This is a genomic window from Pseudomonas sp. 2024-210 (assembly GCF_045062345.1).
Taxonomy (GTDB): domain Bacteria; phylum Pseudomonadota; class Gammaproteobacteria; order Pseudomonadales; family Pseudomonadaceae; genus Aquipseudomonas.
Map to the genome: position 1 here is coordinate 173,014 of NZ_JBJGEJ010000007.1, position 56,864 is coordinate 229,877.

A 56,864-nucleotide genomic window follows, 5' to 3' on the forward strand; every position below is an offset into this window, starting at 1 on the left:
CCAGGTCTTCACGGGTTAGAACGGCTTTCACCCCACCGCTCACTTCTTCCGCCAGCAACTCACGAGAAGCAATAATATCCCTGTCTTCGATGTCACTGTTTGTTAACCAGAGTCGTACAATTTGGGGTGTCGAAATAAAAGGCCAAAGACCGATGCTCAGCTTCGATCCGCCCGACGGTATATCCGAAAGTTTAAGCGTTGCCGGCGCGCCTACTTGAAGGCCTTCACACGTGATCTGTGAGTAGAAATCCACCTCACGAATAAATAGATTCAACGAAGGCTTGGCCATTTCCCCAGCGACGCTGTACACCACTTCGACCGTTTTACCGAAGTTGTACGGTAATACCGTTGCGGGCACTTTGAACTTCATCGGGTTTAACTGACTGGGTTCAAACACTTCGTAAGAACCATGGGCACCGAAGCCTTTGAAATACGCTATTACTGAATCGCCATCTTCAATGGTAGCGGTGTCAGGAATTGAGATATAGGCACCACTGTATGCCCACATGGGGTCCAATTCATCCCGATTACCAATTTCAACGCTGTTATCAACCGTCGGGGTCGGCAAGATCAAAGGTTTACGCACCGTCAATTCCAGAGGGATGCCTGACCCGGCAGCATCGGCACGCGCATATTGATAACGCAAATTAACGCTTGCGCCGCGATTGGTTATCAGCCACTCCTTCTCGATGGGCACGACAATTTTTCCGCTTTCAATATTGGAACTGTCAATCTTCAACTGCTTGACGGTGTTTTTTGCAGCCCCACTACCCGAACCCGTGCGCGTGCCATAAACCAGCACATCATCACCGACACGAATACCTGGATAGAGCGGGATTGATACGCGAATCCCATCTGGAAACTGGCCGGGATTAATCTCTGTTCCCACCAGATCTATGACACTGGGTGCAGCCAACTCGGCCAACACGGGTGGTTTGAGCACTATGCTGCGCTCTGAGGAAACGGTTTGCGGTTCCTCGGCGCGAGTAGCATAAGTGATCTCGTAATGCAGCCTGAGTGAACCTTCCCTCAAGGCATTCAAGTTGGTTTTATTTAAATCCCACGTCAAAACCTGGCCAGGGTTATTGGACAAGTCGGAATCTGTACTGCTTAAAATTTTTTGGGGGATTGGTACTGCAGGCCCGGCTGTGCCATCTGGATTCACTCCTGTCCAGACCAGCTTGACAATGTCCCCGTTGGACATGGCCGTATAGGGCGGTACAGCAACTTTAAACGTGGGGCCTGTAATAGAATCGGGGTCCAGCTGGCTGTCATGGGACTCTTTTATCTGCGGCGCGGACAACCGGCCGGCTTTACCGATGCCGAAATGAATCCTTTTGGATTCCACTTTAGGTGCAAGGGGTGGATCGGTAATACGCTTAAGAAAATAGGAATAAAACACCTGCCCCTTATCCAGTTTTAATACAAAATCATTTGTGATCGTCATCAAGAAACCAAGGTCAAGTTCGTTGACCGGATCCACCTCAATCGGTATGCACGTGACATCAATGGGATCGTTGTTCTCAGAAAGACCCAACCAGCTCTGATAGAGTATATCCCCGAACACCGGGTTGTCGTATTTGGCATAGGTTGACAGCGAACCGCCATTCAAGGCTTGAGGATCAATAGTATTGTTGATTAACAAAGGAATGACGGGACCCGGCAGAGTGGGTGTTGATGCCATGATGTGTTCCTCAATGAGTGTAAAGGTATGCTGTCGCTCTACGACGAGCAGAGTAAGCAACTTTTTACGCGCTTTTAATAACGTCGTGTACTAATAGAAGAACTAGCTTGACCTGCTCAACCGTCCAGTGCGAGGACGAAATCAAGACCCAAACAATGCAAACCGGTAAGGGGCTACCACTCTCTACCGCCTCGAACAACCATTCATAAGTTTCTTTATATATCCCCACCCGACTGATTCAACGCCTTCAGCAGATTTAAACAATTCAGCCTCTGAGCTAAGCCTCAACCCCATCACTCACTAATAGAAGTATCAGGTGTGGGTAACTTTCGCGGGTGCTACAGTCGGCCTTACAACAACCTTCAGCCCTGGAACGGGCTAATTACGCAGAGACTTCAACATGCTGGCCTCCAAAAAAAACATTTACACCCTCAGCGCTTTACTCTTACTGAGCATGAGCAACCAGGGCAACGCTTCGCCAAAAGTGGCGGAACAAAACAACGGGACTATTCAGTTCTTTAATGATAATGGCGCAGAGAAATGTTCAATAATCATTCCAGAAACCAGCCAAATGTATAACTTCGGCGCAAACGATCAATATTGTGAGAACAATATGGTTTCTACATTCTTGCTGTCCAATGTCCCCTCGGCAACGTTGATCCAATTCTACGCTGACGAATCCTGTACGGAAGCAAAAGCCAAGGAAAATTTTTTCTTTAAACTTAAAACGGTCAAAGCTCCAACGACGTGGACACTGCCTCAATCCATTGATAGCCTTCGCATAATGAAGGCAGGCTTTTTGATTCCTAACAAAGACACCCGTATTGAGGAAGCTTTCGTGGGCTCGGACTTCGCCAACAAGAATTTGAACGAGCACCTTAGCTGCGTTTATATCGAGCGTTCTCAACCCGTAAATTGATGCCTGCTCCCCTCCCCATTCGATATTAAAAAACCCGCTAGCAACAAGGTTCACATCATGACCCTGTCAACGTCTGTGTCGTCCAACGCATTCAATTTTACAAATTTTATTAATAGCCAGGTTGATCCTCGTACAGGGCAATACACATGCGCCATTAATCTGCCTGAACTTAAAGCCAACAACTTATGTGGCCCGACCGTTCCCTTACAACTTAACTTCAATCCGCTAAATAATTCAGACAGCGGTTTTGGCAAAGGCTGGAATTTACAACTTTCTCAATTCAATCCGGCCAATGGCATACTGTCGCTGTACACTGGCGAAACGTTCAAAATCAATTTACAAGAAAGCGAAGTGCTTATTCCGGAAAAAAAACTCGATTCTTTTCATTTTCATGTATTAGGCAACAACCGTTATCGCATCGAACATAAATCCGGTTTAATTGAAATTCTTCAGGTGGGTCAAAGCCAATTGGCGATGCCCGTGCAGATACTTTCGCAACAGGGCCATAGCGTCACTCTTGGCTATGAACCTTATGGTGTTGAGCCTCTGCTCACCAGCATCAAGAATAGTGACGGTTCGCTGCTGCTCAGTTTGAAGCGCACCCATAATGAAATGAACATCGTTTTACATGCCGGGACTGCATCAGAATCGTTGTTCTTGCTCAATATCCAAAACGGTGAAACCCGAAGCATCGTCTTGCCGACTGACGACAACGCTTCCTGGCGATTCACCTATATTCTCTCGGAGGAGTTTACGTGTTTACAGCACATCTATACCCCGACCGGGGGCCATGAAAAAGTCATCTATGCAGCTCAGCCCCATAACTTTCCAGGCATTACCGATCGCAAGTTACCCAGGGTGTACTCGCATATTAGAGATCCTGGCTTTGCAACACCGGCTATCGAAACCCGCTTCACTTACGGTTCAAAAGCGCCTGATAACACTAACGACCATAACTTCCTGGGCTTCGGCAGCGGTATTGACTGGATCGACAACGGTCTGGACAACCTTTATAAGGTGAGGTCTGGCTACGAATACGAAACCCAAGAAGAACTCTGGGAGGGTAGTCGAGCTATACGCACCACCCGTCGGGTGTACAACCGCTTTCATTTGATGGAGCGCGAAGAGGTGATGCAAAAAGCTGCTTTGGCCAGCGATGACACCTTGCTAGTCACCGAGACCGAGTACTACATCAATCCTTTCGCAGCGTTTGAAGATCAGCCTGAATATTGCCAATTACCTAAATCCGTCACACGCACGTGGCGCAAAAACGGCTCCTCTAGCCCCCGCCACACTGAGGTGGTGAGCACCACCTATGACACGTTTGGCAACTTGCTGACCCAGATCAACGCAAATGGTGTTAAAGAAACCTGCACCTGGTATGGACTGGACGCAGAAGAAGGCTGCCCTGCTGACCCTCAAAAATTCGTACGCAACCTAAAAAGCAAAACGGTGACCCCGGCGCCCTCCAATTTCGGTGACGCTCCAACGCTCCAACACCGTTACACCTATACCGAACATAACGGCTTGGCCGACAACGCTCCTTGGCTGGCACTGAGTGAAGAGGCCCTTGTGCAGGTGGTCGAGGGCAAGGTTGAAAAGGTATTAAGGACTATTGCCCATGAATACCTTAATGAGCCTGACGCCCCTCAAAGACATGGACTCATCAGCAAAACGGTTCTTACTGTCAATGATCGGGCCGATACCCGAACCACCACCACGTTCGACTATAAAACCGCCTATAACGCTCGCGCCAATGTGGCGACTTTGAGTACCGTCAGTACGTTGATCGGCTTCGACGATGACCCTGAGGTTCCAGGCAAACAAGTACGCCAGGTGACCACCGAAGAGCACTCATTACTTACGGGGGCAAAGCTTTCGAGTAAGGATGGAAACGGTGCCGAAATCATTTACCTTTATGACCGCCTTGGCCGTACTACCCAAGAAATCGTCGCTCCGGGCACCCACTATGAAGCCTCTCGCGACTTTCGGTATTCCTTGACCAACGGCACTTCCGGCCAACAGGCCGTGCAGTACAGCAAAGATGTCAAAGGCGTCCAAACTCGCACCTGGTTTGATGGTTTGAATCGGGTATTGAAAGAAGACCGCCAGGACATTGATGCACTGGGAGGAGACGCGCAGCTGTTTCGCCCCACTTATAGCGCGACCTATAACCAGCTTGGTCAACTGACTCAAGAAACGGCTATCGACTGGGAGGACAGCAAAGACATTCATTTGACCACCACCTACCAATACGATGCCTGGGGCGAGCAGTGCAAAGTCACCGGCCCTGACGGTGTGGCGCAATTAACCGAAAACGATCCCGCTAATCAAACCTGGACCACCTGGACACAAGGTACGGGGGCAGCCGCAAAAGTCACTAATAAAAGTCGGAAAACACTCAACCTGTTTGGCAAAGAAGACAAAGTCGAAGCGTTGGATGCTAACGGCGAATGGGTTAGCGAACGTCAGTACTTTTATGACGGCTTGGGCAACTGCGCTGAGCAACTCAACGAAATGGGTGAAACTACACGCTTTATCTACGACAAGTTCTCGAGAATGCAGGTCACGATCATGCCTGACCAGACCGAGATCCACCGTGCTTATGCCCCCCATAGTATCGGTGAGCTACCTGTTAGCATTGATGTTGCCTACGGCTCGTTCACTACCAGCGTCGGCAGCCAGACCTATGATGGTCTTGATCGGCGTTCGACAGTAGAAGTGGGTAAGCGCCTTCAACAATTCCTCTATGAAGGCGGCCAGTCGCAAGTCAGCAAGTTGATCACTGCCGACCAAAAAACTATCAATTATGCTTATACACCGGGGCTTGTGGACACCCCAGTGAGCAGTACCGCTCCGGATGAAACGTCTACCTTTGGCTATGACCCTCAAAGTGCGCAATTGACGCTGTCGCAGAACCTGCAAAGTGAGCACACTTTTGAATACAACTTCTGTGGTCAGTTGCGCACTGAAACATGGAAAGACAAGGTCACGGGCAAGCAGTCCACGACAGTTCACACTCAAACCCTGAACGGCCGGCCATTAACCCGCGTCGACAACAACGGGATGACGTGCACGTACACTTATGACCACTTGGCCCGACTCAAGAGCGCTACTCAAGGCCAGATCTTTGCCACGTTCGACTACGACGATCTGGGGCAAGTGAGCCATATCACCACGAATGATGAAAGTACTGGGCAATCTCTTATTACCGCATTGACTTATGACGACCAAGGCCGTGAAACCAAGCGTCATATGACATTGAGTGGTGATTTCCCAACACAGACAATCACCCAGACTTACCGTGACGATAACCGCCTGGAAACCCGCCTCCTGCAACGGGGTGAACACACGGAATTGATGGAAACCTTCGTATACGACCAGCGCGGACGGATGGTGGAACAAATTTGTGAAGGTACAAATCTGCCTCAAGACCGCTTCGGCAATGCCATTTACAAACAAGCATTTACCTTCGACGCTCTGGACAATATCACCGCGGTCTACACCAGGTTCGCAGACGGCACTCAGGATGATGCCATAAGCGAATTCGCTTCCAACGATCCTTGCCAATTAGTCAAAGTCACTCACAGTCATCCACACTATCCGTCTGCTTGTGAGCTTGAATACGACAATGACGGCAACCTTGTGCGCGATGAAACCGGGCAGACCTTGCATTACGACAGCCAGAGCAGACTGGTGAAGGTCACCGATGCTGATGGCAATGACGTCACCCAGTACCGCTACGACGCTCATAATCATTTGCAGGGCGTCAAACGTGGTACTCAAGCCGAAACCTTGCGCTTTTATCAAGACGATCGCTTGTGCAGGACCGAGCACAACGGCATTGACGTTCACTACCTGTACCTCAACGACCAACCTTTGGCGCAACAACAAGACGACGCCGAGCACACATTGCTGTTGATGGTTGACGGCAAAAACAGTGTGCTCGGCGAAACCGGCCAGGGTGAACTGCGCAAAGCCACTTATGGTTCTTACGGCGAGCGCAACTCCAATGATGAGATGCAATGCTCGTTAGGCTATAACGGCGAGGTACGCGACGAGCAAAGTGGCTGGTACCTGCTGGGCCAGGGCTACAGGGCGTATAACCCGACGCTGATGCGCTTTCATAGCCCGGATTCACTCAGCCCGTTCGGCGCGGGCGGGATCAATCCTTATGTGTACTGTGCAGGCGACCCGATCAACTTTGTTGACCCTACAGGGCATGCAAATCGTGGGGTCAATTGGATGGGCGTATTGGGGGCGGCACTCTCGGCTGTCGGCATTGCGCTGACGATAGCGGCGGTTGTCATTGCTCCGCCAGTGGGCGCTGTAGCCATTGCATCGACTACAGCTTTCACGGGCATCGGCGTTGGTGGTGGCGCGTATGGGATCTATGAAGGCGTCATGGCTACCACTGCTACTCGGCTTAAAGACCGTGAAAAGCACGAGACCAGTTCGCTTATCTCTGGCGGACTGGATGTAGCGTTTGGTGCATATGGGCTTTATGCAGCGGTCCGTGTGGCCAAGAGTGCGGCAGCTGCACAGGTGAGCTGGCACAAACAGGTTCAGGAGAGTTTAGGCAAGGTCGAGAATGTTTATGCTGCTCGCAATGCTTCTCGTAATGCGGGTGGCGCTATACCAGATGTGCCCGCGTCAGGTTCCAGAGGAAGCAGCGCCAGCACCAGCGGTGGGGCCAATGGAGTCAGCGACATGCCGACCACATTGTCAAGATCTGTCGCGGGGCCTAGCGGTTTCAGTAATCAAGTGAGTACAACTTCTTCACCTGTTAGTGAGACCACCGCTTTAAGGGGGCCCCGCCCAGAGGTGCCACCGAAGCCCACCACAAAAATGCAAGGCAGTGTTGAGCCAGGGGGCAATTGGTTTCTATCAGAAGCTCCACGCAATCCTAAATTGAATGATATAGGCATTCCGGGCCAACCTGCCCTTGATGTTCCAAGGATTAGAGCGTTACTTAAGGGTAAACTCTCTTTTCATAGATAATTAGATAAACCCTTCAATGGCTCCAGCTGGTTAACAGCGGGAGCTTTTTTTTGCACCCGGGTTTTGGGGGGTTGAATGCCCTTTAATTTTCTCAAAATGAGAGTTTTCTCATATCTCACCCCCCGCACGCTCTCTAGACTTCTGCCGCTCTCATAACCTCATATGCCTCGGGCATTATCGGCACGATCTAGTTTGATCATTGCCGAATTAAATTCCATTAAGGGACTTATTACATGAAAAACACCTTATTCACTCTATCTTTCGGGCTGGCAATAAGTGTTGTCGCAACTTCAGCATCAGCGCTTGATGGCACCATCAACTTTGCCGGCAAAATTAACAGCGCCACTTGCCCGATTGAAATCATCGACCCTGTCAGTGGTCAGGAGGGTAATCTTGTTGAGCTGGGTGAAGTGGATGTCAGTGAATTCGCAGGGCTTGGCTCTGAAGCCGGTGGTCGTGGATTCCAGTTGCGCATCACTCCAAACGCTACGTGCACCATCACTGCGCCGGCTAATGCGAAAGTAACCTTTAACTCGGTTCAAGGGGGGGCGGGTGATTACTACGGCATCAAGCCTCTGCCTGGCGCAGCTCAAGGTGTTGCCATAGCGTTAAGGGACAACTCCGGCACCCTGCTGCCTGGTGGAACCGCATCGACGGTCTATCCGCTGAGCGATACCGACGCAACCTTAATGTACTTCACTGCTTCTTATGTAGCCATCGAAGCTACCGTTGACGCGGGCCCTGCTAATGCTGATGTCAACTTCCGCGTCGACATCAACTGATCCAACCTGTCCAGTTAAATCAACGGGCCTTGGTGCCCGTTGTTCAGGCTCACTCCAAAATTGCGGGATCCCCCATGTTCAGCTTTATTAAAAGCCCCGCCACTTTAAAGAGCGGCTCACTTGCCTATGCGTTACTGGGCAGCACGACCCTGTGGCTTTCCAACACTGAAGCTGCACTGACAATCAGCAGCACGCGCGTTATTTACGACAGCGAACAAAAAAATGTTTCATTAAGAGTGACTAATCCAAGCACCAAACCTTTTGCAGTTCAAACTTGGGTTAATACGCTAGCAGATGATCAAACGACGGCTGTGCCATTTATCGCTTCCCCTCCTCTGTTTCGCTTGAACGCCGGTAAAGAACAGCAAGTTCAAATCAATGGCTTGCCTCATTCGTTGCCACAAGATCGGGAGTCACTGTTTTTTTTTAATGTTCAAGAAATACCGCAACTTGAAAGCGGTGTCACTAACCAGTTGAATATTGCGTTACGCACACGAATCAAAGTCTTCTTCCGCCCCGCCGAACTTAAAAGCACCCTGCTTGAAAGCCTCAAAGATCTCAAATGGTCAATACGCAATATCGACGGTAAACCGCTTTTGATCGTGAACAACCCAAGCCCTTTTCATATGTCGTTCATTCGCATTGAACTGAACGCTAACGGGCAAACCGTCAAGCTCAAGGAGACCCCCATGGCGCTCCCCATGGCTTCGCAAACCTATGAACTCGACGGCTTCAAACCCACCCAAGGATTGCAAGTGATCTTTTCCGCAATTAATGACTTCGGCAGCTTTACGAACCCAATGACATTGCCCGTCGCCCTAGACCTTTAACAGCGCGCGGACTAACGTTATGCCTTTTTCCTCGCAACGGAGCTGCACGCCTGCGCAGCGCATTTTACAGTTCGCCGTAATGACAGGTGCCAGCTTTGCCGCACTAAAAACACACCTTGTTAACGCCTCCACGCCGGTCGAGTTTCAGTCAACCTTCATGCGCCAACTGGACAGCCATGCCAGTGACGCCGGGGCGCTGGCTCTTGAATCATTGTCCCGAAGCCAACATTTGATACCTGGACGTTACCGCGTCGACATCTATATCAACCTAAGCTATTTCGATAGCCGAGAAATAGAGTTTGCAACGGATGTTGAGGTGGATGAGCTTAAACCTTGTTTATCCCCCCAATTGCTTAAAGAGATGGGCGTGAAGCTGGATAGCGCCGCACCCGCCGATATCGAGCTGCAAGCGTGTGTCGATATACAACGGCTGATACCCGGTGCGACCGTGCAATTGGATAACAGCAAGTTAACGCTTTCTTTATCTGTCCCGCAGATTGCAATGCGTCGGGACATTGCCGGATATGTAGATCCACAACGCTGGGATTACGGCATAAATTCGGCATTCATGAACTATCAATTTTCAACTCAACAAGGCCGTCGTAATCAGGCAGGGGCTGTAAATAACCACGACGTGTATTTGAACAGCGGGTTGAATTTGGGCGCCTGGCGCTTGCGCAGCAACAACACGTTTCGCAGTGATGCCAAGGACGAGAGTAGATGGTCACGGGCTTACACCTATCTTCAACGCGACCTGCCGGGCACCCTTTCTCAGCTGACACTGGGCGAAACCTTTACACCGGGCGAGGTGTTTCGCAGCGTACCCATCAGAGGCATACAAATTGCGTCAGACATGAGTATGTTGCCCGACTCTCAACAAAACTATGCGCCCACCGTACGAGGCGTAGCGCAAACCAGAGCCAAACTCGAGATTCGCCAAAACGGCTTTCCCGTTTACTCAACCTATGTCAGTGCAGGCCCGTACGAGATCAATGACCTCACCTTGGCCAGTGGCAGCGGTGAGCTGGAAATCATTCTCACTGAGGCTGACGGCCAGGTACGACGCTTTACCCAAAATTATGCAACCCTCAGCAATTTGCTGCGTGAGGGTATATGGCGTTATAGCGCAAGCGTTGGGCGTTATAACGCACCGTTTGACGCTGTGGACGATTCGATGCTCTGGCAAGGCACCTTGGCCACCGGCACGCCTTGGGGTTCGACGCTTTACGGCGGCTTGATGGGCAATGAGTTTTATCAGGCCGGCACCTTGGGCATCAGTAAAAGCCTGGGCTCGTTCGGAGCTTTATCGTTTGACCTGACACGCTCATCGGCCCAAACCGACCCCAACGATAACGGTCATACCGCTCAAGGCATGAGTTATTCAGTGAAATATGGCAAATCGTTCAAGACCCGGACAAATTTGCGGTTTGCCGGGTATCGCTATTCCACCGAGGGATATCGCGATTTCAGTGAAGCCGTACGAGAGCGCAGTGCTGACCAGCACTTTCGAGGAAGTCGCCGTAGCCTTTTGGAAGCCTCGGTCTTTCAGGACATTGGCAGATACAGCTCGCTTAGCCTGACATTTTCCCAAGAGAATTATTGGCAGACAGCAGACTCTCAACGTCAATTCCAATTCAATGTCAGTTCACGTTTCAACACAGTGAGTTACTCACTCTATGCCTCGCAGTCGCTGAACGACGATGCGTTCAATGAACGTCAATTGGGCTTGAGTGTTTCGATGCCTCTGGAGTTCGGCCGATCAACAACAGCGACCTATGACGTGCGCCAGAACAGTGGCCTGCTCAATCATCGCGCTTCTCTTTCCGGCCAAGGCAAAAACAGCTTGATCAACTATCGGGCATCTGTGTCCAACAATGAACGTCATCAACAAAATGCTGAATTGTCGGTCGGTTATCTGGCTCCTTTTGCCAGCCTGGGCGCAGGCATTACACAAGGGAGTGACTACAACAACCTTTCACTCAATGCCAGCGGTGCGTTGCTGTTGCATGCTGACGGGCTCGAAGCAGGGCCTTATTTGGGGGAAACAAGTGGCCTGATACATGTACCGGACACTGCTGACGTCGGCTTGCTGAATTCTTCCAGCGCCAAAACCAATAGTCGGGGCTATGCCTTGATCCCGTATTTACAACCCTTCCGGGTTAACCGGGTAATTCTGGCTACAGACCAACTCGATCCGGGCGTGGAAATTGAAAACGGCGTCACTCAAGTCGTTCCAAGGTGTGGCGCGGTGGTCAAAGCCAGCTTTCCTGTTCGCAGGGTTCAGAAGGTGTTGTTGAATACCCGTGATAGCGGCGGCACCGCCCTCCCGTTCGGAGCTCAGGTGAGCAATGCAGAGGGCGAAATACTGGGCATTGTCGGGCAGGCGGGTCAACTTGTGCTGAGTACAGCCGAGGGTCAGCAAACCGTAATTGCTCGCTGGGGTAACACTTCCCCACAACAGTGCCAACTGCAATTCGACACTCGAAAATTGCCATTGGTGCAAGGCTATCGGGTCCAGGATTTGATGTGCCACTGAATAACAATCCATCTATCCAAACGCCAGGCAGCTTGAAGGCTGCCGGTGTTATTGCCGGGATTAAACACAGTATGTCGATCAGACTACCCACAAGACGTGTGCTCACACTCACAATGTTTGTGCTGTTGCCGTTCAGCACTTTCTGTGCAGCCAGAAGCGAATGTTACTGGGGCACCGGGACTGGGCCAATTCTGTACACAGTTAATGTGGGCGCACTGTATGTGCCCAGAGACGCTCAAATTGGCGATCCAATAGGGCCGACCGAACAACCTTTTGCTGTCAGTGGCGGAACTAGTTCGATCCACTGTATAAACGACAGTACCGGCAGGCTGAGCTTTACAGCAACGATTACTGCGCCGCGCGTTAGCGGGGCAATTGAGCGCAAAAGTTCAATGACAATCCCCGGTACGTTACTTCAGACAAATATCTCAGGTGTGGGTGCATTGCTCAGCTTTGGCAGTCCATACAATGGCCTCACTAATGGGTTTTGGAAACTTAACGGTCCGGACAGCTCAGTGCCATTCAGTGCTTACATCGATTTCGTAACCCCCTTTGCCATACAGCACGGGCCGTTAAGGGGCAAAATCACGCTGATCAAAACCGGCGATATCGACCCCGGCCAACATTCGCTGAACTCGGCACGGGAGTTGGTCAAAGGCTCCTTTAGCGGAGTTCCTGATGCCTTCGGCGTTGCCTTGAATGGCTCCGTTACGCGTGCTGAATGTACGCTGTCAGCCAACCCTGTAAGCGCTGACCCGGTTCAATTGGGTGAATGGCCAATGTCACACTTCACCGGCGAGGGGCAAACAACTGATTCAGTCCCTTTTAGCATCGCCCTGAACTCGTGTATTTCCGACCCTCTGCCTGGCGGCACTGTTACAAACGCCCATATACGCCTTGATCCCACCGCAGGCTCTACAACGCTGGACGCAAGCCAGGGCTTGTTAAGTCTGGGGACAAGTTCGACAGCACGTGGTATCGGTATTCAAATATTGGCACGCGATGGAACTACACCCATTGCCTTAGAGGCCGAAGTACCACAAGGCGCCATTCCCGTCACGGGCGGCATGATGCTTGAACTGAACGCCCGTTATTACCAAACCGGTCCCACTAGCGCTGTTGAAGCCGGCTCGGCAGATGGCGCGCTTGGGTTCACCATCACCTATAAATAAATAAGCGGCAGCACGCGAGCCATACATGCGTCACATCTAAAATCGAGTAAACGCGGGAGCCTGTACCCACTCATGAGACTGCTCCAAGGGGCTCGATGGTCGCCAATGATCAACGGCGCTTGTCGTACAGCTTGTGTTCACCAGGTGGGCGGGTCTTGAAACGACGATGAGCCCACAGGTATTGCTCAGGGCACTCACGAATGGCACGTTCAACCCATTGATTGATGCGCAAGCAATCCGCTTCATCGCTTTCTCCAGGGAAATCGCTCAAAGGGGCATGGATCACTAGCTTGTAACCACTGCCATCCGCCAGTCGCTGTTGAGTAAAGGGCACAACCAGCGCTTTACCCAGCTTGGCGAATTTACTGGTGGCCGTGACGGTTGCGGCTGGAATGCCGAACAGCGGCACAAAGATACTTTGCTTGGCACCGTAGTCCTGATCAGGGGCGTACCAAATAGCCCGCCCGGACCGCAGTAACTTAAGCATACCGCGTACATCATCGCGCTCTACGGCTAAGGAATCAGCGTTATGCCGTTCACGTCCGCGTCGCTGAATAAAATCGAACAGCGGATTGTTATGCTCGCGGTACATACCATCGATGGTGTGCATCTGGCCGAGCAAGGCGGCGCCAATTTCCAGGGTGGTGAAGTGAAAGGCCATCAGGATGACGCCCTTCCCTTCTTGTTGTGCCTGTTCAAGGTGTTCCAGCCCTTCCACATGGGCCAACTTGGCCAGCCGCGGTTTAGACCACCACCAGCTCATGGCCATTTCGAAGAAGGCAATACCGGTTGAAGCGAAGTTGTCTTTGAGCAACCGCTCACGCTCGGCTGCCGTTTTTTCAGGAAAACACAGCTCAAGGTTGCGCGCAGCGATGCGCCGTCGATCGCCAGCGACGCGATACATCAGGCCACCCAAAACGCGGCCGATGCACAGTTGAACTTTATAAGGGAGTTGTACCACTAACCACAGCACACCGAGTCCTAGCCATAGCAGCCAAAACCGGGGGTGAAAAAAAGCAGCACGAAAATGCGGGCGATCCATTAATGATTCCGGGCAGATACAAGGCCGGGCATTCTACATCGTTCGACCCCGCTTGCGGCTCGCGAGCGTTCTCGTTATAAGTCTCAACACTTTAAGTGACAAGCCGCGTTAACACACCATGAGCCAAACCGAATCGCTAGACCAAGCCCCTGTGTTCCAGTTAAAGGGCAGTATGCTCGCCATTACGGTGCTGGAACTGGCCAAAAACGACCTTGAAGCCCTTGACCGCCAACTGGCGGCGAAGGTGGCGCAAGCACCCAATTTTTTCAGCAACACCCCGTTGGTACTGGCACTCGACAAGCTACCCGCCGGAATGGGCGCAATCGATTTGCCGGGCCTGATGCGCATCTGCCGCCAACATGGCCTGCGTACCCTGGCGATTCGCGCCAGCCGTATTGAAGACATTGCTGCGGCCATCGCCATTGATCTTCCTGTATTGCCGCCCTCAGGCGCTCGCGAGCGGCTGATTGAACCTGTTGAAGCCCCGGCGCCACCGAAAAAACCTGAAAAACCGCCTGAGCCAACGATTAAACCGACCAAGATTATTACCACCCCAGTGCGCGGCGGTCAGACCGTTTATGCCGAAAACTGCGACCTGGTGGTTATTTCTTCAGTCAGCCCCGGCGCGGAACTTATGGCCGATGGCAACATCCATGTGTACGGGCCAATGCGTGGCCGTGCACTCGCCGGCCATAAAGGCAATATGAAAGCACGAATCTTTTGCCAGCAATTGAGCGCCGAACTGGTGTCCATTGCCGGCATGTACAAAGTTTCAGAAGACCTGCGTCGTGACCCTTTATGGGGAACAGCGGTGCAGATCAGTCTGTCAAGTGACATGTTGAACATCACCCGTCTTTAACGGATACTCTCGCCATTTCCAAGCATCTTGAAATCGTAAGGGCAACAGCAACCTTGTAGGAATAATCGGCAGTTTTTACCTTGTGTAAACCTGACCTATATAGAAAACCCCAAGGCTGTTCACCTGCTGTCGTTTATAAAGATGTTATTCAGGGACTAAAAAGTCCTTTTTCCTTAGGGGTGAAGCACCTTGGCCAAGATTCTAGTGGTTACATCCGGCAAGGGTGGTGTGGGTAAGACCACCACCAGCGCCGCTATCGGTACCGGTCTCGCACTGCGCGGCCACAAAACAGTCATCGTCGACTTCGACGTTGGTCTGCGTAACCTCGACCTGATCATGGGTTGTGAGCGCCGCGTGGTGTATGACTTCGTCAACGTGGTTAACGGCGAAGCCAACCTGCAACAAGCGCTGATCAAGGACAAACGCCTTGAAAACTTGTACGTGCTGGCCGCCAGTCAGACCCGTGACAAAGACGCACTGACTAAAGAAGGCGTCGAAAAAGTTCTGATGGAACTGAAGGAAACCTTCGAATACGTAGTGTGCGACTCTCCGGCAGGTATCGAAACCGGTGCCCACCTGGCGATGTACTTTGCTGACGAAGCCATTGTCGTGACCAACCCTGAAGTGTCTTCGGTACGTGACTCCGACCGCATGCTGGGCCTGCTGGCCAGCAAGTCGCGTCGCGCTGAGCTGGGTCAAGACCCGATCAAAGAACACTTGCTGCTGACTCGCTACAACCCGGACCGCGTCTCCAAAGGCGAAATGCTCGGTGTTGAAGACGTTAAAGAAATTTTGGCCGTAGCCTTGCTGGGCGTGATCCCTGAGTCTCAGGCTGTTCTTAAAGCCTCCAACCAGGGTGTGCCGGTGATCCTTGATGATCAGAGCGACGCGGGTCAGGCCTACAGCGACGCCGTTGATCGCTTGCTGGGCAAAACCGTGGAGCATCGGTTCCTTGATGTACAGAAGAAGGGATTCTTCGAGCGCCTGTTTGGAGGCAACTAAACAATGAACATTTTTGACTTCTTTCGTACCCGCAAAACGCCTACCACCGCGTCGGTCGCGAAAGAGCGTCTACAGATTATCGTGGCGCACGAACGCGGCCAACGCAGCACGCCGGATTACCTGCCAGCCCTGCAGAAAGAGCTGGTTGAGGTGATCCGCAAATACGTCAATATCGGCGACGATCAAGTTCAGATTGCCCTCGAGAACGAAGGTAGCTGCTCGATTCTGGAACTCAATATCACACTGCCAGATCGTTAATCGATCCGGCTGACACCGCGGCGACCTGGTCGTCTTCTCTACGGGGAAGGCTTCCTTGTCGCCGTTGGCGTTTGTTAAGAGGCTGCTTTAATGCCGTTGTCCAATATTCACATCCTTCATGAGGACGCTGGCGTTCTGGTGGTCAACAAACCGACCCTGTTACTGTCAGTGCCGGGGCGGGCCGATGACAACAAGGACTGCCTGATCACCCGACTGCAAGAAAACGGTTACCCGGAAGCGCGCATCGTCCATCGGCTGGACTGGGAAACCTCGGGGATCATCCTGCTGGCTCGTGACGCCGACACTCACCGCGAGTTGTCCCGTCAGTTTCATGATCGTGAAACCGAAAAAGCCTACACAGCACTGGCATGGGGCCAACCCGAACTGGACAGCGGCAGTATCGACCTGCCCCTGCGCTATGACCCGCCTACCAAGCCCCGCCATGTGGTGGATCATGAGTTTGGCAAAAACGCGCTAACGTTCTGGAAAGTGCTGGACCGTTGTGGCGATTACTGCCGGGTTGAACTGACCCCGATCACCGGGCGCTCGCATCAATTGCGCGTGCACATGCTGTCTATCGGCCATCCTCTATTGGGTGATGGACTTTATGCCCACCCTCAAGCGCTGGCCGCTTGGCCGCGCCTGTGTTTACACGCCAGCATGCTCAGCTTTACCCATCCGCAAACCGGCGAACGTCTGCGTTTCGAGTGCCCATCACCGTTCTGAAGCAACCTAATCTGTAGCCGCTGCCGCAGGCTGCGTTCGAGCGCGAAGCGCTCGCGCGCTCTAAGATCCTTCGGATCTTGTCGCAGCCTGCGGCAGCGGCTACAGGTGACATCGACTACGCCAGCCCCAGCAACAATTCTCTCGATCAATGCGCTAAACTCGCGGCCTTGCTGTCTGGAGTAACTTATGCGCGAAGAGCTGAACCAAGGCCTGATCGACTTCCTCAAGGCCTCCCCTACCCCGTTTCATGCCACTGCCAGCCTGGTGCAACGTCTGGAGGCTGCCGGTTATCAGCGCCTGGACGAACGCGAAACCTGGTTCACCGAAGCCAATGGCCGCTATTACGTCACGCGTAACGACTCATCCATCGTGGCCTTCAAGCTGGGTCGCCATTCGCCCCTGCACGGCGGTATCCGAATGGTGGGTGCACACACAGACAGCCCCTGCCTGCGCGTCAAGCCTCAACCCGAACTGCAACGCCAGGGTTTTTGGCAATTGGGTGTCGAAGTGTACGGTGGCGCTTTGCTGGCTCCGTGGTTTGACCGTGACCTTTCACTGGCCGGACGTGTCACCTTCCGTCGTGATGGCAAGGTCGAAAGCCAACTGATCGACTTCCGGGCTCCGATTGCGACAATTCCCAATCTGGCCATCCACCTCAATCGTGGAGCCAATGAAGGCTGGGCCATCAACCCGCAAACCGAATTGCCGCCGATTCTGGCTCAGGTCGCGGGTAACGAGCGCGCTGATTTTCGTGCCTTGCTCACCGACCAGTTAGCCCGTGAGCATGGTTTAAATGCCGACGTGGTGCTTGATTACGAGCTCAGTTTCTATGACACCCAAAGCGCCGCTGTGATTGGCCTGAACGGCGACTTTATCGCCGGCGCACGCCTCGACAATCTGTTGTCCTGTTACGCCGGTCTGCAAGCGCTGCTCAATGCTGAAACAGAAGAGACTTGCCTGTTTGTGGCCAACGACCATGAAGAAGTTGGCTCCTGTTCGGCTTGCGGCGCCGACGGCCCGATGCTGGAGCAAATTCTGCAACGGGTGCTGCCTGAAGGCGATGAGTTCGTGCGCACGATTCAAAAATCGCTGCTGGTCTCGGCCGACAATGCCCACGGTGTTCACCCCAACTACGCCGACAAGCACGACGCCAACCACGGCCCTAAACTCAATGCCGGGCCAGTGATCAAGGTCAACAGCAACCAGCGCTACGCCACCAACAGCGAAACCGCCGGATTCTTCCGCCACCTGTGCATGGCCGAAGAAGTGCCCGTGCAAAGCTTTGTGGTACGCAGCGACATGGGCTGCGGCTCGACCATTGGCCCTATCACGGCCAGCCATTTGGGTGTGCGCACTGTCGACATCGGCCTGCCAACCTTTGCCATGCACTCCATTCGCGAGCTTGCCGGCAGTCATGACCTCGCGCACTTGGTCAAAGTACTCAGCGCGTTTTACGCCAGCAACCAATTGCCATAAACAAACCCCTCTGCGTTCGCTGCCGCAGCCTCGGCAGCGACCACAGGGCTGCGTGCTGGCCTGATTCATTTTTGACGCACATCACCACACTTTTCAGAAAAGCATCCTAGACTCGAAGCATTATTTCCTTCAGGTCTATAACAATGATCCCGATGTCCGAATTTCACTCAATGTTCATTCCCATCGTCTGCGGCATGTTGTTATTGACCCTTGGCTTCACGTTTCGCGAGCGCCCGAGCGGTTTCGGGGTATTGATGATTTGGTGCGGCATGTTGCTGATCTTCGGCACCATTGTGTTCAAGATCCTCGCCAAGCTGAACGAATGATCACGCGGCGCTGAGCAGCCACATTTACCGTCACTTATCTAAATGTGACCCAGCGACGCGGTTTGCAATGAAACGGGAACTGCCCCTAGCGTACACTCGGTCAATCCGCTACCCACGAGGTTGATTGCCCAGTGTTTTTTCGTCTTTTTACCTTGCCCTCTTTCTTGCTTGCCTGCCTGCTGACCCTGATGCCACTGACCTCGGCTCAGGCCGTGGGTATTACCAGCATGCTGGGCGGGTCTGACAAGACCCAGTCGCAACCGACCGAACCCCTGGGCCAGTCCCTGGACGAGGTGATCAAAAACCTCGAAAACGATCAACAGCGCAGCAAGTTGCTGGTTGACCTGAAAAAGCTTCGCGACGCCACCAAACAAGCCCAACCGCAAGCTGAAATTGGCGTATTGGGACTGATCGGTAGCACCCTGTCAGACCTCGAACAACAGTTTTCAGGGACTGACAGCCCCACCTATCGCTGGGCCAAAGAAATCAGGCTGGCCAAAGAAGAACTCACGCAACTCATGTTGCCGGCCAATCAATGGCTGCCGATCATCTTCGCTTTTGCCCTGATCATTATGGTTTGGAGCCTGTTGGCTGCGCTGTTGATCTGGGTCAGTCACCGTGTGCGTTTGCGCTTTGGGCTGAGTGAGGAGCTGCCGCAGCACCCCAAGGCAGTCGACATGCTGCGCTTTGCCTTGCGCAAACTGGGGCCCTGGCTCGTGGCATTGATCATCACGGTTTACGGTAGCTACGCGCTGCCCTCATCCCTGGGTAAAGACCTCGCGATGGTGCTGGCCTATGCGCTGGTGATTGGCACCTGTTTCTCGGCCATCTGTGTCATCGCTTTTTCGCTGCTTGACGGCCCGCACCGCCATCGCGCCTTGCATATCCTGCGGCATCAGGCATTTCGCCCTTTGTGGTGGATCGGCAGCTTTGCTGCATTTGGTCAGGCACTGAGCGATCCACGGCTGGTCGCGTCTCTGGGTGTGCATCTGGCGCATACCGCAGCGACATTTGCCAACGTGATGGCAGCGCTGTCTGCCGGGTTGTTTATCATCCGGTTCCGCCGCCCCATCGCCCACCTGATCCGCAACCAGCCCTTATCGCGCCGCCTCACCCGTCGAGCGTTAAGCGAGAGCATCGAGATTCTGGGCACTTACTGGTACATAGCGGCCTTGATTCTGGTTGCTTTTTCTCTGGCCGCGACCTTTATCTCGGCGGGCGACAGCAGCACCGCTTTGCGTCAGTCACTGATCTGCACCGTATTGGTGGTGCTGTGCATGGTGATCAACGGACTGGTGCGGCGCCATGCGCAAAAACCCCAGCGCGGCCATAAACGTCACGCCCTGTATTCCGAACGCCTGAAAAGCTTTGTCTACACCCTGGCTCATATGGTGGTGTGGCTGGTGTTTATCGAGCTGGGGCTGCGCGTGTGGGGCATGTCACTGATCAGCTTTACCGAGGGCGACGGCCATGAGATCAGCGTCAAACTTTTTGGGCTCGCCGGCACCTTATTGTTTGCCTGGTTTGTCTGGATTATTTCCGATACGGCCATCCACCATGCATTGACCCGCTCGCGCAAAGGCCTGGCCAATGCTCGCGCGCAAACCATGATGCCGCTGATTCGCAATGTGCTGTTTGCGGCCATTTTCATCATTGCCCTGATCGTCGCCCTGGCCAATATGGGCATGAATGTCACGCCGCTGCTGGCAGGTGCTGGTGTGATCGGCCTGGCCATTGGTTTCGGTGCACAATCGCTGGTGGCGGACTTGATCACTGGCCTGTTCATCATCATTGAAGACTCGCTGGCGATCGACGATTACGTCGATGTCGGCGGCCATTTGGGGACAGTAGAAGGCTTGACCATTCGCACCGTGCGCCTGCGAGACATCGATGGCATTGTGCACACCATCCCGTTCAGCGAAATCAAAAGCATCAAGAACTACTCCCGCGAATTCGGTTACGCGATCTTTCGTGTGGCCATCCCTTACAACATGGAAATAGACGACGCGATCAAACTGATGCGCGACGTGGGGCAGAAGATGCGCAGCGATCCGCTGCAACGTCGCAATATCTGGTCACCGCTGGAGATTCAGGGTGTAGAGAGTTTCGAGTCCGGCAGCGCGATTTTGCGGGCCCGTTTCAAGACTGCCCCTATCAAGCAATGGGAAGTGTCGCGGGCGTTCAACCTGTCGCTCAAACGCCATCTGGACGAAGCCGGGCTGGATCTGGCAACGCCACGCTTGAGCGTGCAAGTCATCACGGCAGGAAGCGGGGTGTTGCAGAAGGATTGATGTTGCACCTTACGTTTTCGTAGCACCGGGCGCAGGTTGCTACGAATCAAGTGAGAACATCCACGGCGACATGAATCGCGTCATGTCGCCAGTACTCCAGGTCACAGTCGATCAGCCGATCATGCTGGTCGTAATTGACTCGGACAATCCTCAAGCCAGGGCTGCCGGTGGAGACTTTCAGCGTGGCGGCCGCTTCACTGGGCAGCGCCGTCGGCACAATCTCAAAACGCACTCGACCGTAGTGCAAATCGTAATGCCGGGCGTACAACTCGGTAATTGACTGCGTGAGATCAAACCCCAGTATCTGCGGAAAGTATTGAGGGTTCAGATAATGCTCGACGTAGAGCACCCATCTGCCGTCAATACGCCGCCCCCTGCAAATCTGGATCACGCTGGACAGTGCAGGCAGTTGCAATCGCTCACACACCGCCGCCGAGGCGGGTTGCAATCGCGCGGACAGCACTTCAGTGGTTGGCACTCGCCCTTGAGCGATGACCATGGCGTCAAAGTGACTGCGCTGCATCAAGTTGTAGGCCAGTCGTGGTGGTGAAACAAACCACCCACGGCGCTCTTCTCGATACACCAGCCCTTCAGACTCGAGTTGCACCAAGGCCTCTCGCAACGTCACTCGGGTCGTAGAAAATAACTCACTCAGCTTACGTTCCGCAGGCAATTGGCTACCGCACGGCAACAAACCCCGCTCAATTTGCTCTTGCAGCGTGCGACTGATTGCTGTCACCGCCTTGGGCGCACTTTCTTGCATCACTGTTACCTATCTGGACTAGTCCAGCACCAAATGTGAGCAGGCTCGGCCTGCGAAATCATCGTTTCATGAGTCCCTCAGCCTAGGCAGTGCACATGACTGTTGCATGACACTCATGCCCGTACAGTGCAGCAAAGCCTTGCCCGGTGGGCCTTTGAGCATGGTCTACGCTTACCCGAAGCAGCGCGACAAACAGATCAAAGGCCTTGCACAACGGATGCCGACATTAAAGTGTCATGAGCTGCGCTTAAATTGGCTCAGGTATTGCTGACCTAGACCAAACCCCCGCAAAAGATCAATAAAACCCAGCGTTGAAAACGCCCAAGGAGCTACGGATGAAACAGTTTTTCCTGGCATCACTGTTAGGCACCAGCATCGCCCTTTGCACGTCGGCAATGGCCGCCGACGTCGACTTGAAAGCGCTTGAAGCGGCGGCAAAAGCTGAAGGTGCAGTTAACAGTGTCGGCATGCCCGATGACTGGGCCAACTGGAAAGCCACTTGGGCTGACCTGGAAAAAAACTACGGCTTGAAGCATATGGACACCGACATGAGTTCAGCTCAGGAAGTGGCCAAGTTCGCGGCAGAAAAAGACAACGCGAGCGCTGATATCGGTGACGTCGGTGCCGCTTTCGGCCCGATTGCCGTCAATCAGGGCGTCGTGCAGCCTTACAAACCGAGCACATGGGAACAAATTCCTGACTGGGCCAAAGACAAGGATGGCAACTGGGCATTGGCTTATACCGGCACCATCGCGTTTATCGTCAATAAAAAACTGCTGCACGGCTCGGAAGTCCCGACCAAGTGGGCTGACTTGAAGACCGGCAAATACAAGGTTTCCATCGGCGATGTGAGCACCGCCGCACAAGCCGCCAATGGTGTTTTGGCAGCAGCGATTGCTAACGGTGGCGATGAAAAGAATATCCAGCCGGCCTTGTTGATGTTTGCCGACCTTGCCAAACAAGGTCGCCTGTCGCTCGCCAACCCGACCATCGCCACCATGGAAAAAGGTGAAGTCGAAGTCGGCGTTGTCTGGGACTTCAACGGCCTGAGCTACAAGGCCAAAATGGCTAACCCGGACGATTATGTGGTGCTGATCCCGTCCGACGGTTCTGTGATCTCGGGCTACACCACCATCATCAATAAATACGCCAAACACCCGAACGCCGCCAAACTCGCCCGTGAGTTTATCTTCAGCGATGCGGGGCAAATCAACCTTGCCAACGGTAATGCCCGCCCCATCCGCGCAGAGCACGTGAAGCTGCCGCCTGAAGTTCAGGCCAAGCTGCTGCCGAACGAACAATACAAAACCGTGACGCCAATCAAAGATGCTGAAGCCTGGGAGAAGACCTCCAAGGCGCTGCCGCAGAAATGGCAGGAAGAAGTCATCATCAATATGCAGTAAGTCTCCCGACCGGGAGTCGCTGCCGCGGGCTGCAATAGGCCTGAAGGATATTGCACAGCAGGGCCGCTACGCAGCCCTCGCAGCCTTCGGCAGCGACTACTCAGGCCGGATTACAGCTTCTGCTCGCGGAGTCGCACATGAAACACAACGTCATTCTGGTCGTCCTCGACGGGCTGAACTACACCGTCGCCAGCGATGCCATGGGGCACTTGCAGGCGTATGTCTGCGCAGGTCGAGCCGCCCTGTATAAGCTCAACTGCGAACTGCCCGCCCTCTCACGCCCGCTCTATGAGTGCATCCTCACCGGTGTGCCCCCCATCGAAAGCGGCATTGTGCATAACAATGTGTCGCGCCTTTCCCACCAGCGCAGCGTGTTCCACTACGCTCGCGAAGCGGGTTTAACCACGGCAGCGGCGGCCTATCATTGGATGAGCGAACTGTATAACCGCACGCCTTTTATGGCCGCCCGTGACCGTCACACGGAGGACACAGCGTTGGTGATCCAGTACGGGCATTTTTACTGGAACGATCACTACCCCGACTCCCACCTGCTGGCAGATGCCGAAAGTTTGCGAATCAAACACTCACCGAACTTTCTGCTGATTCACCCCATGAACATCGACGACGCCGGCCACAAGCACGGACTCGACTCCCCGCAATACCGTAACAGTGCGCGTTCGGCTGACATTATTCTGGCCGACTACCTGCAAGGCTGGCTGCAAGCGGGTTATCACGTATTGATTACCGCCGACCACGGTATGAACAACGACCGTTCACATAACGGCTTACTGCCCGAAGAGCGTGAGGTGCCGCTGTTTGTACTGGGGGATGCGTTCAGCTTGAACCCGGATGCAGAACCCAAGCAAACCGAACTGTGCGGCACCCTTTGCGAGTTGCTGGGGGTGGCTCACGACAAGCCGCTTTGCCGAGATTTGTTGAGGCCCGCGCCATGACCCGGGGTAAATGGCTAGCGCTGCTGTGCCTGGTGCCTTTCGCGGTCTTTTTCATTGTGTTCCAGATAGCCCCGCTGGTGTGGGTGCTGATTCACAGCGTGCAATCTGAAGAAAGCGGTTTCGGACTGGCTAATTTCACCAAGATCTTCAGTTCCAAGTTTTATCTGCAAGCCATTCAGCACAGCCTTGAGATCAGTTTTTGGTCCAGCGTATTCGGCATTGTGATTGCGGTTCTGGGCAGCTACTCGCTGCGTAAAGTCGATTCGCGCCTGCGTAACTTCGTCAACGCCTTCGCCAATATGACCAGCAACTTCTCGGGGGTGCCACTGGCCTTCGCCTTCATCATCCTGCTGGGCTTTAACGGCAGTATCACGATCATGCTCAAACAGGCCGGGATCATCGAGGATTTCAACCTTTACTCGAAAACCGGACTGATCATTTTGTACACCTACTTTCAGATTCCACTCGGCGTGTTGCTGCTCTACCCGGCGTTTGATGCTCTGCGTGAAGACTGGCGCGAGTCTGCCTCCTTGCTGGGGGCCAACAGTTGGCAATTCTGGCGCCATATCGGTCTGCCTGTGATCACGCCCGCGTTGCTCGGCACCTTCGTCATTCTGCTGGCCAACGCCCTGGGTGCCTACGCCACGGTGTATGCGCTGACCACGGGTAACTTCAACGTACTGCCGATCCGCATTGCGGCCATGGTATCGGGAGATATCAGCCTAGACCCTAATATGGCCAGCGCCCTGGCCGTTGTTCTGGTTGGGTTGATGACCCTCGTCACGCTGGTGCATCAATGGCTGTTAAAGAGGAGCTACCATGTCGCGCGCTGAAGCCTCATCTGCCAGCGTTTACCACCGCAGCGTGGTCTACCTGTTGTTTCTCATCTTGCTGTTGCCGCTGCTGGGCACCTTGATCTACTCGATTTCCAGCAGTTGGTCGGCGACCATCCTGCCCAGCGGCTTCAGCTTCAAGTGGTACGAGCAACTGTGGAGCGACCCCAGGTTTCTATCGGCATTTGGTCGGTCTCTGCTGGTATGCGTTGGCGCACTGGTTCTGTCGGTGGTGTTGATCTTGCCGCTGTTGTTTGTGGTCCATTACCACTTCCCAAAACTGGACGCGCTGATGAATATCCTCATCTTGCTGCCGTTCGCCGTACCGCCGGTCGTCTCTTCAGTCGGCCTTCTGCAACTGTATGGTTCGGGCCCAATGGCAATGGTTGGGACTCCCTGGATTCTGATTGGCTGCTATTTCACCATTGCCTTGCCCTTCATGTACCGCGCCATCACCAACAACCTTCAAGCCATCAACCTGCGTGATTTGATGGACGCCGCCCAATTACTCGGTGCTAGCACCTGGCAGGCCGCGTTTCTGGTGGTGCTGCCCAACTTGCGAAAAGGCCTGATGGTCGCCCTGTTGCTGTCGTTTTCGTTCCTGTTCGGTGAATTTGTGTTCGCCAATATTCTGGTAGGCACGCGCTATGAAACGTTGCAGGTGTTCCTCAACAACATGCGTAACAGCAGCGGGCATTTCACCAGCGCACTGGTGATCTCGTATTTCCTCTTTGTATTGGTGCTGACCTGGGTTGCCACTCTACTGAACAAGGACAAAAGCCAATGAGCTTTGTGAGCGTCGAACATCTGCAGAAAAGCTATTCCGCGACTCCGGTGTTCAGCGATATCAACTTCACCCTCACTCAAGGTGAGTTTGTCACCCTGCTCGGCCCGTCGGGCTGCGGAAAATCGACCTTGCTGCGCTGTATCGCCGGATTGACCCCGGTGGACGCCGGCAAGATTCTTCTGGAGGGCCAAGACATCGTTCCACTCAGCCCGCAGAAACGCGACATCGGCATGGTGTTTCAAAGCTACGCGCTGTTCCCCAATATGAGCGTCGAACAAAACGTGGCCTTCGGCCTGCGCATGCAAAAGGTCAGCGCGAACGACACTCAGAAACGCGTCGCCGAAGTCTTGCAGATGGTGGAACTCAACGACTTTGCCAAGCGCTATCCGCATCAACTGTCAGGCGGCCAATGTCAGCGTGTGGCACTGGCCCGTTCGCTGGTCACGCGACCGCGCCTGCTGTTGCTTGATGAGCCGCTCTCAGCGCTGGATGCACGGATTCGCAAACACCTGCGCGAACAAATTCGTGCCATTCAACGCGAATTAGGCCTGACCACGATTTTTGTCACTCATGATCAAGAGGAAGCGCTGGTCATGAGCGACCGTATTTTTCTGATGAATCAGGGCCGTATTGTGCAAAGCGGTAATGCTGAAAATCTCTACGCGGCTCCGGTCAATGCGTTTGCGGCGAGTTTTATCGGCAACTACAACGTGCTCGATGCGCAAGCAGCAAGTCGTCTGCTTCAGCGTCCTGTCACCGGCCGCATTGCCATCCGCCCTGAAACGCTGGGGCTAAGCGTGCAAGGTGAACCCGACGCGCTGATTCTCAGCCACAGCCTGCTGGGTAACGTGATTCGGTATCGCGTAGACGTACGCGGCGTAGAACTCCTGGTGGATGTGCTGAATCGCTCACCCGCGGATTTGTACCCGGATGGGCAACGTGTGTCGCTCTCGGTCGATAACAGCACCCTGTGTGAGGTAGCCTGATGCTGTTGAACTCATTGAAAAGGGAGTTGCACTGATGGCCCTGGCTATTTTTGATCTGGATGAAACGTTGATTCACGGTGATTGCGCGACCTTGTGGAGCGAGCAAATGGGCCGCCTGGGATGGGTCGATCCAGTCTCCTTCATGGAGCGTAACAACGAGTTGATGCACGCCTACAGCCAAGGCGAGCTGAAAATGGAAGACTATATGGCCTTCAGCCTTGACCCGTGGATTGGCCGCACGCCCGAGGAGGTGGAGCATCTGGTGGGCCCTTGGGTTGAGGATTACATAGAGCCGATTATCTTCAGCGATGCCTGCAAAACCGTCGCTGCACACCGCAAAGCGGGTGACCGGATTTTGGTGATCTCGGCTTCAGCGACTTATCTGGTCAAGCCGATTGCCGAACGCTTGGGCATTGATGAGGTGCTGGGGATTGAGCTGGAAGTCAAACACGGCGTATACACCGGCAACACCGTGGGCACCCTGACTTACCGCGAAGGCAAGATTACGCGTCTTCTGGAATGGCTGGACGCTGAGGAGGAGAACCTGGAAGGTGCCAGTTTTTACTCGGACTCGCGCAATGATTTGCCTTTGTTGCTGAAGGTCGATCATCCACATGTGGTCAATCCGGACCCGGTACTGCGCGAGCATGCTGAAAAAGCCGGGTGGCCGATTCATCACTGGAAGTAAGGGCAAGAATCGCCCTCACCCCAACCCTCTCCCCAGGGAGAGGGTGTTCGTCTGAAGCGAACGTCGTTACACGCCAGCAGACTGCGGCTTAAACCACAGCCGCATCGATCACCAGCACCAGCTTGCCCGATACCTGATTGCTCGACAGTTCGGCAAAGGCTTCCTGAGCCTGCTCAATCGGGAAAGACTTGGCCAATTGCGGGCTTAACCGCCCGTCGGTGAACAACGGCCACACTTGCTGCCCCAGATCACTCAACAAGTCAGCCTTGAACTGATCACTACGACTGCGCAGTGTCGACCCCAGTAACTGAATACGCTTGCCTAACACCTGCGCCAAATCCAGCTCGGCCTTGCGCCCACCCATCAAACCGATCAGCACCCAACGGCCGTCCAGCGCCAGCAATTTAAGGTTGTCTTGAGCATAGTTGGCACCCACTGGGTCCAGCACCACATCAAACGGCCCCAACGCCTTGAGACTGTCCAGACCTTCAGTGCGTAAGGCTCCACCTTGAGCGCCTAGCGCTTGGCAGTAAGCCAAACGCTCGGGCGAGCCAACACTTACCCAACACGGACTGCCAAACGCCTTGCACAGCTGAATGGCGGCTGAACCAACACCACTGGCCCCGGCGTGCAGTAAAACTTTTTCGCCGGGTTTAACGCCCGCCAATTGAAACAGATTCAACCACGCAGTGGCGTACACCTCGGGCAGCGCCGCCGCCTCCAGTAACGACAACCCCTCTGGCACAGGTAACGCGTGACGGCCATCGACCACCACTTCCTCGGCCATGCCTCCCCCTGCCAGCAGGGCGCAAACACGGTCGCCGACTTGCCATGACGACCCGGCCCCCACTTCGCTGACGATACCCGAGCACTCCAGCCCCAGCACTTGACTGGCCCCCGGCGGCGGCGGATACAAGCCCGCGCTCTGTAACAAATCGGCTCGATTAAGGCCCGCAGCTGCCACACGAATGCGAATTTGTCCTACATCACAGGTGGGGCTTGGTTCTTCAACCCACTTCACTAGACCTTCAACGCCTTGCAATGCTTTCACAGTGCCTCCATAGTGAGTCTGGACTGAGCCCGGCGCTGAAGCACCGGGCTTTTTGCATTATGCGACCGGTCCTTGATGGAACCGGCGACTTCAAAGACGGCCTAATATGCGTTATCAATTGCCCCCGCGTCGAATCAGCATGAAGCATTTATTCCCTAGCACCGCACTTGCCCTCTTCATTGGCCTAGGCGTTTTGCCGTTTTCGGCTAATTCGTTCGCCGCTAACAGTTGGGATAACCTTCAGCCCGATCGTGATGAGGTGATTGCCAGTCTTAACGTCGTTGAGCTGCTCAAGCGCCATCATTACAGCAAGCCCCCACTGGATGACGCGCGCTCCGCCATCATCTATGACAGCTACTTGAAACTGCTTGATCCTTCGCGCAGTTACTTCCTGGCCAGCGATATTGCCGAATTCGACAAATGGAAATTCCAGTTTGACGACTTCCTCAAAAGTGGCGACCTCAACCCCGGCTTCATCATCTACAAGCGCTATCTGGACCGGGTCAAATCGCGTCTGGACTTCACCCTTGCAGAGCTGAACAAAGGCATTGACTCGTTCGATTTTACGGCCAAGGAAACCCTGGAGATCGACCGCAAGGACGCTCCATGGCTCACCAGTGAAGCCCAACTCAACGACCTGTGGCGCAAGCGCATCAAAGATGAAGTGCTGCGCCTGAAAATCGCTGGCAAAGAGCCTGCGAACATTCAGGAGTTGCTGACTAAGCGCTACAAGAACCAACTCTCGCGTCTTGATCAAACCCGCAGCGAAGATATCTTCCAGGCCTATATCAACACCTTCGCCATGTCTTACGATCCGCACACCAACTATCTGTCGCCAGATAACGCGGAGAACTTCGACATCAACATGAGCCTGTCGCTGGAAGGCATTGGCGCTGTGTTGCAGAGCGATAATGACCAGGTCAAGGTGGTGCGACTGGTGCCCGCAGGGCCAGCCGACAAGACCAAGCAGGTGGCCCCGGCTGACAAGATCATCGGCGTTGCCCAAGGCGACAAAGAGATGGTCGACGTCATCGGCTGGCGTCTGGACGAAGTCGTCAAATTGATTCGTGGGCCTAAGGGCTCCGTGGTGCGCCTGGAAATCATCCCGGCGAGCAACGCGCCGAATGACCAGACCAGCAAGATCGTGTCCATCACCCGCGAAGCGGTGAAGCTTGAAGAGCAGGCGGCGAAAAAGTCGATCCTTAACCTCAAGCAGGATGGCAAGAACTACAAACTGGGCGTGATTGAAATTCCAGCGTTCTACCTGGACTTCAAAGCGTTCCGTGCTGGCGATCCCAACTACAAGAGCACCACTCGCGACGTTAAAAAACTGCTGACCGAATTGCAGAAAGAAAAAGTCGATGGCGTGATTATCGACCTGCGCAACAACGGTGGCGGTTCGCTGCAAGAAGCGACTGAGCTGACCAGTCTGTTTATCGACAAGGGCCCGACCGTGCTGGTGCGTAATGCAGACGGCAAAGTCGATGTGCTTGAAGATGAAAACCCGGGCGCGTTTTATAAAGGCCCGATGGCGTTGCTGGTCAATCGCTTGTCGGCCTCGGCTTCAGAGATTTTTGCCGGTGCAATGCAGGACTACCACCGCGCATTGATTATCGGTGGCCAGACGTTCGGCAAAGGGACGGTGCAAACCATCCAGCCCCTGAACCATGGCGAGCTGAAGCTGACACTGGCCAAGTTCTATCGGGTTTCTGGCCAGAGCACCCAACATCAGGGCGTTCTGCCTGACGTCGCCTTCCCGTCGATTATCGACACCAAGGAAATCGGCGAAAGTGCGCTGCCTGAGGCCATGCCGTGGGACACCATTCGCCCCGCGATCAGGCCTGCAGCTGATCCGTTCAAGCCCTTTATCGATCAACTCAAAGCTGAGCACGATGCACGAGTGGCTAAAGATGCCGAGTTCATCTTCATCCGCGACAAGCTGGCCCTGGCCGAAAAATTGATGGCCGAAAAAACGGTCAGCCTGAACGAAGCCGAACGTCGCGCCCAACATGCAGACATTGACGCCAAGCAGTTGGTGATGGAGAACGCCCGCCGTCAGGCCAAAGGCGAAGCACCGCTCAAGGAAATGAAAAAAGAAGACGAAGATGCATTGCCGGTCGAGCCTGAAAAGACCAAACCGGAAGATGACGCCTACCTGAGTGAGACCGGGCGCATTCTGCTGGACTACCTCAAGCTGACGTCACAAGTCGCCAAGAAGTAAAAAAGCCAACGTCACGTTGTAAAAAAGGCGGGCCGTGTCATGCGGCCCGCCTTTTTTATGGGTAAAACGTGGCTGACGCACGCATCAGGGGCTTTGAAACACGTTGCGTGCAACCCCAAAACTGAAGCGTGTCCTCAGCTGTCACAACCTTCAGGCTTCCTCGGTTTCATAGGCGAACTCGAATACCCGCACCACCTCTGAGGCATGCCATGAAGCTGCGGCGACACCGTCCGGAGGCCCACTAAAACGACCAAGTCGTTCTACACACTCAAAAAACCCGGTGCGCGGCAAACGGCTAGCCCCCTGACTGATGACCAGCGAACTGCGCAATGGCTGATCCGCTTTAACATCCATCGCAGCCAGATGCTCCAATGCAGCGGTCAGCGTGAGCATGGCCGGGCTAGGCAATTGCAACCGTTCCAGCAGTGCTCGATACGTCAACAGATGGCGCTGTCGACGCGCTTGATCCAGCTCAGCCAGTAACCCATCCCAGTGTTGGCGACTGATGCGTACGTTCATTTTCCTTCCCTCCAGCCTGGTAAACCCAGCTCCCAGGCCAAGCTACGACGAATGGCAAGGTCGGGCAGACGCTCACCGGCTTCGATCATTTCCAGATAAGAAGGGCTAATGCCTACAGTGCGTGCCAGCGCTTCAAGGGCCAGACCCTTGGTCTCACGCAAACCCCGCAACTGATCGAGCCCTGGTGGCATCTGAGCAGGCTCATCAGATGTTGATCGCTCGGCATCAGGGGCGTGCAACACTTCGCTGGCAGCTGGTAAATCCTGAACACCTGCAGCCTTGAGCAGCGCCTGATAGCTTTCCCATGACAAAACCGCGTATTCGGGTTCGCTATTACGTTTGATAACTTGCAGATCCATTACTAAACCCCGTCAGAATTTTAAGCAAATTGAGTCGGAACTTTCCCTAGAAGCTTAATCCTATCAGTCGCCAAGGTCTCTGGGGTTTTTGATGTGAAACGCAAGTTTCATACTGAAACGGTAAAAACAGGGTGATGACAGGTAAATGTTATCCACACAAATTGTGGATAACCTTGTGAACAGAGCAGATTTTTACGGCTGAAAGGCACGTTCTGTAAGGGCTGCGCTCAAATCGGGCATTTTTTACACACATAAAAAAACCCATAAATTCATTGACTTGCCAGTCAACAACCACTAAGTGCGGGACATTGCACCCCGCCTTCAGAGAAATGGGCCATAAAATCGGCACACATAAAAACGCCCCGTCGAGACGGGGCGTCAGGGGTACGTAAACGACTTACTGGGCAGCAGCTTCTGGAGCAGCAGCGTCTTGCTCAGCTTTTGCAGGGTCTTTGATACCCAGCAGCTCCAGATCGAATACCAGCACCGAGTTGGCCGGGATCGACGGGCTTGGGCTTTGGGCGCCATAAGCCAGCTCGCTAGGGATGTACAGCTTGTACTTTTCACCCACATGCATCAGTTGCAGACCTTCAACCCAACCCGGAATCACACCGCTAACTGGCAGGTCTATCGGGCTGCCGCGCTCAACCGAGCTGTCGAATACCTTGCCATCGATCAGCTTGCCTTCGTAGTGAACGGTCACCACGTCAGTGGCTTTTGGCTGAGGGCCATCGGCTTTTTTGATCACTTCGTATTGCAGGCCCGAAGCCGTGGTAACAACACCGGCTTTCTTGGCATTTTCTTCGAGGAATTTTTTGCCTGCAGTAGAGGCTTCTTCGCTCATTTTGGTCAAACGCTCTTCAGCACGCTTTTGCAGCGCTGCGAAAGCTTCGATCAGTTCGTCATCTTTCAGTTTTTGTTCTTTCTTGCCCACGGCATCTTCGATACCCAGAGCAACAGCTTTGGAGTCCAGATCGTCCATGCCTTCTTGAGCCAGGCTTTTACCCATGTTCAGGCCAATGCCGTAAGAGGCTTTTTGCGCCGGGGTTTTCAGCTCTACGCTGGTCTGCGAATCACAACCCGCCAGTACCAGACTTACCAGGGCAACAGCTGCCGCCAACCGATGCTGTTTCATGCTATTTCCTTGTTCATGCGCCAAATGGGCAATCGAGTAAAGCCGCGAGCTTATCAGGCGGCCGCGACCAATGGCTACCGGCATGAGAGCGACAAAGCACAGATAAGTTCATGCCTAAAAGACAATTCATAAATACAGCAACCTTTGCTTACACACCTGACAACCTGTCAAGCCTAGCACTCTTCATGCACAGGTGACTCATGGCTACTTGATGCCAGAAAGAACCTAAGGCATAAGACTGTAAAAATTCTTACATGGAGCGTTACTGTGCGTTTGTTTTACCGTGTTTTGCTATTGCTGTTGGTGGCTCTGAGTGCCCTCGTTGGCCTGATCCTCTATTTCACTGTTCATCCCAAACTGCCCGAATACACAGCGCCCCAGCAGTTGCATTATCTGGATCAATGGAGTGCGGCAGATCGCCAGATTTATTACTACACCCCTCAAGGGACTCAAGTTAAAGGTCTGCGCTACGACTGGTTCACTGCCCTGGAACTGCCGTTCTCTGAGCAACCCTTTGCAGCGCCTGAGTATCTGGCCAGGTTTGGTTTTCTGGTAGATCCACAACAGAAAGCCAGTGCCACCAATCCGGGCAATTTGCCCGTAGGTTTTACACGCCATCAAAATCCAGGCAGCCACGTTGAGTATCTGGACATCACCTGTGCGGCCTGTCACACCGGCGAACTGCGCTACAAGGGCCAGGCCCTGCGTATCGACGGCGCCCCCGCTCAACATGTGCTTCCCTCCAGCGTGCCGACCTTGCGCGGAGGCAGCTTTGGCCAGGCATTGGTGGCCAGTCTGGCCGCAACGTATTACAACCCGTGGAAGTTCGAGCGCTTCGCGCGCCAAGTACTGGGCGACAACTACGAAAAGCAACACGCACAGTTGCGCGCTGAGTTCAAAGCTTCACTGAACACCTTTCTCGCAGTGGCCTGGAACGACACCCATCGCGGGCTGTACCCGACCCTCGAAGGACCCGGTCGGACCGATGCATTCGGCCGTATCGCCAATGCCAGCTTTGGTGACGCCATTACCCCGGACAACTATCGCGTCGCCAACGCCCCGGTTGATTATCCACACCTGTGGGACATGTGGACATTTGACTGGGTGCAATGGAACGCGTCCGCCAAACAGCCGATGGCCCGCAATATCGGGGAAGCGTTGGGGGTGGGTGCCACCCTCAATTTTTTCGACAGCCACGGTCAGCCCCTGCAAGGCGACGCACGCTACCCTTCCAGCGTTCGAGTGCATGATTTGCACCTCATCGAAGAAACCTTGCAAAGGCTCAAACCGCCGGTTTGGCCAGAAACACTCTTCGGTCAGATAGACCGCCCGCTGGCCGCAAAAGGCCGCGCCCTCTTCGCGCAGAACTGCGCCGCGTGTCACGTGCCGCCCGTCAAAGACGAAAACGGCCGCCAGGTCCAACAGCTACGAGTCATTCCGTTGCAGGTGATTGGCACAGACCCTAACAGCGGGAACAATATTGCCGACAACCGTTATGACGTCAGTGCCTTGCAATGGGACCCGGTAGAACTGGCAAACCTCAATGTCGATCTGGTTCCCGCCAGCGACGAACCCCTGAACCTGCATTCACTGTCAGTGGCCAAAGGCCTTGCCTACATCACCGCCTTTGTTGAAAAGCATGCGTACGCTCAGGCCGGGGTCGATCCGCAAGAGCAAGCACGTCTCAATGGTTATGGCTTGCCTATTGCTGTTCAGGAGGTCCGCGCTTACAAAGCACGTCCTCTGGAGGGCATCTGGGCGACTGCGCCGTTCCTGCACAACGGCTCGGTTCCTACGCTGTATCAACTGCTCTCACCCCAATCCGAGCGGGATGAGACCTTTTACCGCGGCAGTTTTGAATACGACCCGCGCCACCTGGGTTATCGCACCGAAGCGTTTGACGGCGGCTTTGTGCTCGACACGCGAATCAGCGGTAACCACAACAGCGGTCATGAATTCCGCGCCGGACCACTGGGCAACGGCGTGATTGGCCGTCTGCTGCAACCTGAAGAACGCTGGGCATTGCTGGAGTACCTGAAAGTGCTCGGCAGCCCCCTGGAACAACAGTTGCCTTCTCTATGAATGGCCTCTCATTATTGTCGTCGCTAAAAGGACACCTGCATGCTCACTAGACTCTGGCTTAAGCTCGGTAGCGGGTTGGGCAAACTGCTGCTCATTCTGATTGCGCTGGGGTTGACCGGCTGGGCGCTGGCCTGCGGCTGGTATGCCTGGCAACACCGCGGCCCGGTGTCTGCTCAAGAAGAAATCCCGGCGGGCGAAGCCGCCATGACTCAAGACATCCTGCAAACAGCCATCAAAATCGTGGATCAACATCGCGATAACACCCGCTACCTACGTGACGCTCATGCCAAAGCGCACGGTTGCGTAAAAGCAGAGGTAGAGGTGCTGCAACACCTTGATCCGGCGCTGCGCCAAGGCGTATTCGCACAGCCTGGCAAAACCTGGCAAGCCGTCATGCGCCTGTCCAATGGCAACGCCTACCCGCAATTTGACAGCCTGCGCGATGCTCGGGGCATGGCGCTTAAATTGCTGGACGTGCCCGGTACTCAGCTTATGCCGAGCCAGCAAGGGCGCAGCGAGCAGGACTTTGTGATGTTCAACCATCCCAACTTCTTTGTCAGCGATGTTGCCGAATACCGCCAGAACATCGGCGCGCAAGCTGACGGCCAGAAAGTGATGGCGTTCTTCCCGTCCTCGGACCCTCGCAGCTGGCAGATCCGCCACCTGTTTATCGCGTTGGCCACACTGGCGCCGGCCCCGGCAAGTCCGACCCAAATCACTTACTTTTCGGTCTCGCCCTACAAGTTTGGTGCAGCCAATGCTAAATACCGTGTGGCCCCTGACCCTGACAGCTGCCCCGCCTACACCCTGCCCGCTCAAAATGAAGCATTGCCCAACTTCTTGCGCAGCGCATTGAGCCAGCAGCTCTCAAGGGATCGCGTGCCGGCCTGTTTTGTGCTGCAAATTCAGCGGCAGAATGCCAACCGCTTCATGCCGATTGAAGACACCAGCATCGAGTGGAAAGAGTCGGACGCACCGTTTGAAACGGTGGCCAAGGTTACGATTCCCGCCCAAGACTTCGACACCCCTCGCGAGAATCTGGCGTGTGACAACCTGTCTTTCAACCCTTGGCACGGGATTGAGGAACATCGACCGATTGGCGGCATCAACCGGCTGCGCAAAGCGGTGTATGAGGCGGTCAGCCAGTATCGGCATGCACGAAACGCAGAGCAGTGATGGGAACCTGACCCTGACGTGGGGCGCATAAAAAAGGCTTGCGCCCTCGTGATCATTTCAATGTGTGATCACGTTGACGCAAGCCTGGGTTAAACCCACACGCACCCTCAGTGCACAGGCAGTTCAACCCCTTCGAAGAGCTCTTCAAGCTCTTGTTTGTTATGGCACTGAATCGCTTTGGCCATGACTTCACGGGTCAGGTGGGGCGCAAACTTTTCGATAAAGTCGCACATGAATCCACGCAGGAATGTGCCCCGGCGAAAGCCAATCTTGGTAATGCTCGACTCAAACAGTTCGCTGGCATCCAGCACCACCAGGTCTTTGTCCAGGTTGGTATCGACGGCCATCTTGGCCACGATGCCAACGCCCAGTCCCAATCGCACATAGGTCTTGATCACGTCAGCGTCAGCAGCGGTAAAGACCACTTTGGGGGTCAAGCCCCGATGGCTGAAGGCTTCATCCAGCTTGGAGCGCCCCGTAAAACCGAACACATAGGTGACAATCGGGTATTCAGCCAGTGCTTCAAGGGTCAACTTGGGCAACTTGGTCAGCGGGTGGCCTTGCGGGACCACGACGCAACGATTCCAGCGATAGCAGGGCATCATGACCAGATCACCAAACAGCTCCAGCGCTTCTGTAGCGATGGCAAAGTCCACGGTGCCATCTGCGGCCATTTCAGCAATTTGCATCGGTGAGCCTTGATGCATGTGCAAGGCGACATCCGGGTATTGCTTGATGAAATTGCTGATCACCGGCGGCAAGGCATAGCGCGCCTGGGTGTGCGTGGTGGCAATCGACAGGGTGCCTTTTTTCTCGTTGGAAAACTCTTGAGCGATCTGCTTGATGCTTTCGACTTTGCGCAAGATCTCACCCGCCGTGGTGATAATCCGCTCCCCCGCGGGGGTGACGCGTGTCAGGTGCTTGCCGCTGCGGGCAAAGACCTCGACGCCCAACTCGTCTTCAAGCAGGCGAATCTGTTTGCTGATACCCGGCTGTGAGGTGTAAAGGCTCTGCGCGGTTGCTGAAACGTTGAGGTCGTGGTGCGCCACTTCCCAGATGTAGCGCAATTGTTGAAGCTTCATATGCATCCCTCAAAGCAGATTGACGCCAAGGGTATCGGCGGCGATATATAACTATATGGAAGGTCAAGAGAATAAATCTAGAACTTTATTATCATTTTATCCATTCCCCGCGCCTTACCTTTCGGAACGGCGCCGCCGATGTAAAAGAGGCACCATATACACGGGCATCTGCGCCAGTTCGATCACCCGCGCGGCTGTACGCCCCAAGTGAGTGATAGCCCCCGTCGGCTGGCAATGACTGCCGAGCACTAACAAGTCCACTTCCAGTTTGAGGGACTGCTCCAGAATGACCTGCGCAGGTTCCCCCTGGAGAACCTTGACGGAGCGAATCAAGGCTAGCTCCTGTTCACCTTCAAGCAAGTCATCGCGAAAACTGTCAAGCACACGCTGCTCTATATTCATGAGCATCGTGTTCATGCCTTGCTGCTGCAATTGATTCAGCGACTGTTCATCGAGGTAGCTTTGCAACACCGACTCTGCAAACAGCCCCATTGGCTCTACCACATGGATGACATACAAATCTGCGCTGAAACTCCGCGCCATACCCAATGCATGCTGCATCACGACCGGCGCGTATATTCCAAGGTCAGTGGCATAGAGTATTGAACGGATCATGCGGCCTCCCCGAATGCCAGAATGGCCGAGACACCATCAGCTTAGCAGCGCCCTCACCACTACGATGACCCACACGATGACTTACACGTTGGGCTCAGTCAGTGGTCAGGCCGGGCGTCTCGTTACTGATGCCGTGAGGCACATGGCCGGTGGCAACGACCTGGCGCGCCCGCTCACAATGACCGGCCTGATCATCAAAAAACACGTCGGCGGCAAACGCCTCCAAAAATGCTGATTTATCCAGCCCTCCCAGGAACAGCGATTCGTCCAGACGAATATCCCAATCACGCAAGGTACGTATCACTCGTTCATGGGCGGGTGCGGAACGCGCAGTGACCAGCGCGGTACGTATCGGGCAGGTGTCGACCGGGAACTCACGTTGCAACAGGTTCAACGCCTCCAGAAAGCCCTTGAACGGGCCGCCTCGCAAAGGGCTGCGAGCGGAATCACGCTCCAGGGATTGAAACGCCTCAAGCCCCCCCGACTGATAGACACGCTCCGATTCATCGGAAAACAGCACCGCATCACCATCGAAGGCAATGCGCAGTTCTGCACTTTCGGCTCGCCGCGCGCCACCGGACAGAATCGTCGCCGCTGCAAAACCGGCGTCCAGCGCACTGCGTACATCATCGGCATGGGTCGATAAAAACAGGTCGCACGCAAAAGCATTCAAATACGGGTGAGGGTTGCGACCACCGGAAAAGGCGGCACGGGAGATGGCCAAGCCGTAATGCTGAATCGAATTGAAAACTCGCAACCCGGTATCGGCACTGTTACGGGACACCAGCACCACTTCAACTCGCTCGCGACCCAGGCTCGCATTGAAACTGAGGAGTTTTTTCACCAGTTCGAAGGCATCACCCGGCTCCAGCACCTCATCTTCATGCTCAATCTGATACTGGCGGTAGGCTTCGATGCCTTGCGTCAGATACACCTGATGGCTGGCGCTCAAATCGAACAACGCCCGAGATGAAATGGCCAGCACCAGCTTGCCTTTTAATCCTTTGCTCATGTCGCCTCCGCACAGTGTGATGTCTCAAGGCAGCTCATCAGGCTCACGCGTCAAGGCTAGGCGGATATGGTGCGCCAGTTCGCCCTCACTCAAACGCGACTTCAACTCACCGTAAAATGCACCGTCATGCACGACAAACAAAGCCGGTAAATGAAAAATCTCATAGCGCTCTACCAAGCCGCCGTTGTTCCCCGCATCAATCCAGCACAACTGATTGATCGGCAACTGCATGTCGGGCAATTGCGTACGTGCCGTTCGACAGTCGCCACAACCCACGCTAGTAAAGACCACCAGCGTGGTGCCGGGCAGCGCCAACAGACGCTGATCCGCATCAAAGTCCGTCAGTTCCATTTCACTCACTATACTTAGAAAAACAATATTGAAATGCTGGCACTCGGAGTGTGCATACATGGGTCGTTTTCTACCTCACCCAGACGATATTCCTGTTGAGATCAAACCCCGTAAACAACCCGCCCTTTCGCGCCACAAACTGCACTCTATCAGCCTTGCTGGCGTTTCATGCAACAGCGACAGAGGCTGGCGTCGCGGCACGGCTGTAGAACTGAGCATGCCGACACTGGGCGAGAACGCCCGATACGCCGGCTATATTGCATGGTGCGAAAAACGTCCCCACGGTTATCGGATCGGCGTTGCTTTTACTGATGACCAAATACTGTTTGGTGCACGAATGGGGGAGCAAGTCTGTCAAATCGAACATTATTGCCGCCTTCAACAACAGTCCCAGAACCCCGAAAATATCGAAACACTGGCCCTGGAATGGATCGGTCATCATGCCGTCGAGTTCTCTCAAGCCACCCTTGATCGAGCACTTGCTCAACCGCTACTGGATTAAAGCGCTGCATGCCCATTGTCGAATAACCGGTTAACGCGTTAAGGTTCGGCTCCCCGATGCGCTCATTCAAGCTGTGTTCCGCCGCACGGGGATCGCTGGCGGCCGGCACCCGTGACCTGACGAGTAACACGATGGCTGATTTACCGATCGACGACCTAAACGTTGCCTCCAACGAAACCCTGATCACCCCTGAGCAGCTCAAGCGCGAGATTCCTCTCAGTGAGACCGCGCTGCAGACTGTGACCAAAGGGCGTGAGGTGATTCGCAACATCCTGGATGGCAAAGACCATCGACTGTTCGTTGTCATCGGGCCATGCTCGATCCACGACCTCAAGGCTGCCCACGAGTATGCCGAGCGCCTCAAGGTGCTGGCGGCTGAGGTCAGCGACACGTTGTATCTGGTGATGCGCGTCTATTTTGAAAAACCGCGTACGACCGTGGGCTGGAAAGGCCTGATCAACGACCCGTACCTGGATGACTCCTTCAAAATTGAAGATGGCCTGCACATAGGGCGTCAACTGTTGCTGGATCTGGCCGAAATGGGCCTGCCAACAGCGACCGAAGCCCTTGATCCGATTTCGCCACAGTACCTGCAAGACCTGATCAGTTGGTCAGCCATTGGCGCACGCACCACCGAGTCGCAAACGCACCGCGAAATGGCCTCCGGCCTGTCTTCGGCAGTGGGCTTCAAGAACGGTACCGACGGCGGCCTGACAGTGGCCATCAACGCCTTGCAATCGGTCTCAAGCCCGCATCGTTTCCTGGGCATCAACCAGGAAGGCGGCGTCTCGATCGTCACCACCAAAGGCAACGCCTACGGGCACGTGGTATTGCGTGGCGGCAACGGCAAGCCCAACTATGACTCGGTCAGCGTGGCCCTGTGTGAGCAAGCACTGAACAAAGCGAAAATCTTGCCGAACATCATGGTCGATTGCAGCCATGCGAACTCAAACAAGGACCCAGCCTTGCAACCGCTGGTGATGGAGAACGTCGCCAACCAGATCGTTGAAGGCAATCAGTCGATTATCGGCCTGATGGTAGAAAGTCACCTGAACTGGGGCTGCCAACCCATTCCTAAAAACCTGGAAGACTTGCAGTATGGCGTCTCGATCACCGATGCCTGCATCGACTGGGCGAGCACAGAGAGCACTTTGCGCAGCATGCACGCCAAGCTCAAGGATGTACTGCCAAAACGTTCGCGCGGCTGATTGGCCGATTACACGCGCACAAAAAACCGGGCTTGGCCCGGTTTTTTTGTGCGTGCTGATTCAGGTATTCGCCTGAGGGCGCTTGTGGCGCTCCATATATCGCTCGACATATGAACACGAAGGGATCACTTCGTAGCCCATTTTATCGGCGTAGTCGAGGGCATGCTCAGTCAAGGCAGCTGCGATACCCCGCCCGCGCAGAGCATTGGGCACAAATGTGCGGTAGATATCCAGCGTCTGCTTACCCAAATCCATGTAGGTCAGGTAAGCGCGGTGACCGTCAACAGTGGTCTCAAACTGGTGACCTGCCTGGTCATGGTGGATAGACAACGCCTCGCTCATCATTGCTCCTTAGCGGGTCTTGAACCGTGACCTCTACATTACTGTTGTTTTTGGGCCGAGGGAACTGCCTGCCATCACATACACCTCGCCTGTGCAAGGCGGGCCGTGCTCAAGAATAGCCGCTCCAAGCGCCGAATCGGGGGACAACAGCGCTTTTTGGCCGATGAAGCTATGACGCAAACCCCCACTTAAAGTCACCTGCTCGGGCTATCATTTTGACTGCGATCAATACTGCGCTGGCTATTTTTCAAGCACAATCGGTTAACGTTAGTCGAAAGGCGTTGATTACCAAAAATTTTTTTTGGTTCTTGCGCTTGGTCAGTTTACTTACTACAAGTAATGGGTAGTATGTACGCCGGCTGTTTCCTCACTTTGAAGGAGCAGCTCCAATTAGAAAGTCCTTGAAGGGGAACACGATGAACAACGTTCTGAAATTCTCTGCTCTGGCATTGGCCGCAGTTCTGGCTACCGGTTGCAGCAGCGTATCTAAAGAAACTGAAGCCCGTCTGACTGCAACTGAAGACGCAGCAGCTCGCTCCCAGGCTCGTGCTGACGAAGCTTACCGTAAAGCTGATGAAGCTCTGGCTGCTGCTCAAAAAGCACAACAGACTGCTGACGAAGCTAACGAGCGCGCTCTGCGTATGCTTGAAAAAGCTAGCCGCAAGTAATAGTCCGTCAGGATTGTTACCAAGCCGGTCCATTTATGGGTCGGCTTTTTTATTGCCGGTAACTAAGCAGGCAATAAAAAACCGCGAGGGTTTAAGCCGTCGCGGTTTTTTTTTACACACTAATTAAGGTATGTAGTCCAATGACTGACCCACGGGTGCCGAGATATCAAAACCCACTTCGGTAGGTACTCCGGTTTCGGCGCGAACAACCTCCCACGCCTTGTCCCGGTCAATCTGGATAGTCTCTTTCAAGTCCGGGCGTTTAAGCACCGCATTCATTACTGCGTTATAGCGTTCGTTCAATTCTTCGAATGAAGCTGCCGACGGCGCGCCTACGGCAACCAGAGAACCATCGCTGACATTCAAGGGTTGATGCAACTCAAGATAGACCTTCCCACCGCTGACACCGATCTTGTAGGGCTCGTTGATAATCCTTACAGGCGTACCGACCGGCACCATGCTCGCCATTTGCAGCACGTTTTTGTTGAACATGCGGAAACAGCCGTGGCTGGTGCCCGTGCCAATGCCGAATTTGGCGTTGGAGCCGTGGATCAGATAACCGGGCATCCCGAGGGTGAATTTAAAAGGCCCAAGGGGGTTGTCCGGGCCTGCCGGGACTACGTTCGGCAAAGGATCGCCATTCTTGGCGTGTTCGGCCTTGATCGACGCAGGCGGCGTCCAGGTCGGGTTGGGCGTTTTAGCCGTAATCCGGGTAGTGCCTACCGGCGACCCCCAACCTTCCCGACCGATTCCCAGAGGGAAGGTGTAGACCACGTCCCTGTCTTTGGGAAAGTAGTACAAGCGGTACTCGGCCAGATTGATCACGATGCCTTCGCGCTTGCCCGGCGGCAAAACAAATTGGGTTGGCAGCACCACGTCGGTCTCTTCACCCTTGTGTTTGACCGGCAGCCAGGCATCCACGCCAGGATTGGCTGCAATCATTTCCGAGTAGCCCAATTCATACTTCTCCCCCAGATCGGCAAAGGAGTCTTCATATTGAGCCTTGATCACCTGCACCTGCCCGACAACATCTTCGCCGGGCGGCGGCAGCGCAAACTCAAGCGCAGAGACGGGGCCGGCAACACACAGTGCGGCAACTGACAGGTAGCGGGTGACCGCAGGTAGGCGCGACAACATCCGGAACATCCTTCGCAAAGCAACGGGGATAAAAAAAGGAGTGTACACCGCGCCCACAGGGTTCGTGAGCCGGCTAAGGCGTCAGTCAGGTAACATCATAGTTCAAAGCGCAGTTCCGGCCAGATAGGCTCTGTGCCGCGACGCTGCGACTCGATGATCGCCCGGCACAGCGGGCAGAGCCGGTGATCCTGAAAGACCTTGCGCGTGACATCCGACCAGCGCGGTTGAGCAGGCAACAGCGAGCCGCATAATGTGCGATCAATGGTGCCGCCCAACTCAAGTTGGCGCGTGACCAGATGCACCCGAACTTCCTGGCAGGCGAACAGATCGAGCTGTTCGTCAGGCTCGATCAGTTGATAGGCATATAAAGACCAGGCAGGACGCGACATCAGGGGCTCCAAATCAGGGGGGCGCCACATTAGCCGAAACACTGCCGCTAGAGAAGCATCAAAGCAGGGGTTTTAGCACCGGCCATACATTATTCAGCAGCTTCTCCTGCGCCGGGACTGCAGGATGCACGCCATCTGCCTGCATCAAATCAGGATGACCACCAACGCCTTCAAGGAAAAACGGCACCAGCGCAAGCTTCTTCTCTTTAGCCAGATCGCTGTACACCTGGGCAAACGCCGTCGTGTAACGAACCCCATAATTGGGCGGTATCTGCATACCTAGCAACAGCACTTTGGCACCGGCGGCCAGAGACTGATCAATCATGCTCGCAAGATTTTGTTTCAATTGCGCCGGTGGTTGGCCACGCAAGCCGTCATTACCACCCAGCTCTACAATCACCACGTCGGGCTTATGAGCTGCAATCAGTGCCGGCAACCGCGCCAACCCGCCCGCACTGGTGTCGCCGCTGATGGATGCATTAACCACTTTGTCGTCATAACCCTGCTGCTTGAGACGCTGCTCAAGCAAAGACACCCACCCAAGACGGGTATCCAGGCCGAAACCCGCGCTGATACTATCGCCAACGATCAAAAGTGTTCCCGCCGTTGCAGACTGAGCTATACACATCAGGGTCAGAGCAGCACTTAAAAACCACACACGCATTGGATTCTCCATGGGCGAAAGTATTCTCACCGCGCAGAACCTTAGCAAAGTGGTTCCTAGCGCGGAAGGCGAGTTAACCATCCTTCATCCCTTGAGCCTAGCGCTGAACAAGGGCGACAGCCTGGCGATTGTTGGCGCATCGGGGTCGGGCAAATCCACATTACTGGGCTTGCTCGCCGGCCTGGACCTGCCCAGCGAAGGCGAAGTCATCCTTGCAGGACGGGCCTTGAGCACGCTGGATGAAGACCAGCGCGCGCGAGTGCGGGCTGAACATGTCGGCTTTGTGTTCCAGTCATTCCAGTTGCTCGACAGCCTCAATGCGCTGGAAAACGTCATGTTGCCGCTGGAGCTGGACGGCCGTAAAGATGCCCGCGCCCATGCTCAGCACCTGCTGGAACGGGTCGGTTTGGGTCAACGCCTGAGTCACTCGCCGCGCCAGTTGTCCGGGGGTGAGCAACAACGAGTGGCTATCGCCCGCGCATTTGCCGCCAACCCCGACGTGCTGTTTGCCGATGAACCCACAGGCAATTTGGACAGCCACACGGGCGAGCGTATTACTGATCTGCTCTTTGAACTGAACAAGGAACGCGGCACCACCCTGGTGCTGGTGACGCACGACGAACGCCTGGCGCATCGTTGCCGGCGCCTGATCCGCCTTGAAGCTGGCCATCTGGTCGGCCCTCTGGAGCCCTGATGGCACGCCTCCCGCTGTTGCGTCTGATCAGCCTCGCCCTGCGCCAACTGCTACGCGACGCCCGCGCAGGAGAGTTACGCGTTCTATTTTTCGCCCTGCTGGTGGCCGTTGCTGCCAGCACTGCTATCGGCTACTTCGGTGCGCGCCTCAATGGCGCCATGCTGTTACGCGCCACCGAATTTCTGGGGGCTGATCTGGTACTGGATGGCAGTACCCCGGCCCGTGCAGAACAAGTGCGCACAGGCCTGGATCTGGGCCTGCAACACGCCCGCGTTGTCGAGTTTTCCAGCGTCATTGCCACTGATAACGGCATTCAACTGTCCAGCATCAAGGCCGCCGATAGCGCTTACCCTTTGCGTGGCGAGTTGAAAAGTGCTGCACAACCTTACGCCGAGGAGCAACCCGGTGGCGGACCAAAACCCGGAGAGGCCTGGGCGGAATCAAGGCTGCTCACGGCACTGGATTTAAAAGTCGGGGATGAGATCGACGTCGGCTCAAAAACCGTGCGTATCACCCGTGTTCTGACCTATGAACCCGACCGCGCCGGCAATATTTACAGCCTCACTCCTCGGGTTCTGATCAATCTTGACGATCTGGCCGCCACGGGCATCGTTCAACCGGGTAGCCGAGTCACTTTTCGCGAACTGTGGCGTGGGGACGCGCCAGCGCTGGAGTCTTATCGACAAACACTTAAACCTGGCCTGGATGCCAACCAGCGTTTGCTCGACGGGCGTGACGGTAACCAGCAAATCGGCGGTGCGCTGGGCAAGGCCGAACGCTACCTGAATATGGCCAGTTTGGTGGCCGTCCTGTTGTCGGGTGTGGCCGTGGCATTATCGGCCACCCGGTTTGCCAATCGACGCTTTGATGCCAGCGCTTTGCTGCGTTGTCTGGGCTTGTCGCGCAGGGAAACCTTGTGGCTATTCACCCTGCAACTCGCCGTGCTTGGGCTACTGGCAAGCGTCGCCGGAGCCCTGCTGGGCTGGTTGGCACAGCTCGGCTTATTCGCAATCCTGCATAACCTGCTACCGTCTGACGTACCCCCCGGCGGCCTGATGCCAGCCCTGGCGGGCATGGGCACAGGGCTTGTCGCCTTGGCCGGCTTCGCCTTGCCGCCGCTGGCTGCACTGGGGCGCGTGCCCCCCTTACGCGTCTTGCGCCGCGACATACTGCCTGTGCCAGCCAGCACCTGGACGGTTTACGGAGCCGCCCTGCTGGCGCTCGGTCTGATCATGTGGCGCATGAGTCTGGATCTGGTGCTGACGTTTGCCCTGCTTGGCGGCGGCGTGATTGCCGCACTGGTGCTCGGCAGCCTTTTATTGTTGGGGCTGCACAGCCTGCGCCGATTATTGGCACGATCGACACTGGCATGGCGACTGGGGTTGGGCCAACTGCTGCGTCAGCCGCTGGCAGCGGCAGGCCAGTCCCTGGCTTTTGGCCTGATCCTGCTGTCGATGGCTTTAATTGCACTGCTGCGCGGCGAACTGCTGGACACGTGGCAAAACCAATTACCCAAAGACGCGCCCAACTATTTTGCCCTGAACATTCTACCGGCCGACAAAGACGCCTTCGGCGCTCGCCTGCACGCGTTACACGCTCAGGCAGCACCGCTTTATCCGGTTGTTCCCGGACGGCTGGTCAGCATTAATGGCGAGCCGGTGCAAGAAATTGTGACGAAGGACTCCAGTGGCGACAAAGCCATCCAGCGCGACTTGAGCCTGACGTGGGCGGCTCAATTGCCCGAGGGCAATACGTTGACGCAGGGCGCTTGGTGGAGTGCACAACCTGAAGGGGATATTCCCGGCGTATCGGTCGAGGCCAAAGTCGCCGAGAGCCTGAAACTGAAGGTGGGCGACCATCTGACCTTTACCGTCGGCGGGGAGAATCGCGAGGCGCAAGTCACCAGTTTGCGCAGCATCAATTGGGACAACTTCCAGCCCAACTTCTTTATGATTTTCCAGCCTGGGACGCTGCAGGACTTGCCCACCACCTACCTCACCAGCTTTTATCTGGCCCCGGGGCATGACAAGGAAATCATCGACCTGTCACGCAGCTTCCCGGCGGTGACCATTCTGCCCATCGAAGCCCTGCTCGCGCAGTTGCGCAGCATCCTGGCCCAAGTAACCATCGCCGTTGAATACGTGCTGCTGTTTGTGTTGGCAGCCGGTCTGGCGGTGCTGTTCTCCGGCCTGCAATCGACCCTGGATGAGCGCATTCGCCAAGGCGCTCTGCTACGCGCCCTAGGGGCAGAACGGCAATTATTGGTCAAAGCCCGCCGCATCGAGTTCGGCTTGCTGGGCGCGACCAGCGGTTTACTGGCAGCCCTGGGCACTGAACTGGTGAGTCTGGTCTTGTACCGCTTTGCGTTCGACCTGCCGTGGCATCCCCACCCGTGGCTTTTGTTACTACCGGTTGTGGGTGCGCTCATGGTCGGCGCCGCCGGGGTATTTGGCACCCGCCGAGCGCTCAATGCCAGCCCGCTGACAGTATTGCGCGAGGGCTGATAGACTCGCGCCCTTCTCTGCCAACGGATTGCCCATGAGCCGCTATCGCCCTCCTCGCCCTGCCGGCACCGCGCTCATCACCCCTGAAGGTGAAGCGCGGATGCGCGCCGAGTTACACGAGTTGTGGCATGTGCGCAGACCACAAGTGACTCAGTCCGTCAGTGAAGCAGCGGCACAAGGCGATCGCTCGGAAAATGCCGAATACACCTACGGCAAAAAAATGCTGCGCGAAATTGACAGTCGCGTGCGCTTTCTGACCAAACGTCTGGAGAGTCTCAAGGTTGTCAGCGAGAAGCCCAGCGATCCGAACAAAGTGTATTTCGGCGCATGGGTCACGATTGAGGATGAAACAGGTAAACAATCACGCTACCGCATCGTTGGCCCTGATGAGCTTGACCTCAAGCAGGGACTCATCAGCATCGACTCCCCGCTGGCACGGGCCTTGATCGGCAAAGCCCTGGATGCAGAGGTACAGGTGCAAACGCCCACCGGTGAGCAATGGGTGTATATCGTTGCGATTGAGTACCCGTAGCGCCGTTAGCGTAAAGCAATCAAGCCCTGACGCGAGACCCGGATCAAGTTGCGGATAACGACTTCGGCATCTTCGGCACAGGGCGATTGAATAACCGCCAGATCAAAGCTGTCACTGGCAAAACGCGCCAGTTCGTCACGCTCTTCCACAAACTGAATCAAGAAGGCCGAAGCTCGACCCTTGCGACGCGGCCAGCCGTCCAACCAACGCAACAGCGTAGGTTGATGCTTACCGCCCAGAAGGATTTTTGGATTGCGCAGGTCCGAGTTGGCAGTGACAGGCGCCAGGCTTACAACAGGACGTGGTTGACTCATGTTTCGGTTCTCCGCCTCAAGATTCTGCGTGGCAGGTGAGAGGCAACACCGAACCAGCGCTTTAGCGGTATTTCGAGGTTTGCTGCAAACCTCTTAGAAAGTCTAGTGACCCTCTGGCGCCCCGCAAGTAGCTGTTTAAATCGGCGCAAGAAAACATCCTAGATAAACCCCCTTGCAGCTGTCAAGAATCTCGTACAACGAAAAAGGCCCGTACTAGGGCCTTAGCAGTGTGTGCTCACGTTTACCGGGCGATGGCGCGATCAAACGACAGTTTGCCCGCCCCTTCGATCAGCACCGCAAGCGTGCCGCCCAACAGGGCCAAGGCAAACTCATAGCCGTTATTGGCCATAAACAAGCCGTTATGGATATGCACCGAGAAGATCGCTACAAGTAATGTGAACGACAAACCCAGCGCTGCTGGGCGGGCCAGTAAACCAACGATCAAGGCCAACCCGCCAAAGAACTCCGTGCCGCCCGACAACAGCGCCATTAGCGTGCCCGGCGCCAGGCCAATGCTTTCCATCCATTGAGCCGTACCCGCCAGACCGCCCCCACCCAACCAGCCGAATAGTTTTTGCGAGCCGTGAGCGGCGAAGATGATGCCGACAAAAATCCGCAAAAGGGTCAAGCCATAACCTGCACGCGTGCTCAGTAGGATCTGGATGAATTTGCTCATGGTGAAGTCCTTTGACTATTCAGGTGGGAATGGCGCCATATTAATCAGTTTTTAAAATGTTAAAAGCGGGATAAACACCGCATAACAATCGAGTTATTAGATCATTTACGAGATGCTACAGCTGACTTCACAGGCTCCAACGAGCCACGAACCCGATCAAAAGCCAAAAAGTATTTATTCACACTATTAACGTAGCTGACGGGCCCCATCCCAACCTGCTCCATGGCAATGCGCTCCACCTGAAAGAACCATTGATCCGGATTCAACCCGCGTCGCCGGGCTTCGGCCCGCATTGCCTGCACACGTTCCGGGCCCATGTTATAGGCCGCCAGCACAAAGGCCATGCGCTCTCTCTCGTTGAGCTTGGGACTGGAAAAAAACTTGCGCCGAATCATCGCCAGGTACTTGGCACCGGCTTGAACATTGTTATCAACGTTCTGAATGTTATTGACGCCCACTCGCCGGGCCGCCGACGGGGTAATTTGCAACAATCCCGTTGCCCCGCCGCCACCTTTCGCATTGGGGTTCAGGGTTGATTCCTTGAAAGCCAGCGCGGCCAGATTGAGCCAGTCCATCCCCTGTTGACCGGCATGTTTTTGCAGCACCGGGCGCAACTGTTCAAGCTTCTGTCGGTCGGCGCGGGCCAGCGGGTTGTGCACGCGGTATAAGCGCCGATATACCCGCTCAAACGCCACGTCCTGATTGGAGGGGGGTTTATAGCCGACGATAAAGCGATCAATACTCGCCCGTAACATTGAGGCATCACGGCGCACATACCAGCGCATGGCTCTGGGCTCACTGATCAGTACCTTGCGGTCGAAATGCAGCTTGGGCATCAGCGTGGCCCAACGCTCCGCTATTGGCTTTTCAACGATGGTCAGATGAAAAATGCCGGCTTGAACCATCTCCAGCACATCTTCCACGGCCAGCGTCGGGTCGACCCATTCGATCTTCACGGGGGGTAATTTGCGCAAAGCCAGCTTTTGATTGACCCCGTTCACCGCTGCACCCGCCGCGCTGCCGGTGGTCAGGGTCACAGTACGCCCTGAAAGCTGCTCCAGACGAGTGAAACGACGCTGCCCTTTGCCACCCACCAGCAGCAAGGGCACGTCATCGACTATAGGAGCGCTGGCACTGATGGCACGGCCGGGCTTGAGGTTGAACAGTTCGCCGGGGGCCACCACATCACCCTCGCCACGCGACAGGGCGCCGAGTAATTGGTCTTTGGCTTTAGGAATGATCTTGAGGGTGACTTTCTGGCCATCACGGGCATGGCCATTGAGGTAGCGTTCGAAAGCCCGCAAACGATGGTATTCAACGCCAATGTCCTGGCCCTGCACCTCACCCGAACTGTTGCGGCTTTGATTGACCAGCACCCGCAATACTTTACTGCTGCGAATTTGCGCCAGATCACGGGCCTGGCTCGGTTTGCCGACCTGTGAAGGTCCGGCCAGGCGCGCCGTTGCCGATACCGGCAAGATCATCAGGCACAGAGCAATCAATAGTGTGGGTCTAATCATCCGCTCTCCGGAGTGAATGGCCTTCAGCACTGGATCGATTTACCCGACCACCGGTTACCCTTTTGGGATTAAAAAAGCGCTGAAAACAGTGAGCAAACGTACAGCGGCAGTCTCTGCAAACCTGGCGTTACGTTGATGCGGCATTCAAAGACAACCATAACTGTCTGTAGTTCTTGGTTTTTCTTATCAATCTACAGCTCTGATATGCTTCCCGGCCTCTGGCCTGAGGTAGCACCATGCAACTCATCGATATCGGCGTCAACCTGACCAACCCCAGCTTCGACGGCAAACACCAAGCCGTTTTAGAGCGCGCATACGCGGCTGGCATCTCTCAACTGGTGCTCACGGGCACCAGTGTTGAGGGCAGTGAACAGGCACTGAACCTGTGTCGGGAGCTGGATGACAGCGCGCAGCGCCTGTTTGCGACGGCGGGTATTCATCCACATTCGGCCAGTGACTGGAATGGCGACAGCGCCCAACGGTTACTGGCACTGCTCAAAGAGCCGAACGTACGCGCCGTCGGTGAATGCGGCCTGGACTTCAATCGCGATTTCTCTCCGCGAGTGCAGCAGGAAAAGGTGCTCGAAGAGCATTTGGCGATGGCCGTTGACTTGCAATTACCGGTGTTTTTGCATGAGCGCGACGCAAACCAGCGCCTGCTTGAAATCCTGCGTAACTACCGCGACCACTTGCCAGCGGCAGTGGTGCACTGCTTTACCGGCGAAAAACGTGCGCTGTTCAGTTACCTGGATATGGATTTGCACATCGGCATCACCGGCTGGATTTGTGACGAACGACGTGGCACCCACTTGCACCCACTGGTGCGAGACATACCCCGTGGCCGTTTGATGCTGGAAAGCGATGCACCGTACTTGCTGCCACGTACTTTGCGACCCAAGCCTAAAAATGGCCGCAATGAACCGGCTTATTTGACCGAAGTGCTGCGCGAAGTGGCCCTGCACCGCGAAGAAAGCCAACAAGACCTGGCTGCTCACACCACCGCCTGCGCACGGGCGTTTTTTGGATTGCCCGCGATTATCGACTCACCTGACGCGTAGCAACTGCGCAAGACAAAGCCAAGTGGCCGAAGAGCTGAACCAGGCGCTTGTCATCAAGCGCGACGTCACCCGCAACCAACTGGCAACCCTGGCAGGGAATTTGAACCGCGCCATTGGCCAGTTAAGGCGATAGGCAACTGCCTATAAGGCCAATAGCCATTGTTGATTCGCTGTTCATAGCGCTCAGCCCTATGCTTTGTTTATCCGGTTCAGCCAAGACTGAACCTTTAAACAACACAAGGAGAGCAATCATGGGCAAACAACATCCTGACCAACCTGCCTGGCAATGGCGCTCCGCTCCAGTAAATGCACAGAGTGCTTCACTGCAAGCGCTTGACCTGATCGCCATCCCGATGATGGTTGTGGCTTTTTTGCTGCTGGCTTCAGGCGTATTCAGCAACAATGCAACCAGTGCCGTGATTGGACTGGTTGCGCTGTTTGCAGGCATGGCTATCCAGTATCAAGGGCGCCAACTTCAAGAACAGGCCAAAGATAGTCAGCGCAGCAAAACGTTCTGATTAACCGAAGACGGCTACGGTCTGGCGGCTGATCGCAATCAGCTCACCCTCTGGCGACCATAGATTGGCTGCCACATGGCCGTAGCCATCACGGGCGTGCTCGATAACCGCCAGGTACTTGCACCAGTCCAGTGTGCTGACGTTCGTGAGCGGCTGCACGAACTCAATGGTCCAGGTCAATGTACTGCCCGCCGTCGGTTTATTGAGCAGTGCCAATAATGCGGGTGGCCAGGCATCAACCAGCGCCAACAAATGGGTTTCGGTCAAAGGCTCATCTTGCACATCCCCGCAAAGGCGCACCCAACCACCCATTTCACGCGTGCCACGACCGCTGAACGGCAGTGCACCCACTGCCCACGCCATCGACACATGGCGCATGAACTCAGGCGTGATGCCCTTGATATAGGGTAATAACGAACAGTCTGCGCGTGCTTTCATTTCAGGCCCGGGCACACTGTCGACGCTCACCATCGACTCACGTGCAGCCCCAAAGCTGCCTTGAACCAGCGTCACAACCTGGCCATTTTGCATCGCACGACCCAGAACCTGACTGACGGCCTTGCCTTCGCGCAGTATCTCGACCTCAAAACTGATCGACACACCCGGTTCCGCTGGCCCGACAAAACTCACCGACAATGAACGCAATGATCGTTCTGCCGGGACGTGTGCGCGCATGGCTTCGTATTGCAGAGCCACCATCAGCCCGCCAAATGTTGCGCGTCCCTGCCCCCAATCTGCCGGAATAGTCACTGCCGTCGGGTCGTTACGCACTGCAGCGACCAATGCTGAAAACTCCATGTGCACCTCACAAGTGGATAAAACACCGGGCAATACTACGCAGGGCTTATCCCGTGCACAGGCCTTGAATGCGCCAAACTCCGGGCTATCAGCCGATTATTGAAAGCAGGCCGCACTGAGCTTGACCAGTGCCCGATCTGCGCGTTTCTCGCCACGCACCAACGCCGCGCGCCATTGCTCCACACAAGGCTGCAAATCGGGCTGTTGCTCGGCTTGAACCAGCCATTGCCAGGCGTCATGCCATTCACCCAACGCCTGTTGCGCCGCTTTCAAACGGCTCAGCACCCGTGCGGACAATTCGTTGAGTTGGGGATAGGCTTCAGCACCGTAGCGCACGCGCTTGATCAACAAGCGCACGCGATGACGATCATGCCCGGGATCATTCAGTGCTTTTTCAAGCGTCTTCCATTGCTTCTCAAGCACGTTTTCGATGCGTTGGCGCAACCCCCGCACTATGCCTTCGCGTTCAGCTGCCCGGATAAAGCGTGGAAACACGTCCACAATCATCAACAGCTGAGACAGCTGGACGCTCTCGGCGACCGTGGGGTAAACCTCCGTCATTTGTTCACGCCGACGTGCCGCCAGTAGAGGCAGGTCGTGCGCTTGCAAATAGGCCGCCAGCACTTCCAGGTCTCGCCAGGGTGTTGTGTAACTGCCGACTTGGGACGCGGCCATTTCCAGTTGCACCACCCCCGGCAAGCCGCGCAACGGTCGCAGCAAACTGCGTAATCGACGAACAGTGGTGCGTAGATCGTGTAACGCTTCTGGGTCTGTCTCGGCCAGCAGGCGCGCCTGACAGGCCAATAACTTGACCTCCAGGCGCACTACATTTTCTATTACCCGGTCCATCAACTCAGCCATCTGTCCCTTCCTCTTACACTGCCGGTTTAACGCCCTGCACGGGACTCTTTAATGTAAAAACGCGCTTTTTCTGATTTGATGGTGCAACCTTCAAACGCTTCAAATTGCTGCTGCGTTTTAGCTGCGGTCAATAAGGAAAGCGCTTTGGAATAGCTGACAGTGCCGGCGAAACCTTCAGCCTTGGCCAGATCAAGCTCATGCCAAGCAGCGTCCAGCTGCGTGGCACAGCTGTCCCGATAAGCAGATTTATTGCCAGCACAACCTGCCAGAGCCAACGCAATAAACGGCACACACATCCAGGCTTTCATGGGGTTTTCCTCAAAAATAAACAATCAGTGCAAGCTAAGACGAAAAATCGACCTAAAAGTGCCCTGCGCACTGATCCGTATACTAGCCCACCGAAACAGTTTGAGCTGTCGCTACACTTCACTCACAGGCAACGCTTTCCTGCCAGTCGAAGGATCGAGTCATGAAAAAACGTATTGCATTGGTATTAGGCTCCGGCGGTGCACGAGGTTACGCCCACATCGGTGTCATTGAAGAGCTGGAGCGGCGCGGTTACGACATCGCCTGCATCGCGGGCTGCTCGATGGGCGCGGTCGTCGGCGGCATTTACGCCGCCGGCAAGCTTGACGAATACCGCAACTGGATTCAAAACCTGGATTACCTCGACATATTACGGCTGGTCGATGTGAGCTTTCGGCTGGGTGCCATCCGCGGGGAGAAAGTCTTCGGGCATATCCGTAACATCGTGGGCCCGATGAATATCGAAGACCTGCGGATTCCTTACACGGCCATTGCTACCGACCTGACACACCAACAGGAAGTCTGGTTTCAACAAGGCTGCCTGCATCAGGCCATGCGCGCTTCGGCAGCCATTCCGAGCCTGTTCACCCCTGTGGTGCAAGGTAACCGCATGCTGGTCGATGGCGGCCTGCTCAATCCCCTGCCCATCGTGGCGGTCGTTTCCAGCCATTGCGACCTGATCGTCGCGGTCAATCTGAATTCGACGATTCAAAGCAGTTACCAACTGCCGGTCATTGCGCGCCCTGCGAGCTTTAAAGGGCGTTTTGACAATTTGATCAGCTCGCTGGGTTCACGCATGCCGTTTCGCACCAAGCACGTTGAGGAATTACTCAACCTGGAACGTGAAATGCTCAATCCCATCATTGAGCCGCTGGCGCAAACGCCACGTGACCCTTGGCTCGAGTCTTCATACCCAAAACCTAAACCGGCTGACCCGACGACACCCCACTCGGCAGACGGGTCGGTGGTGATTGATACAGTGGGCCCCGCCTCTTTGGTGGATTTGATCAACCAAAGCTTCGAAGTGATGCAAACCTCGTTGGCGCAGTACAAAATCGCCGGTTACCCGCCGGACATTCTGATCAATGTGCCCAAGAAGGTTTGCCGCTTTTTCGAGTTTTATAAGGCACCCGAATTGATCGAGCTTGGCCGCCAGATTGCCAAGGACACGCTGGACCGTTACGAAAGTCAGGAGCATTAAGCCTCAAGCAGTCGATAACCGACCCCGGCTTCTGTGGCAATAAAGCGCGGCCGGGTAGGGTCGTCTGCGAGCTTTTGCCGTAAGTGACCGACCACAATGCGCAGGTAATGGCTGTTTTCGGTATGACTGGGCCCCCAAATATCCTTGAGCAATTGCTGTTGGGTAATGACCCGCCCCGGGTGCCGCGCCAGTTGCGCCAACACGGCGTATTCCTTGCGCGTGAGGGCGACCTCGACACCGTTGAGCTGCACCCGGCGAAAAGCAAAATCGATGGTCAGCGGGCCGAGCGAAAGGGCTGCATCGAGGGTTTCTCCTGCCGGTGCGTGACGTAACAACGCACGAATCCGCGCCAGAAACTCCTGAATTCCGAACGGCTTGGTGACGTAATCATTGGCCCCGCCGTCCAGCGCTTCAACCTTCTGCGCTTCGCTGGCACGTACTGAAAGCACCAGGACTGGCACACTCGACCACTCACGAAACTCACGCAGCACCTGCTGGCCATCCATGTCGGGCAAGCCCAGATCCAGCACCATTAAATCCGGCTGTTTTAACGCAGCCTGACTCAAGCCTTCTGTGCCCGAGGCGGCTTCGTGGACGATGTAGCCTTGGGAAACCAGGCTGATGCGCAGAAATTTACGAATCTGCGGCTCATCGTCGATGACCAAAATAGTCGCGTTCTGGTTCATGGCTGCTCAGTGTGAAAAAACAATGACCAAAGAGTATCAGGCTTCATGTTCCAGCTCTTCTGTCCCTGGCTCGGGCTGCTCGGGCAAGGGCAAAAACAAAGTGATGCAGGTGCCCAGTCCCTCTATCCCCTCAGCGACCGTAATGCGTCCGCCGTGCGCACCGACCATGCCCTGACAGATCGCCAACCCCAGTCCGGTACCCTGGCCACCGCGATCACCTCGGGCGGCGGTGTAGAACATGTCGAAAATCTGTGCCCGTTCAACCTCAGGGATTCCCGGGCCCTGATCACTGACGGCAAACCACAGCTCACGTTCATCCGCCCCTGCCTGCAATATCAACCGACCCTGTGGCGGTGAAAAGCGCGCTGCATTTTCCAGCACATTGATCAACGCTTGCTCGATCAATGCCGCGTGGATATGCAACAACGGCAGTTGCCCTGGCACGTCGACCTGCACGTGCAAGGGAGCCAACACGGCACGCAGGCGGCTCAAGGCGCTGGCGACTATATCCGCCGGGGCAACCCAGTCGCGCGCCAGCTTGAGCGCCCCATGGCCCAGACGAGTCATGTCCAACAGGTTCTGGATATAGCGATCAAGACGTTCCGCTTCGTCGCGGGTGCCTTCAAGCAATTCACGCCGGTCCTGCAAAGGGATTGCTTCACCCAACGCTAATAACGTATCGATACTGCCGCGCATGGTGGTCAAAGGGGTGCGCAAGTCATGGGATACGGACGCCAGCAGGGCGCTGCGCAATTGTTCGGTCTCACCGTGCAAGCGTGCCGCTTCGAGGTCTTGCGCCAACCGCGCCCGCGCCAATGCTTGCGCCAGCGGTTGGCTGAGGGCCATCAACAAACGCCGGCGTTGCCCATTCAGCGGCTGACCGGTGTGACTACGCACACCCAGTAACGCCAGCGGGCCATCCTCCACCGTCAAGGGCCACCACCACCAATGGCTGATCGGCAACGTGTCCGTTCCCTGTCCGGCAGGCTGGTCATGGCTCCAGGCCCAGTCGGCGGCAGCGCGCTCGGGTTCAGTGAACGGCACCGGGCCGCCGGTTTCTATCAGCCAACCTTGCGCGCCATCGCGGTTAAGCAGGCACATGTCAACGTCCTTCCACTCGCTGAAATGCTGGGCCGCTGCGCTGATAACCGCTTTACGGTCCGTGGCAGCCGTGAGTTTGCGTGACAGGTCGAGCAGTTGCGTGGTCTCTTCGTGAGTTTCGCGCAGCGCCTGTAGCTGTCGACGCTGACGAGCAGCAAGATTGCCGGTGAGGGCCGCCATCAACAAGAAAAACAGCAATGTCAGCACGTCTTCTTCGCGCTGAATGCTGAACGAGAAATTAGGCGGGATAAACAAGAAGTCATAG

The 56,864-nt window shown here is 55.1% G+C and carries 54 protein-coding genes and 1 pseudogene (2 of these 55 only partly in view); 32 read left to right on the top strand and 23 right to left on the bottom strand.

Translation table 11 applies throughout. From position 1 onward, the window contains the following. Positions 1-1,684, bottom strand: the 5' portion of a protein-coding gene (locus tag ACI7MX_RS12515) for a hypothetical protein (RefSeq protein ID WP_405587745.1). It extends 110 nt beyond the left edge of the window; 1,684 of the gene's 1,794 nt are visible here — the first part of the coding sequence; the start codon lies at positions 1,682-1,684; its stop codon lies off the left edge, out of view. Between the two features lie 400 nt (positions 1,685-2,084). On the opposite strand from ACI7MX_RS12515, the gene ACI7MX_RS12520 reads away from it, so the two are divergent. The 6 genes from ACI7MX_RS12520 to ACI7MX_RS12545 all read left to right on the top strand — a co-directional run bounded on the left by ACI7MX_RS12520 (position 2,085) and on the right by ACI7MX_RS12545 (position 12,924). Continuing rightward, complete coding sequence (locus tag ACI7MX_RS12520; RefSeq protein WP_314482324.1) at positions 2,085-2,603, top strand: hypothetical protein; 519 nt, start codon at positions 2,085-2,087, stop codon at positions 2,601-2,603. A gap of 57 nt (positions 2,604-2,660) precedes the next feature. Beyond that, positions 2,661-7,604, top strand: coding sequence for an RHS repeat domain-containing protein (locus ACI7MX_RS12525; protein WP_405587749.1), 4,944 nt, complete (start codon positions 2,661-2,663; stop codon positions 7,602-7,604). A gap of 233 nt (positions 7,605-7,837) precedes the next feature. Next, entirely contained in the window at positions 7,838-8,386 is a 549-nt protein-coding gene (locus ACI7MX_RS12530; RefSeq protein WP_405587752.1) for a fimbrial protein, read from the top strand. Positions 8,387-8,460: 74 nt separating this feature from the next. After that, the gene (locus tag ACI7MX_RS12535; protein ID WP_405587755.1) at positions 8,461-9,216 is read left to right on the top strand and encodes a molecular chaperone; all 756 of its coding nucleotides are present in this window, start codon (positions 8,461-8,463) and stop codon (positions 9,214-9,216) included. Positions 9,217-9,235: 19 nt separating this feature from the next. Next, a complete protein-coding gene (locus ACI7MX_RS12540; protein ID WP_405587758.1) occupies positions 9,236-11,752 on the top strand; it encodes a fimbria/pilus outer membrane usher protein in 2,517 nt (838 codons plus the stop codon). Continuing rightward, the gene (locus ACI7MX_RS12545) at positions 11,743-12,924 is read left to right on the top strand and encodes a fimbrial protein (RefSeq protein WP_405587761.1); all 1,182 of its coding nucleotides are present in this window, start codon (positions 11,743-11,745) and stop codon (positions 12,922-12,924) included. The genes ACI7MX_RS12540 and ACI7MX_RS12545 overlap by 10 nt, the downstream gene beginning before the upstream one ends. Positions 12,925-13,033: 109 nt before the next feature. Here the strand turns inward: ACI7MX_RS12545 and ACI7MX_RS12550 are convergent, their stop codons facing one another. Next, on the bottom strand, positions 13,034-13,966 hold the full coding sequence (locus ACI7MX_RS12550) for a lipid A biosynthesis lauroyl acyltransferase (protein WP_314482311.1): 933 nt from the start codon (positions 13,964-13,966) through the stop codon (positions 13,034-13,036). A gap of 118 nt (positions 13,967-14,084) precedes the next feature. Between ACI7MX_RS12550 and minC the strand changes: the two genes are divergently transcribed. The 7 genes from minC to ACI7MX_RS12585 all read left to right on the top strand — a co-directional run bounded on the left by minC (position 14,085) and on the right by ACI7MX_RS12585 (position 20,904). Beyond that, a complete protein-coding gene (gene minC, locus ACI7MX_RS12555) occupies positions 14,085-14,825 on the top strand; it encodes a septum site-determining protein MinC (RefSeq protein ID WP_405587765.1) in 741 nt (246 codons plus the stop codon). 189 nt (positions 14,826-15,014) lie between these two features. After that, complete coding sequence (gene minD, locus ACI7MX_RS12560) at positions 15,015-15,827, top strand: septum site-determining protein MinD (protein WP_405587768.1); 813 nt, start codon at positions 15,015-15,017, stop codon at positions 15,825-15,827. Between the two features lie 3 nt (positions 15,828-15,830). After that, positions 15,831-16,085, top strand: a complete 255-nt coding sequence (minE, locus tag ACI7MX_RS12565; RefSeq protein WP_019410761.1) for a cell division topological specificity factor MinE — start codon at positions 15,831-15,833, stop codon at positions 16,083-16,085. A 90-nt stretch (positions 16,086-16,175) separates the two neighbouring features. Continuing rightward, positions 16,176-16,811, top strand: a complete 636-nt coding sequence (locus ACI7MX_RS12570; protein WP_405587771.1) for an RluA family pseudouridine synthase — start codon at positions 16,176-16,178, stop codon at positions 16,809-16,811. Positions 16,812-16,997: 186 nt separating this feature from the next. Then, a complete protein-coding gene (locus ACI7MX_RS12575; RefSeq protein WP_314482304.1) occupies positions 16,998-18,287 on the top strand; it encodes a M18 family aminopeptidase in 1,290 nt (429 codons plus the stop codon). 143 nt (positions 18,288-18,430) lie between these two features. Then, on the top strand, positions 18,431-18,613 hold the full coding sequence (locus tag ACI7MX_RS12580) for a hypothetical protein (RefSeq protein WP_314482301.1): 183 nt from the start codon (positions 18,431-18,433) through the stop codon (positions 18,611-18,613). Between the two features lie 131 nt (positions 18,614-18,744). Beyond that, a complete protein-coding gene (locus tag ACI7MX_RS12585; RefSeq protein ID WP_405587776.1) occupies positions 18,745-20,904 on the top strand; it encodes a mechanosensitive ion channel family protein in 2,160 nt (719 codons plus the stop codon). A 46-nt stretch (positions 20,905-20,950) separates the two neighbouring features. Here ACI7MX_RS12585 and ACI7MX_RS12590 read toward each other — a convergent pair whose 3' ends face one another. Continuing rightward, entirely contained in the window at positions 20,951-21,667 is a 717-nt protein-coding gene (locus tag ACI7MX_RS12590) for a UTRA domain-containing protein (protein ID WP_405587779.1), read from the bottom strand. A gap of 335 nt (positions 21,668-22,002) precedes the next feature. Between ACI7MX_RS12590 and ACI7MX_RS12595 the strand changes: the two genes are divergently transcribed. The 6 genes from ACI7MX_RS12595 to ACI7MX_RS12620 all read left to right on the top strand — a co-directional run bounded on the left by ACI7MX_RS12595 (position 22,003) and on the right by ACI7MX_RS12620 (position 27,317). Then, entirely contained in the window at positions 22,003-23,070 is a 1,068-nt protein-coding gene (locus tag ACI7MX_RS12595; RefSeq protein WP_314482293.1) for an ABC transporter substrate-binding protein, read from the top strand. Between the two features lie 137 nt (positions 23,071-23,207). Then, complete coding sequence (locus tag ACI7MX_RS12600) at positions 23,208-24,023, top strand: alkaline phosphatase family protein (protein ID WP_405587782.1); 816 nt, start codon at positions 23,208-23,210, stop codon at positions 24,021-24,023. After that, positions 24,020-24,856, top strand: a complete 837-nt coding sequence (locus tag ACI7MX_RS12605; RefSeq protein ID WP_405587784.1) for an ABC transporter permease — start codon at positions 24,020-24,022, stop codon at positions 24,854-24,856. The genes ACI7MX_RS12600 and ACI7MX_RS12605 overlap by 4 nt, the downstream gene beginning before the upstream one ends. Further along, positions 24,843-25,643, top strand: a complete 801-nt coding sequence (locus ACI7MX_RS12610) for an ABC transporter permease (protein WP_314482284.1) — start codon at positions 24,843-24,845, stop codon at positions 25,641-25,643. The genes ACI7MX_RS12605 and ACI7MX_RS12610 overlap by 14 nt, the downstream gene beginning before the upstream one ends. After that, a complete protein-coding gene (locus ACI7MX_RS12615; protein ID WP_405587793.1) occupies positions 25,640-26,629 on the top strand; it encodes an ABC transporter ATP-binding protein in 990 nt (329 codons plus the stop codon). Before ACI7MX_RS12610 ends, ACI7MX_RS12615 begins: the two co-directional genes overlap by 4 nt. 34 nt (positions 26,630-26,663) lie before the next feature. Next, the gene (locus ACI7MX_RS12620; protein ID WP_405587796.1) at positions 26,664-27,317 is read left to right on the top strand and encodes an HAD family hydrolase; all 654 of its coding nucleotides are present in this window, start codon (positions 26,664-26,666) and stop codon (positions 27,315-27,317) included. Positions 27,318-27,405: 88 nt separating this feature from the next. Here the strand turns inward: ACI7MX_RS12620 and ACI7MX_RS12625 are convergent, their stop codons facing one another. Next, entirely contained in the window at positions 27,406-28,368 is a 963-nt protein-coding gene (locus tag ACI7MX_RS12625) for a zinc-binding dehydrogenase (protein ID WP_405587799.1), read from the bottom strand. A gap of 139 nt (positions 28,369-28,507) precedes the next feature. On the opposite strand from ACI7MX_RS12625, the gene ACI7MX_RS12630 reads away from it, so the two are divergent. Next, positions 28,508-30,589: a carboxy terminal-processing peptidase gene (locus ACI7MX_RS12630; RefSeq protein ID WP_405587802.1), complete on the top strand. Its 2,082-nt coding sequence runs from the start codon at positions 28,508-28,510 to the stop codon at positions 30,587-30,589. Positions 30,590-30,739: 150 nt separating this feature from the next. Here ACI7MX_RS12630 and ACI7MX_RS12635 read toward each other — a convergent pair whose 3' ends face one another. From ACI7MX_RS12635 to ACI7MX_RS12645, 3 genes are all read right to left on the bottom strand, one after another. Further along, the gene (locus ACI7MX_RS12635) at positions 30,740-31,108 is read right to left on the bottom strand and encodes a hypothetical protein (protein ID WP_153385960.1); all 369 of its coding nucleotides are present in this window, start codon (positions 31,106-31,108) and stop codon (positions 30,740-30,742) included. Continuing rightward, positions 31,105-31,467 carry a multiprotein-bridging factor 1 family protein gene (locus tag ACI7MX_RS12640; protein WP_405587806.1) on the bottom strand — a complete coding sequence of 121 codons (363 nt, stop codon included), beginning with the start codon at positions 31,465-31,467 and terminating at the stop codon, positions 31,105-31,107. The genes ACI7MX_RS12635 and ACI7MX_RS12640 overlap by 4 nt, the downstream gene beginning before the upstream one ends. A gap of 397 nt (positions 31,468-31,864) precedes the next feature. Beyond that, positions 31,865-32,602 (bottom strand): FKBP-type peptidyl-prolyl cis-trans isomerase, encoded by a 738-nt coding sequence (locus ACI7MX_RS12645; protein WP_314482264.1) that lies wholly within the window; start codon positions 32,600-32,602, stop codon positions 31,865-31,867. A gap of 267 nt (positions 32,603-32,869) precedes the next feature. Here ACI7MX_RS12645 and ACI7MX_RS12650 point away from each other — a divergent pair, with 267 nt between their 5' ends. Next, complete coding sequence (locus ACI7MX_RS12650; protein ID WP_405587809.1) at positions 32,870-34,684, top strand: di-heme-cytochrome C peroxidase; 1,815 nt, start codon at positions 32,870-32,872, stop codon at positions 34,682-34,684. 39 nt (positions 34,685-34,723) lie between these two features. Then, the gene (locus ACI7MX_RS12655; protein ID WP_405587812.1) at positions 34,724-35,860 is read left to right on the top strand and encodes a catalase family protein; all 1,137 of its coding nucleotides are present in this window, start codon (positions 34,724-34,726) and stop codon (positions 35,858-35,860) included. A 107-nt stretch (positions 35,861-35,967) separates the two neighbouring features. On the opposite strand, the gene cysB is transcribed toward ACI7MX_RS12655, so the two are convergent. The 4 genes from cysB to ACI7MX_RS12675 form a co-directional block, all read right to left on the bottom strand. Then, positions 35,968-36,942, bottom strand: coding sequence for an HTH-type transcriptional regulator CysB (gene cysB, locus ACI7MX_RS12660; RefSeq protein ID WP_314482254.1), 975 nt, complete (start codon positions 36,940-36,942; stop codon positions 35,968-35,970). Positions 36,943-37,056: 114 nt separating this feature from the next. Next, positions 37,057-37,557 (bottom strand): universal stress protein, encoded by a 501-nt coding sequence (locus ACI7MX_RS12665; RefSeq protein WP_314482251.1) that lies wholly within the window; start codon positions 37,555-37,557, stop codon positions 37,057-37,059. Between the two features lie 94 nt (positions 37,558-37,651). Beyond that, positions 37,652-38,569 (bottom strand): 5'-nucleotidase, encoded by a 918-nt coding sequence (locus tag ACI7MX_RS12670; protein ID WP_314482248.1) that lies wholly within the window; start codon positions 38,567-38,569, stop codon positions 37,652-37,654. Positions 38,570-38,593: 24 nt separating this feature from the next. Beyond that, entirely contained in the window at positions 38,594-38,980 is a 387-nt protein-coding gene (locus ACI7MX_RS12675) for a thioredoxin (protein ID WP_314482245.1), read from the bottom strand. Between ACI7MX_RS12675 and ACI7MX_RS12680 the strand changes: the two genes are divergently transcribed. After that, positions 38,979-39,422, top strand: coding sequence for a PilZ domain-containing protein (locus tag ACI7MX_RS12680; protein WP_314482242.1), 444 nt, complete (start codon positions 38,979-38,981; stop codon positions 39,420-39,422). The two genes, ACI7MX_RS12675 and ACI7MX_RS12680, sit on opposite strands and share 2 nt — an antisense overlap. A 131-nt stretch (positions 39,423-39,553) precedes the next feature. Continuing rightward, positions 39,554-40,630, top strand: coding sequence for a 3-deoxy-7-phosphoheptulonate synthase (locus ACI7MX_RS12685; RefSeq protein ID WP_122784572.1), 1,077 nt, complete (start codon positions 39,554-39,556; stop codon positions 40,628-40,630). 60 nt (positions 40,631-40,690) lie between these two features. Here the strand turns inward: ACI7MX_RS12685 and ACI7MX_RS12690 are convergent, their stop codons facing one another. Then, entirely contained in the window at positions 40,691-40,972 is a 282-nt protein-coding gene (locus ACI7MX_RS12690; protein ID WP_405587819.1) for a GNAT family N-acetyltransferase, read from the bottom strand. A gap of 416 nt (positions 40,973-41,388) precedes the next feature. On the opposite strand from ACI7MX_RS12690, the gene oprI reads away from it, so the two are divergent. Continuing rightward, positions 41,389-41,640: an outer membrane lipoprotei OprI gene (gene oprI, locus ACI7MX_RS12695; protein ID WP_003172710.1), complete on the top strand. Its 252-nt coding sequence runs from the start codon at positions 41,389-41,391 to the stop codon at positions 41,638-41,640. Between the two features lie 123 nt (positions 41,641-41,763). Here oprI and ACI7MX_RS12700 read toward each other — a convergent pair whose 3' ends face one another. From ACI7MX_RS12700 to ACI7MX_RS12710, 3 genes are all read right to left on the bottom strand, one after another. After that, the gene (locus tag ACI7MX_RS12700; RefSeq protein ID WP_405587824.1) at positions 41,764-42,777 is read right to left on the bottom strand and encodes a L,D-transpeptidase family protein; all 1,014 of its coding nucleotides are present in this window, start codon (positions 42,775-42,777) and stop codon (positions 41,764-41,766) included. A 95-nt stretch (positions 42,778-42,872) separates the two neighbouring features. After that, positions 42,873-43,166 (bottom strand): hypothetical protein, encoded by a 294-nt coding sequence (locus ACI7MX_RS12705; RefSeq protein ID WP_003446817.1) that lies wholly within the window; start codon positions 43,164-43,166, stop codon positions 42,873-42,875. Positions 43,167-43,224: 58 nt separating this feature from the next. Next, positions 43,225-43,830: an arylesterase gene (locus ACI7MX_RS12710; protein ID WP_405587827.1), complete on the bottom strand. Its 606-nt coding sequence runs from the start codon at positions 43,828-43,830 to the stop codon at positions 43,225-43,227. Between the two features lie 10 nt (positions 43,831-43,840). On the opposite strand from ACI7MX_RS12710, the gene ACI7MX_RS12715 reads away from it, so the two are divergent. From ACI7MX_RS12715 to greB, 3 genes are read left to right on the top strand one after another with little or no spacing between them, the layout of a single operon-like run. After that, positions 43,841-44,524: an ABC transporter ATP-binding protein gene (locus ACI7MX_RS12715; RefSeq protein ID WP_314482232.1), complete on the top strand. Its 684-nt coding sequence runs from the start codon at positions 43,841-43,843 to the stop codon at positions 44,522-44,524. Beyond that, entirely contained in the window at positions 44,524-47,028 is a 2,505-nt protein-coding gene (locus ACI7MX_RS12720; RefSeq protein ID WP_405587831.1) for an ABC transporter permease, read from the top strand. The genes ACI7MX_RS12715 and ACI7MX_RS12720 overlap by 1 nt, the downstream gene beginning before the upstream one ends. 34 nt (positions 47,029-47,062) lie before the next feature. Further along, a complete protein-coding gene (gene greB, locus ACI7MX_RS12725) occupies positions 47,063-47,560 on the top strand; it encodes a transcription elongation factor GreB (RefSeq protein ID WP_314482225.1) in 498 nt (165 codons plus the stop codon). Between the two features lie 5 nt (positions 47,561-47,565). On the opposite strand, the gene ACI7MX_RS12730 is transcribed toward greB, so the two are convergent. The 3 genes from ACI7MX_RS12730 to ACI7MX_RS12740 all read right to left on the bottom strand — a co-directional run bounded on the left by ACI7MX_RS12730 (position 47,566) and on the right by ACI7MX_RS12740 (position 50,070). Next, positions 47,566-47,874, bottom strand: a complete 309-nt coding sequence (locus ACI7MX_RS12730; protein ID WP_314482222.1) for a class I SAM-dependent methyltransferase — start codon at positions 47,872-47,874, stop codon at positions 47,566-47,568. Positions 47,875-48,115: 241 nt separating this feature from the next. After that, complete coding sequence (locus ACI7MX_RS12735) at positions 48,116-48,550, bottom strand: DoxX family protein (RefSeq protein WP_314482219.1); 435 nt, start codon at positions 48,548-48,550, stop codon at positions 48,116-48,118. Between the two features lie 101 nt (positions 48,551-48,651). Further along, the gene (locus tag ACI7MX_RS12740; protein ID WP_314482216.1) at positions 48,652-50,070 is read right to left on the bottom strand and encodes a transglycosylase SLT domain-containing protein; all 1,419 of its coding nucleotides are present in this window, start codon (positions 50,068-50,070) and stop codon (positions 48,652-48,654) included. Positions 50,071-50,306: 236 nt separating this feature from the next. Here ACI7MX_RS12740 and ACI7MX_RS12745 point away from each other — a divergent pair, with 236 nt between their 5' ends. From ACI7MX_RS12745 to ACI7MX_RS12755, 3 genes and pseudogenes are all read left to right on the top strand, one after another. Next, the gene (locus ACI7MX_RS12745; RefSeq protein WP_314482213.1) at positions 50,307-51,128 is read left to right on the top strand and encodes a TatD family hydrolase; all 822 of its coding nucleotides are present in this window, start codon (positions 50,307-50,309) and stop codon (positions 51,126-51,128) included. A gap of 10 nt (positions 51,129-51,138) precedes the next feature. Next, positions 51,139-51,261 (top strand): annotated as a pseudogene (locus tag ACI7MX_RS12750) (hypothetical protein); the annotation flags it as partial. 118 nt (positions 51,262-51,379) lie between these two features. Beyond that, positions 51,380-51,646, top strand: a complete 267-nt coding sequence (locus ACI7MX_RS12755; RefSeq protein ID WP_314482210.1) for a terminase — start codon at positions 51,380-51,382, stop codon at positions 51,644-51,646. Here ACI7MX_RS12755 and ACI7MX_RS12760 read toward each other — a convergent pair whose 3' ends face one another. The 3 genes from ACI7MX_RS12760 to ACI7MX_RS12770 all read right to left on the bottom strand — a co-directional run bounded on the left by ACI7MX_RS12760 (position 51,647) and on the right by ACI7MX_RS12770 (position 53,613). Further along, on the bottom strand, positions 51,647-52,444 hold the full coding sequence (locus tag ACI7MX_RS12760) for a thioesterase family protein (RefSeq protein ID WP_314482207.1): 798 nt from the start codon (positions 52,442-52,444) through the stop codon (positions 51,647-51,649). Between the two features lie 96 nt (positions 52,445-52,540). Continuing rightward, on the bottom strand, positions 52,541-53,305 hold the full coding sequence (locus ACI7MX_RS12765) for a CHAD domain-containing protein (RefSeq protein ID WP_314482202.1): 765 nt from the start codon (positions 53,303-53,305) through the stop codon (positions 52,541-52,543). Positions 53,306-53,331: 26 nt separating this feature from the next. Further along, positions 53,332-53,613, bottom strand: coding sequence for a hypothetical protein (locus ACI7MX_RS12770; RefSeq protein ID WP_122784466.1), 282 nt, complete (start codon positions 53,611-53,613; stop codon positions 53,332-53,334). Positions 53,614-53,774: 161 nt separating this feature from the next. Between ACI7MX_RS12770 and ACI7MX_RS12775 the strand changes: the two genes are divergently transcribed. Beyond that, positions 53,775-54,812: a patatin-like phospholipase family protein gene (locus tag ACI7MX_RS12775; protein ID WP_405587839.1), complete on the top strand. Its 1,038-nt coding sequence runs from the start codon at positions 53,775-53,777 to the stop codon at positions 54,810-54,812. Here ACI7MX_RS12775 and ACI7MX_RS12780 read toward each other — a convergent pair. Together ACI7MX_RS12780 and ACI7MX_RS12785 are read right to left on the bottom strand one after the other, a co-directional pair. Then, a complete protein-coding gene (locus tag ACI7MX_RS12780; protein WP_314482192.1) occupies positions 54,809-55,498 on the bottom strand; it encodes a response regulator in 690 nt (229 codons plus the stop codon). The genes ACI7MX_RS12775 and ACI7MX_RS12780 overlap by 4 nt on opposite strands. Before the next feature lie 36 nt (positions 55,499-55,534). Next, a protein-coding gene (locus ACI7MX_RS12785) for a DUF4118 domain-containing protein (RefSeq protein ID WP_405587843.1) crosses the window boundary here: on the bottom strand, positions 55,535-56,864 show its final stretch. Its footprint extends 1,337 nt past the window's final position; only the last 1,330 of its 2,667 coding nucleotides appear in the window; the start codon falls outside the window, past its right edge; the stop codon is at positions 55,535-55,537.

What these genes read in the sequence shown, in the direction of transcription:
- ACI7MX_RS12590 (WP_405587779.1), bottom strand. Translation starts at nt 21,667, where the DNA reads ATGCAAGAAAGTGCGCCCAAGGCGGTGACAGCAATCAGTCGCACGCTG.
- ACI7MX_RS12550 (WP_314482311.1), bottom strand. Translation starts at nt 13,966, where the DNA reads ATGGATCGCCCGCATTTTCGTGCTGCTTTTTTTCACCCCCGGTTTTGG.
- ACI7MX_RS12620 (WP_405587796.1), top strand. Translation starts at nt 26,664, where the DNA reads ATGGCCCTGGCTATTTTTGATCTGGATGAAACGTTGATTCACGGTGAT.
- ACI7MX_RS12600 (WP_405587782.1), top strand. Translation starts at nt 23,208, where the DNA reads ATGAAACACAACGTCATTCTGGTCGTCCTCGACGGGCTGAACTACACC.
- ACI7MX_RS12640 (WP_405587806.1), bottom strand. Translation starts at nt 31,467, where the DNA reads ATGGATCTGCAAGTTATCAAACGTAATAGCGAACCCGAATACGCGGTT.
- ACI7MX_RS12685 (WP_122784572.1), top strand. Translation starts at nt 39,554, where the DNA reads ATGGCTGATTTACCGATCGACGACCTAAACGTTGCCTCCAACGAAACC.
- ACI7MX_RS12580 (WP_314482301.1), top strand. Translation starts at nt 18,431, where the DNA reads ATGATCCCGATGTCCGAATTTCACTCAATGTTCATTCCCATCGTCTGC.
- ACI7MX_RS12575 (WP_314482304.1), top strand. Translation starts at nt 16,998, where the DNA reads ATGCGCGAAGAGCTGAACCAAGGCCTGATCGACTTCCTCAAGGCCTCC.
- cysB (WP_314482254.1), bottom strand. Translation starts at nt 36,942, where the DNA reads ATGAAGCTTCAACAATTGCGCTACATCTGGGAAGTGGCGCACCACGAC.
- ACI7MX_RS12525 (WP_405587749.1), top strand. Translation starts at nt 2,661, where the DNA reads ATGACCCTGTCAACGTCTGTGTCGTCCAACGCATTCAATTTTACAAAT.
- ACI7MX_RS12645 (WP_314482264.1), bottom strand. Translation starts at nt 32,602, where the DNA reads ATGAAACAGCATCGGTTGGCGGCAGCTGTTGCCCTGGTAAGTCTGGTA.
- ACI7MX_RS12595 (WP_314482293.1), top strand. Translation starts at nt 22,003, where the DNA reads ATGAAACAGTTTTTCCTGGCATCACTGTTAGGCACCAGCATCGCCCTT.
- ACI7MX_RS12780 (WP_314482192.1), bottom strand. Translation starts at nt 55,498, where the DNA reads ATGAACCAGAACGCGACTATTTTGGTCATCGACGATGAGCCGCAGATT.
- ACI7MX_RS12520 (WP_314482324.1), top strand. Translation starts at nt 2,085, where the DNA reads ATGCTGGCCTCCAAAAAAAACATTTACACCCTCAGCGCTTTACTCTTA.
- ACI7MX_RS12615 (WP_405587793.1), top strand. Translation starts at nt 25,640, where the DNA reads ATGAGCTTTGTGAGCGTCGAACATCTGCAGAAAAGCTATTCCGCGACT.
- ACI7MX_RS12675 (WP_314482245.1), bottom strand. Translation starts at nt 38,980, where the DNA reads ATGTATGCACACTCCGAGTGCCAGCATTTCAATATTGTTTTTCTAAGT.
- ACI7MX_RS12735 (WP_314482219.1), bottom strand. Translation starts at nt 48,550, where the DNA reads ATGAGCAAATTCATCCAGATCCTACTGAGCACGCGTGCAGGTTATGGC.
- ACI7MX_RS12775 (WP_405587839.1), top strand. Translation starts at nt 53,775, where the DNA reads ATGAAAAAACGTATTGCATTGGTATTAGGCTCCGGCGGTGCACGAGGT.
- minC (WP_405587765.1), top strand. Translation starts at nt 14,085, where the DNA reads ATGAGCCAAACCGAATCGCTAGACCAAGCCCCTGTGTTCCAGTTAAAG.
- ACI7MX_RS12655 (WP_405587812.1), top strand. Translation starts at nt 34,724, where the DNA reads ATGCTCACTAGACTCTGGCTTAAGCTCGGTAGCGGGTTGGGCAAACTG.
- greB (WP_314482225.1), top strand. Translation starts at nt 47,063, where the DNA reads ATGAGCCGCTATCGCCCTCCTCGCCCTGCCGGCACCGCGCTCATCACC.
- oprI (WP_003172710.1), top strand. Translation starts at nt 41,389, where the DNA reads ATGAACAACGTTCTGAAATTCTCTGCTCTGGCATTGGCCGCAGTTCTG.
- ACI7MX_RS12705 (WP_003446817.1), bottom strand. Translation starts at nt 43,166, where the DNA reads ATGTCGCGTCCTGCCTGGTCTTTATATGCCTATCAACTGATCGAGCCT.
- ACI7MX_RS12755 (WP_314482210.1), top strand. Translation starts at nt 51,380, where the DNA reads ATGGGCAAACAACATCCTGACCAACCTGCCTGGCAATGGCGCTCCGCT.
- ACI7MX_RS12770 (WP_122784466.1), bottom strand. Translation starts at nt 53,613, where the DNA reads ATGAAAGCCTGGATGTGTGTGCCGTTTATTGCGTTGGCTCTGGCAGGT.
- ACI7MX_RS12760 (WP_314482207.1), bottom strand. Translation starts at nt 52,444, where the DNA reads ATGGAGTTTTCAGCATTGGTCGCTGCAGTGCGTAACGACCCGACGGCA.
- ACI7MX_RS12745 (WP_314482213.1), top strand. Translation starts at nt 50,307, where the DNA reads ATGCAACTCATCGATATCGGCGTCAACCTGACCAACCCCAGCTTCGAC.
- ACI7MX_RS12670 (WP_314482248.1), bottom strand. Translation starts at nt 38,569, where the DNA reads ATGAGCAAAGGATTAAAAGGCAAGCTGGTGCTGGCCATTTCATCTCGG.
- ACI7MX_RS12690 (WP_405587819.1), bottom strand. Translation starts at nt 40,972, where the DNA reads ATGAGCGAGGCGTTGTCTATCCACCATGACCAGGCAGGTCACCAGTTT.
- ACI7MX_RS12605 (WP_405587784.1), top strand. Translation starts at nt 24,020, where the DNA reads ATGACCCGGGGTAAATGGCTAGCGCTGCTGTGCCTGGTGCCTTTCGCG.
- ACI7MX_RS12570 (WP_405587771.1), top strand. Translation starts at nt 16,176, where the DNA reads ATGCCGTTGTCCAATATTCACATCCTTCATGAGGACGCTGGCGTTCTG.
- ACI7MX_RS12710 (WP_405587827.1), bottom strand. Translation starts at nt 43,830, where the DNA reads ATGCGTGTGTGGTTTTTAAGTGCTGCTCTGACCCTGATGTGTATAGCT.
- ACI7MX_RS12635 (WP_153385960.1), bottom strand. Translation starts at nt 31,108, where the DNA reads ATGAACGTACGCATCAGTCGCCAACACTGGGATGGGTTACTGGCTGAG.
- ACI7MX_RS12530 (WP_405587752.1), top strand. Translation starts at nt 7,838, where the DNA reads ATGAAAAACACCTTATTCACTCTATCTTTCGGGCTGGCAATAAGTGTT.
- ACI7MX_RS12700 (WP_405587824.1), bottom strand. Translation starts at nt 42,777, where the DNA reads ATGTTGTCGCGCCTACCTGCGGTCACCCGCTACCTGTCAGTTGCCGCA.
- ACI7MX_RS12730 (WP_314482222.1), bottom strand. Translation starts at nt 47,874, where the DNA reads ATGAGTCAACCACGTCCTGTTGTAAGCCTGGCGCCTGTCACTGCCAAC.
- ACI7MX_RS12680 (WP_314482242.1), top strand. Translation starts at nt 38,979, where the DNA reads ATGGGTCGTTTTCTACCTCACCCAGACGATATTCCTGTTGAGATCAAA.
- ACI7MX_RS12765 (WP_314482202.1), bottom strand. Translation starts at nt 53,305, where the DNA reads ATGGCTGAGTTGATGGACCGGGTAATAGAAAATGTAGTGCGCCTGGAG.
- minE (WP_019410761.1), top strand. Translation starts at nt 15,831, where the DNA reads ATGAACATTTTTGACTTCTTTCGTACCCGCAAAACGCCTACCACCGCG.
- ACI7MX_RS12540 (WP_405587758.1), top strand. Translation starts at nt 9,236, where the DNA reads ATGCCTTTTTCCTCGCAACGGAGCTGCACGCCTGCGCAGCGCATTTTA.
- ACI7MX_RS12630 (WP_405587802.1), top strand. Translation starts at nt 28,508, where the DNA reads ATGAAGCATTTATTCCCTAGCACCGCACTTGCCCTCTTCATTGGCCTA.
- ACI7MX_RS12535 (WP_405587755.1), top strand. Translation starts at nt 8,461, where the DNA reads ATGTTCAGCTTTATTAAAAGCCCCGCCACTTTAAAGAGCGGCTCACTT.
- ACI7MX_RS12740 (WP_314482216.1), bottom strand. Translation starts at nt 50,070, where the DNA reads ATGATTAGACCCACACTATTGATTGCTCTGTGCCTGATGATCTTGCCG.
- ACI7MX_RS12665 (WP_314482251.1), bottom strand. Translation starts at nt 37,557, where the DNA reads ATGATCCGTTCAATACTCTATGCCACTGACCTTGGAATATACGCGCCG.
- ACI7MX_RS12610 (WP_314482284.1), top strand. Translation starts at nt 24,843, where the DNA reads ATGTCGCGCGCTGAAGCCTCATCTGCCAGCGTTTACCACCGCAGCGTG.
- ACI7MX_RS12720 (WP_405587831.1), top strand. Translation starts at nt 44,524, where the DNA reads ATGGCACGCCTCCCGCTGTTGCGTCTGATCAGCCTCGCCCTGCGCCAA.
- ACI7MX_RS12715 (WP_314482232.1), top strand. Translation starts at nt 43,841, where the DNA reads ATGGGCGAAAGTATTCTCACCGCGCAGAACCTTAGCAAAGTGGTTCCT.